This window comes from Amylibacter marinus (genome assembly GCF_030160015.1).
Taxonomy (GTDB): domain Bacteria; phylum Pseudomonadota; class Alphaproteobacteria; order Rhodobacterales; family Rhodobacteraceae; genus Amylibacter; species Amylibacter marinus.
This window is the reverse complement of record NZ_BSNN01000004.1, coordinates 227,623-284,327: the sequence shown is the minus strand read 5'-3', so window position 1 is coordinate 284,327 and position 56,705 is coordinate 227,623. Positions and strand designations below refer to the sequence as shown.

The window sequence follows — 56,705 nt, the reverse complement described above, 5'->3', positions numbered from 1 at the left end:
AGATTCCAGAGAATTGAAATAATCACTAAGCGCACTTAGGGGCAATTGCTCTGCGGATGCGGGGGTGGCGCAAAATGCGGCCAATCCCACAAGGGATGCTTTTATAAAGTCACGTTTGTTCATGATTAATACCTAAGTTGCCATATGCCCAAGGGGAAGTGCGGCGCCGATCACAGCACCGCGATGGGCCGATATCCGCTAGTTCTGTTCAGGTAGTAAAATCTCGCGTTTACCCACATGGTTGGCCGCGGATACCACACCGTTATCTTCCATTTCTTCTACCAATTTAGCGGCCTTGTTATAGCCGATGGACAGTTTGCGTTGAATGTAGGAGGTGGAGCATTTGCGGTCTTGTGCCACGATTGCTACCGCCTGATCGTACAGCGCATTTTCCTTGCTGGTATTGCCGCCTAGCCCAAGGACTGCGTCAATATTCGAGCTTTGCGCCTCGTCGGGGCCCTTGACCACGGTGCTAACATATTCTGGTGGGCCATAGGATTTCAGGTGGTTTACGACAACCTCGACCTCTTCGTCGGAAACGAATGGGGCGTGAATACGCGTAACCTTACCACCACCAGCCATGTAAAGCATATCGCCCATACCCAGCAATTGTTCGGCGCCCATTTCGCCCAAAATTGTGCGACTGTCGATTTTGGATGTTACCTGAAATGAGATACGCGTCGGGAAGTTTGCCTTGATGGTACCGGTGATCACATCCACCGAGGGCCGCTGGGTCGCCATGATTAGGTGGATACCAGAGGCCCGCGCCATCTGTGCAAGGCGCTGAATACAGGCCTCGATTTCCTTACCGGCTACCATCATAAGATCGGCCATCTCATCTACAACAATGACGATAAAGGGCATCTTCTCTGGTGCAAAGCTCTCGGTTTCGAAAACCGGCTCGCCAGTATCGTCATCAAATCCTGTTTGAACTGTACGTTCAAAATTCTCGCCGCGGGACAGGGCATCTTCTACACGGCTGTTATAGCCTGCGATGTTACGAACGCCCATTTTGGACATCTTGCGATAGCGCTCTTCCATTTCGCCAACCACCCACTTCAGGGCCACAACGGCCTTTTTGGGGTCGGTAACCACGGGCGATAGCAGATGCGGAATGCCGTCATAAACCGACAGCTCTAGCATCTTGGGGTCGATCATGATCATGCGGCATTCATCAGGGCGCAACTTATACAACAGTGACATGATCATGGTGTTGATTGCTACAGATTTACCGGATCCAGTGGTACCTGCGATCAACAGATGCGGCATCTTCGCCAGATCCGAAACCTCGGGTTTGCCGCTGATATCTTTACCCAATGCAAGGGGCAGGCTGTGCTTACCATCGCCATAGTCGCGCGCGGACAGGATCTCGCGCAATAGCACCGTTTCGCGATTGTCGTTGGGCAATTCGATCCCGATAACCGTGCGCCCGGGCACGGTGGATACCCGCGCGGCCAGCGCCGACATAGAGCGCGCGATATCATCCGCTAGCCCAACTACGCGGCTAGCCTTTAGCCCCGGTGCTGGTTCCAGCTCGTACATTGTAACAACGGGGCCGGGGCGTACGGAAATGATCTCGCCCTTTACGCCGTAATCATCCAGAACGTTTTCCAACATGCGGGCGTTTTCTTCTAAGGCTTCATCGCTTAGCTGATGGCGCACCACGCTAGAGGGGCTGGCCAGCAGATTTAGCGCGGGCGTTTCATAATCCCCTGCCGCCTCTGTAAACAATGTGGGCTGGGCCTCGGATTTTGCCTGTGAGCTTTGAGGGATGGGTTTTTGCGGGGCATGTTCCACCACAGATTTGGGGGGGGTCAGCTTTTTAAATGTGGGCTCTTTGCGCGGCGGAATGGCATCCAGCGCCAGCTCTGGCACAGATTCGATCGGTGCAGAGACATCGGCGAATATGTTTTCTGAATCGCCAAGATCATCCTCGAAAATATTTTCTGGGGCGGTGTGAATCTGAGGGTTGGCAGGGATAACGGGTTCTTGAACTGGGGAAATCACATCCTCGTCGTCGATCACCTCCATTGGGGCGGTGGCGCTGGCAAAGGCATCTTTGTTGCGGATTGCTTCGCGGATACGCTTGGTTACGCGTTCTTTTTGCCCGCTGACGTTCAGCTCGTTATAAATGATGCGTCGCGAATCCGTGGGCGGAGTTTCGGCCATTGCATCGGGTTCTGTTGGGCGATCTTTGGACTTGTTGGCAAAGACAGGCAGGGTAGGAAACAGTGTTTTGCGGCCCACATGCTTGGGGGCCTTAGGCTCGCTGGGCATGTGGTGATCGACGCTGATGTCGGGCATATCATCTTGGTGGTTTTCGCGGCGCTCTTTGGCCCTTTGGCGTGCGTTGGCGGCGGTAGCTAGGGCGCTTGATGTACCAGCCTTAGCGCCCTTGTATCCCATACGGGTCAGCGCCGCAAAACCCGCGCCCAGCAAATTGGCCCAAATGATCAGCGTGTAGGTACCGCGCTGCAATATGTGTTTTGTTTCTGCCCCGGTAAAGCCCAGCGAAAACAGCCCAAGGCAAAAGCTAGCCAGACCAAGCCCTAGCGAGAGAACCCTGATCCATAGGCCAGATTCTAGCGGCGCGAAATCCATAATCACCTTTAGGATGGCATCACCAGACAGGCCCCCCATGGAAAAATCATAGGGCCAATTAGCGCTGGGGATATTTGTGGCTAAGAAAACCGCGGCAAGGGTGATGGTAATTGGTAGAAAAACACCACGGCGAAACAGCCGGGCCTGGCCGATATGCAATAGCATACGCACACCCCAAACCAGAAAGGCAACGGGAAACAGCCATGCCGCTTTGCCGATGGTTAGCATCAGGTTTCCTGCGAATGCGGCCCCGATTAACCCCATCTTGTTTTGAACGCTGCCAGAGGTTGCGTTCAGAAAATTCGGGTCTTCTTTGTGATATGTCCATAGGGCGATAGCGGCCACTACCGCCAAAGCAATCAGGCCCAGTCCGACAAGTTCCGCAAATCGTTTGCGGATGGTTGCCTGCATCTGAGCCTCTAACAATGGGTCACGCGTGCGTGTATTATAAGCCATAGCTATACCTTAGTATAAACAATCACGGATTGTCAGCAGTCCTTGCTGAGTTTCGTCGAAAGGTGCCACCATTGCGACACGGATGTATTTTTCACCGGGGTTGCCGGCCTTAGTATCTCGGCTGAGGTAGGCGCCGGGCAGTACGCGAATACCGCTGTGTTTCCACAGGGACATTGCGGCCTGCTCACCATTCTCTACGGGCAGCCACAGGAAAAATCCGCCCTCGGGGGAGGAATACCCCTGTACGGCGCCAAATACTTCGTCAGCCATGCGGTATTTTTCTTGGTATAGGTTACGGTTTTCTATCACATGTGCCTCGTCATCCCAAACGGCGGCTGAAACCGCCTGTAGGGCTGTGGGAATTGGGGCCCCTGCATAGGCGCGCAGGCGGCGCATGGCCGCGATGGTTTTTGGCCCACCGGCAGCAAATCCACTACGTAGGCCAGGCAGGTTAGAGCGCTTGGACAGCGAATGAAAAATCACAACCCTTTCTGGATCTGCGCCCATATCTGCGGCCACGCGCAATGCGCTGGTCGGCGCTTGATCCCGATATATCTCAGAATAGCACTCATCGGCGAAAATCCGAATATCGTATTTTTCTGCGAGTTTAATCAAATCGGCCCAATAGTGCGGCGTGGCAATTGCCCCCTGTGGATTGGCGGGCGAGCATAGGAACAGAACGCTGGTTTGTTCTAGCGTCTCTGCTGGCAGGGCATGATAATCGGGCAGGAAATTATTCTCGGGGCGCGCGTCCACAAAAACAGGATCAGCCCCCGCAGCAACAGCCCCCACCGCATAGACCTGATAAAATGGGTTTGGCATCAGAATTTTCGGTTTGTGGCCGTTTTTCTGTTCTGGGCTTAGGGCGATAACAGCATTGAACAGCCCTTCTCGGGTGCCATTCAGGGCCAATATTTGGCTATCGGCATCTACATCCACCTGAAAACGGCGCTGCAACCAGCCTGCGATACTGTTCAGCAGATCGGCCGTGCCGTTATTGTTGGGATAGCTGTTAAAGCCCGCAAGGTTTTGCGTTAGAATCTCTGTGACGAAATCGGGGAACCTATGCTTGGGTTCTCCTAGTGACATGAACACAGGTGATCCACCGGCTGGGGTATCCCCCAACAGGCTACGCAAACGCGGAAACGCGTATTCTGGCAGGTTTGAAAACCGCTCTGGAAATTCCATATATGCCTCGTATCAGGGTCTAACGCCCATTTCAGGCCAGCATAGACTATAATGAGCGAAGCGCCAATTTAATAATTGGTTAACAATGGATCTATTGCCGCGCAGTGTTGCAGTAATTTAGCCTCTGCGTGGGGTTTACCCATGATGGATATTCCACAGGATGGCGCGCCAAGCGGCAGCGTAACAACCGGCAGGTTCAACAGGTTGCCAATCCGAGTATTGCGTAAGGCCAGAAGATTTGCCCGAATGTAATAGGCGTGGTCGTTTAGTAGACCTTCGGTTTTGGGGGGTAGGATCGGGCTAGAGGGCAAGACCACAACATCCTCTGGGCCTATCAAGCGATCCCATTTCTGGCGTATTGTGCGCAGAACATCCCATGCCGCGCGATAGTCGGCCTGTGCATGCGCCTTGCCCGACATAAAGCGCTCGAAAATCATCGGGTACATTTTGTGCCCCTCGGTTTCCAGTAATTCTGCCCATTGCGCATAGGCCTCAGTGGTGAACAAAACACCCGCCAGCGCCATGATCTCGTTTAGTTCTGGAAACGCGATCTCCTCGGTCTCAATACCTGATTCTGAAATCGCGCCACAGGCTTTATCAAACGCTGACTTGGGCGCCGTATCTACATCATCCAATGCGATAGTGTTTAGGATTAGCGCGCGTTTGGGGGGCTGTGGGTGCAGGGGTGTTATAGGTCTGCCCCTTAGAACATCGAACAGCGCGCTGGCATCTTCAACAGATCGGCACAGGGGGCCGACGGTATCAAACTTGGGGCACAAGGGTACCGATCCCTCCAAAGAGATTTCAGCGCTGGTTGTCTTTAGCCCCACCAAGTCATTCCACGTAGAGGGGATGCGCACCGACCCGCCGGTATCCGAGCCAATGCCCGCCGCGGCAATACCAAAGGCCACAGACCCCGCCGCACCAGAGGACGACCCCCCCGCCACCGCATCCAGATCATTCACACATGGTGTCGTTTGGGCCATAGGATTCAGACCCAGCCCAGAAAAGGCCAATTCAGACATATGCGTTTTACCAAGGCAGATCATGCCAGCATCGGTGGCATTGCGCAGGGGCACCGCATCGGTATCGGGAACACGACCAGCCAGCATACGACAGCCCGCTTCGGTCGGGATATCTGCAGAATCAAATAGATCCTTCCAAGAGATAGGCACACCATCCAGTAGCCCCCTGCGGGTGTTGCTTTGGGCGCGCTGTTTGGCGGCACTGGCCTCTTTTAGTGCGCGATCAGCGGTGACGATGCTGTAGATGCGGTCGCGCTGCGGGTGGTTTTGAATCGCGGACAGAAAGGTATTGGTCAATTCTAGTGGGCAAATGCTGTTGTTTTCTATACCCCGCCCCAGATCGCAGGCCGTTGCGGTTAGCCATGAATGAACCATAAAATATCCTCTTCTATGGATACAGTAGCGGCGCAATGTAGCGTGGACAATCCCCCTGTGCCTGTCATAATGCGCCCATGAAGTTTGATACAGATATCGTGATTGCTGGCGCTGGCCTAAATGGCTGTGCGATGGCGCTGGCCTTGGCATCTGTTGGGATCGCCTCGGTGATTGTGGATCCGCAATTGGCCAAGGATCAGCAAAGCCCCGCATTTGACGGGCGCGCCTATTCTTTGGCGCATGGTTCGGTACGGATGCTACAGGTGCTGGGGGTTTGGAATTCTATCGCCACCAAGGCGCAGCCGATTTTGGATATCAAGGTGACGGATGGCAAGGCAGGGCAGGGCGCTGGGCCACAGTTTTTGCATTTTGATCACCGAGAATTAGAAGAAGGTCCCATGGGGCAGATGATCGAGGATCGCTATTTGCGCCGCGCGATGCTGGATTTGATCACCAACACGCCCCTGATTCGATATATCGAGGGCACAAGCGTAACTGGCCACAGGCCCCAGAATGCGCATGTGGAGGTGACACTTTCAGATGACACCAAACTATTGGCGCGCCTTTTGGTTGGCTGTGATGGGCGCCGCTCGAATACCGCGCGGGATGCAGGGCTGGTGCGCAGGGGCTGGGACTATGATCAAAGCGCATTGGTCTGCGCGGTAGAGCATGAGTTGCCCCACAATGGTACCGCGCATCAGTTTTTCACACCCTCTGGGCCTTTGGCGATCCTACCTTTGGCGGGGCGGCGTAGCTCGATTGTGTGGTCCGAAACAGCACAGCGTGCGGCAGAGATTGCACAGATGAATGACACGGATTTTCTAACCGCGTTGCGGCCGGTGTTTGGGGATTTCCTAGGGGAAATTGCGCTGGCAGGCGCGCGCTTTAGCTATCCCCTTACGCTATCGTTGGTGGATGATTTTGTGGGTGCGCGGGTGGCCTTGGTCGGGGATGCAGCACATGGGATTCATCCGCTAGCGGGGCAGGGGTTGAACTTGGGTCTAAAGGATGTGGCGTCGCTGAGCGAGGTTCTGGCCATGGCATTGCGCCGTGGCGAGGATATTGGCCGCATGGATGTTTTGGCGCGCTATCAAACTTGGCGCCGCTTTGACACACAGATGATGGCGGCCGCAACGGATGGCATAAACCGGCTATTTTCCAATGATAATCTGTTTTTGCGCGGGCTGCGCGATATGGGGCTGGGGTCGGTCAATGCTATGCCAAATCTGCGGCGCGGCTTTATGCGCCATGCGGCGGGGCTGTCTGGTGATCTGCCCAAGCTGATGTTGGGGCAGGGAATTTAGTCGGTTAGCTTGCGGGCCTCGTCTGGTAACAGTACGGGGATGCCATTGCGAATAGGATAGGCCAGCTTGGCCGCCTTGCTGATCAATTCTTGCGCAGATGCATCATAGCTAAGGTTTGATTTTGTTAGGGGACAGACCAGTGCCTCTAGCATTTTCGAATCGGGATTTCCGGATGCGTTGCTCATTGTATTGGGCCTGTTGCTGCGTCCCGCAGGGCAAATTCCATTAGTGCGGTTAGGGTTTGGCGTCGCGTGGCCACTGTTTCTGCCTCTAGCAGGGCTTGTTTTTCTGTGGCATCAAAGGGGCACATCATGGACAAAGAATTCACCAGCATCTCTTCGTCGGCATTAATTAGATTATCCCAATCTGTTGAGAGCTGTTGAATTTCGAAATAACGTTTCAGTAGGGCGATAAATTCGGGCCTGTCGAATGCATAACTCTGGGTCGCCGGACGCAGATCATGGCTGTAGTTTCCCCAATCCAGCGTACCTGAATGATAGGGGGCGAAACCTGTGGCGCTGGCCGCTAGAGAAAACCGGCAAACGCCTGCCAGCGTAATCAGGTAGCGGCGATCGTCGGTTTCTGCAAATTTAACGATCCGCCCCGCACAGCCGACCCCGCCAATTCCGGGGAGATCAGAGTTGGGCGCAGGTTGGGCCATACCGATCAGGCGGTCGGGGGTTTTTAACACATCCTCTACCATGCTCAGGTAGCGCGGCTCGAAGATATTCAGCGGCAGGCGCGATCTGGGCAATAGGATCACCCCGCTAAGCGGGAAGATCGGGATGGTCTTTGGCAGAGACGAAATACTGTGCATGGAAACAGGATAGGTATTTTTCGGCGTTAGGCAAATACCATAGATGCCAATTGGCGCCGCCCCGTTAGGGTGATGGGGTGTTCTGGGCCGAAACTGTCGAACATTTTAAACAGCTGTTGGCGTGCCGCGTCTTCATTCCAGTCGCGATCCCTGCGGAAAATTTCCAGCAATGCATCCACCGCCGCTTGGGCCTCATCAGCAGCGATCAAGGCAATGGCCAGATCAAAGCGGGCTTGGTGATCGTCGGGGTCTGCCGCCAGCTTGGCCTGTAACTCGCCCAGCTCTCCTAGGTCTTCGGCCTGCTGTGCCAATTCCAGACGCGCGCGAAGGCCCGCCACCTCTGGGGTTTCGGCTAGATCAGCGGGGGCATTATCCAGCATTTCCTTGGCGGCATCGGTTTCCCCAGCGCCCATCTGCGCATTAAATAGGCCAACAAAGGCGGCGCCGCTGTTTGGGTCTTCGCCTAGAATGGCTGCAAAGGTTTCCGCCGCATCGCTGTATTCGCCGGCCTCTAGCATTTCGTTGGCGGCCTCTACTGCCTCGGATAGATCACCTGTATCGCCCTTTAGGGCGGCGACCTTGGCTACGAATTCCTTGATTTCTGAAGGGGGTTTGGCGCCCATAAACCCATCAACCGGTTGCCCATCAACAAAGGCGAAAACCGCAGGAATTGATTGGATTTGCATCTGGCCCGCCAGCATTTGGTTTTGATCGATATCAACCTTGGCCATGGTAACAGAGCCGCCCGCGGATATGACCTCGGCCTCAAGTGCAGGGCCTAAGGTTTTGCAAGGGCCACACCACGGTGCCCAGAAATCCACAATAACCGGTGCGGTTTTCGAGGCCTCGACTACATCTTCCATAAACGTTGCTTCGGTTACGTCTTTGATTACATCGCCGTGCGCAGGTGTTTGTCCAAGTTCGATCATTGCTGTGCCTTTCAACTGTTGCGGTTGACTTAGCCCCTTGGGGCAGGTGCTTCAAGTTTTATCCGATCACAACTGTTGGATCGCGTTGGTCAGAATGCGAATATCCGTTCGATACTGCTGTTGGGGGCGCTTTCATAGGCGCGAATGTCGTCGGCCAATTGGCTAAGATAGGCGGGATAAATGGCACGATGGTTATCAAATCCTTGGCGTGGGAAGGTGGCCAATGCCTCTGGGGTTGGGGTATGAGAAAGCGTAGAGACCAGAATGCGGTCTTGACCAGCGATTTCGATAATCTCGCCATTTTGCAATGCGATCAATTGTATTATTTCAGACAATACTTCCCCACCGCTGGTTTCTATTTGGATACCCTCGGGGCGCGATTGGACGATGCGCAATTTGGGTATCCGTAACAGGGCGTCTTCGCTGATGTTTGACACGATGCTGTGGATTTTAGTGGTGGTGTCGTGGTCGGAACTTATGGCCCGCAGTAGGCTGGCAAGGCTATGCTTGGCGCTGAATTCGATCCCAAGGGCTATGCGTCTTTCGCTATCGCGGGGGGTACCTGTACGGCGCTGGGCCAGCATTTGATTATCGGTGGCAAAATCATAATTGTACCAATCGGCATCGGCAATCAGGGCGGCGAAATCACGCGCCATTTTCGCCGATTCCTTGTCAAGGGGGCTGTGCTGGGCACCCCTTGTGCCAGCGCTGATGCGGCCGATGGTTTCCTCATAGGCGGCCTTTAGGGCGATATCGGCGGTGTAACCGATGCCGCTAATGTATAGATCGCTGCGCACAGATAGGTCGGATCCACCGGAAATATCTGCCGCTTTAACCAGCTGACAAGAGGTTGCCCAATAGTTCTCTAGGGCGGATAGGAAGTTAAAGTGATGCGGATTATCGGTGGCGATGACTTTGGCATATTCTTCGTAGCTGTGGGCGATTTGTACGCGCGGATAGGCGAGATAGCTGTCGGCTAGTGCGCGCTGGTGTTCGCGGGGTAGGATTGGTTGATAGAGCGCACGCCCACTGTCGGTGCGACAGCCAATTTCAACAAAGGCGGCGGGCGACATCAAAACCAACAAGGCAACCAGAATCGCCAGCACCAGCGTTTTAATCAAATCCATTATACGCGTGAAAATCGCGCCAATCAGCCTAGAAATAATGCCCATGATATTCCCGTTCTTAATGGCCGAGGCAACATGGATCAGCGCGAAATGATGCTGTTATATGTTGCTAGGCAAGGTCTATTCAAAATGTATCAAGGCCAGTTAACAACAGATGGCGACAAAAGCCAATCGCGGCGTTTTCTTTATCGGATTTTAGTGCAGGTTATAGATCAAAGGTCGCAAATACGGGTGCATGGTCGCTGGGCTTTTCCCAGCCCCGCGCGGGACGCAAGATGCGGCTGGAATGGGCCGTGGGGGCAATATCTGGGGTGGCCCAGATGTGATCAAGGCGCCGCCCTTTGTCTGCGGCATCCCAATCCTTGGCGCGGTATGACCACCAGCTGTAAAGCAGACCCTCGGGAATATCTTGGCGGGTGATATCCACCCAATTGGCGCTGTCTTGGACGGCGGCCAGATGGTCTACCTCGATCGGGGTGTGGCTGACGATTTTCAGCAGTTTTTTGTGATCCCACACGTCATCTTCGCGCGGGGCAATATTCAAATCCCCCACCAGTACGGATTTTTCAGGGCGGGTCTTGGTAAAATAATCCCGCATCTCGGTTAGGTAATCCAACTTTTGGCCAAATTTTTCGTTGATTTCGCGGTTGGGCTTATCGCCACCTGCGGGTACATAAAAATTGTGAATGGTCATTTTGCCATCAACACTGGCGGCAATGTGGCGGGCGTGTTCTAGGGCGGCGAAATCTTCGCATGCGGTTTCTACAAGTGGCAGGCGCGATAGGATTGCGACGCCATTATAGCCTTTTTGCCCATTGGCAACCATGTGAGAATAGCCCAGCTCTGCAAATTTTTCTGTTGGTATTTTATCAACGGGGCTTTTGCATTCCTGTAGGCACAGAACATCGGGGGCTTCTTCTGCCAATAATTTACACACGATATCTTCGCGTAGGCGGACAGAATTGATGTTCCAAGTGCAAACTGTAATGGGCATGGGAATTGGCCTTTTGATGGTGTTTATTATGGATAGCGCAGCTAAGGGTATCTGACCACTACAAACAGATTTAATACGGTAAATAAGCAAGAAACGGAGCGCATAAAAAAGGCCCGCCCGAAGGCGAGCCAGTCCAGGGGAGAAACTGGAATTTTTAGGCGACCAGGCGATAACCGCCGGATTCTGTAACCAACAGGCGCGCATTCGAGGGGTCTGGCTCGATTTTTTGGCGCAGTCGATAGATATGTGTTTCTAGGGTATGGGTGGTGACACCCGCGTTATAGCCCCATACCTCGTGTAACAGCGTATCACGTGGCACCACACCATCAGCAGAGCGGTACAGGAACTTTAGGATATTCGTTTCTTTCTCGGTCAGGCGAATTTTTTTCTCGTCTTCGGTCAGCAGCATCTTCGCCGCTGGTTTGAACGTATATGGCCCAAGGTTGAAAACCGCATCCTCTGATTGCTCGTGTTGGCGCAATTGTGCCCGCAGGCGGGCCAAAAGAACGGGAAATTTGAATGGCTTAGAGACATAGTCGTTGGCGCCCGCATCCAAACCATAAATGGTATCTGCATCAGTATCTTGGGCGGTCAGCATCACAATCGGGCATTTCACGCCCTGTTTGCGCATAAGCCGGCATAGCTCTCGGCCATCCATATCCGGCAAGCCAACATCCAGAATAACCAAATCATACAATGCCTCTTTGGCGCGCTCTAATCCGCTGGTGCCGTCTTCGGCCTCGAATACATCGAATTCTTCGGTCAGGATCAGCTGGTCTGCCAATACTTCGCGCAGATCGGGATCATCATCAACCATCAAGATTTTTTTCACGTTTTGCATATTACTGCTCCGTATTTGTTCTGGGTTTAACTTGTGGTTTTTTGCCGAGTTCTGCAATGTGTCACGGCGATCTCTCACAGAGTCGTGTCAGAATACGGGGAAATGTTTCACATTTCCTTTCTGGAATATATAGAACGTAGAAATCTGTAACAATTCGAGGCGTGAAATGTCGATCCAATTAACCACAGCCGAGCAACTGGCTCGGTGCCGCGCAGATTTTCGCATGGGTGTGGGGGTTGTTTTATGTGATGGAGCGTCCCAATGGATTGTTGCCAGCGCCGAAACATTGTCTGCCCCGCGCTTTGATGGGCTACGCGCCTTGGGGGATTTGGAGATTGCGATTACCAATTGGCGGGCGGTTACGCTATCTACTTGGGCGAATGATGGCGATATCGCACGGATTTTTGTGCCCAATGATCAAGGACTGGATTGGGTGCGCTCTATGGCGGATCCATCCGATGATCTTCGCCGCCCGATGCTGGGCCCGTTTCAGCATGTTTATGATGGTGATGCGCAGGCGCATCGCCTGGCCCTATCCATCTGTAAATCGGCCCACCTGTTGCCCGCGGCGGTGGTCGTGCGGGTAACCGGCCAAGAGGCCTGTGGACTTCATAGTGTAGATTTGCAAACGATCAAAGAGGCAGATGCGGTGCTGGGGGCACAGTTGGCTCATATTTCCACCGCCAGAGTTCCGCTGAAATATTCCAAGGATGCCCGTGTGCATGTATTTCGCCCCCAAGATGGCGGAGAAGAGCATTATGCGATTGAAATCGGCAATCCTTCCCGCGCAGAACCAGTGCTGTCTCGGCTGCACTCGGCCTGCTTCACGGGGGATTTGATCGGGTCTTTGAAATGTGATTGCGGGCCACAGCTGGACGCGGCCCTGAAAAATATCGCCGAGGATGGCGCTGGGGTTTTACTATACATGAACCAAGAGGGCCGCGGGATTGGCTTGGCCAACAAGATGCGCGCCTATGCTCTGCAAGATCAAGGATTTGATACGGTAGAGGCCAATCACCGATTGGGATTCGAAGATGACGAGCGCAATTTTTTGCTCGGGGCGGAAATTCTGCGCCTGATGGGATTTGATGCAGTGCGTTTGATGACCAACAACCCAGCCAAGGTCGATAGTATGAATACGGCAGGAATTGCGGTATCTGAGCGTGTGCCATTGAAGGCGGGGCACAATCATCTAAATGCAGATTATTTGGCAACCAAGGCTGCCAAAAGCGGGCATTTGTTATGAGCCGATTTGACGATCTAATCGTCAGCAAATGGGGCGCAAGGTTTCAGGGTGTTAGATACCCCGTATCCGTTGGGCGCGGCGGTATCGGCATTAAGAGCGGCGAGGGCGATGGGGTCACGCCAATTGGATCTTTTCGGATTTGCGCTCTGGGCTACCGCGCGGATCGTGTGGATTTTGATGCACCGCACCTGTTTCAGCGTCCTATTGGGCTGAATGATAAATGGTCGGATGATGCGCGGGATTCTAATTACAACCATTCGATCAGCGCGTTTTCATACGCCTATAGCCATGAAGTACTGCGCCGTAGTGATGGTCTATATGATGTATTTGGTGTGTTGGATTACAATTGGCCAGATGCTGTTCCTGGGCGGGGCAGTGCGATTTTCATCCATGCATGGCGCAAACCACGCCACAGAACCGAGGGCTGTGTGGCGCTGGCGCGCGGTGACCTGATTACAATTTTGCAAAATTGGCAACCTTGGTCGCGGGTGGTGATCCGCGGCTAGCTAGCCATAATCGCGTGCGCCAAAGATAGCCGTACCGACCCGCACATGGGTGGCGCCAAATTTGATCGCTTTTTCGAAATCATTACTCATGCCCATGGATAGGTTTGCCAACCCATTGCGCGTGGCGATTTTGCGCAACAATGCAAAATGCAGGGCGGCCTCTTCATCTGCGGGGGGAATAACCATCAGGCCGGTAATCGGCAGATCCATTGCGCGGCACTCTTTGATAAATGCATCAGCGTCTGCGGGTAGAATTCCTGCCTTTTGCGGCTCGGCACCGGTATTAACCTGTACAAATAATTCGGGCGCGCGACCTTGGGCCTGTATTTCACTGGCTAGTTTTGTGGCCAGCTTGGGGCGATCTAGGGAATGTATCGCGTCAAATAGGGCAACGGCGGGTTTAACCTTATTCGATTGTAATGGGCCTAGCAGATGGACCTGAGTGTCCGGAAACTCTGCACGCAAATCGGGCCATTTCCCCTGTGCCTCTTGCACTTTGTTTTCGCCAAATATGCGATGCCCCTGTTCCAATACCTGTTGGACGCGCTCTAGCGGTTGCACCTTGGATACAGCAATTAATGTTACGCTATCTGCTGTGCGATCGGCATCCAATGTTGCAGTGGAAATTTTTGTGGTGATATCGATAAGGGACATTTTAATTCTCCAAAGAAAAAGGGCACCCGAAGGCGCCCTTTAACATAATTAATCCGTTAGGATTAGAATGACATTGTGATGCCCAAGTCGTAACGTGCGTCGCCAACTAGAGCGTCGTCGCCGTCTACGTAACCAGCTTTAACTTTCGCGCCGCCACCTAGGTCGTATGCAACACCCAAGCCGTAAACGTCTGCGTCTGTTGAACCGTCGTCAAGAACTTTGTAGAAAGCAGTTACTGTTGCAGCGTCGAAGCCGTAGTCAACAGAAAGACCCAACTGAGTTGCGTCGCCAGCTTTTGTGTACAAAGCTTTCAAGCCTAGGTCGCCAACATTACCAGCAACAGAAAGACCCATGTGCGCGTCAGAAGCACTGTCTTCGTCTTCGTAACCAGCGCCTACTGTCCAGTCGCCGAATGTGTAAGAAACACCCAATGCTACTTCGTCGTCGCCTTCACGTTGTCCAGCAGAAGCGTAGATTGTTGCGCCAGAGAAAGAAGCTTCTAGAAGAAGACCTTCATCTTCGCCACCAGTTAGGTAAGCTGTTTCGTTGAAGTCGCCGTTACCTACGTAACCAACACCTGACAGATCGCCAACTGCTTTTTCCATAGCGCCGTCGATGTCGCCCATGGTTGCTTTCCATGACTCACCAGCTAGGAATACAGAACCAGCTGTACCAGCTGCGCCGCCGATTGCGTTGTCTGCGCGGATAGAACCACCGAATGTTAGGCCGCCATCTGTTTCACCAGAAGCAGTGAATACGATACGGATACGTGAGTTGAATACTGTGTCTGTACCGTCGTTAACGATACCCATGCGGCCGTTACCAGATACGGCTACGTCAGCAGCTGCTACAGAAGCAGTTGCTACCAATGCTGTAGAAGCAATAAGAAGTTTTTTCATTTTATTTCCCTCGTTGAGTTAAATGAAGGTGCACCCCTCTTCGGGGAATCCGATGAGAGTTGAAGGCAACATCACCAAAACAGCAGGGTGGGTCAATAATTTCGCCAGTGGCATTTGATAAAAGCTGGTTTTGGTGGCAAACCTGCCACACATTTGCGCTATACGCGTGTATCGGGGCGGAAATCTGCCTATTTCGTCTCTTGTTATGCCCCCCTGACCACGCTAGATATTGGGCAACTTTTAAATGGTGGGCGTCAATATGAAGGCATCGATAGGAATTTCAGTTTTTTTCACAGTGTCGGCACTATTGTTAACGGCCTGTGGCGAGGGAACCACAGCACCCCAAGAGCCAAAGGCCGAGGAAAAGGAAGCAAGAATCCAGGATTTGTTCCTGCGCCCTGATGCCAGCGTTTCAGTTGTTGTTAACAAATACCTTTGGAATGCCTCATTGGATGTCTTGAATTTCTTGCCTGTGGAATCTGCGGATCCATTTACGGGTGTTTTGTCATTTGGATATGGGCGCGCACCTGGGTCGGGCACTGCGTATCGCGCCACCGTCTTGGTATCAGGCCCTGCATTGGATGCACGTTCGCTACGTGTCTCGGTGCAAACCCGCGGTGGCACCGCCAGCGCCGAAACCCAACGCCAAATTGAAAACGCTATTCTAACACGCGCGCGCCAAATACGCATCGCAACCGCAAAACGCTAGACCGCGAAACGCGCGTCACCCCATGAATTCCGCGCCGGGCAATTGTCCGGCGCAAAACGTTAAGGTAGAAATATGTCCCGTTACAACGCCAAAGAGACCGAGCCAAAGTGGCAAGAAGCATGGAACACCGCCGAGAGCTTTCGTGCGGTGCCAGATGATCGCGAGAAATACTATGTGTTAGAGATGTTCCCGTACCCATCGGGGCGCATTCATATGGGGCATGTTCGCAACTATACCATGGGGGATGTTGTTGCGCGGTATAAATCCGCGGCTGGGTTTAACGTATTGCACCCCATGGGTTGGGATGCTTTTGGCATGCCTGCGGAAAACGCGGCGATGGAAAAGGGCGTGCATCCAGGTGATTGGACCTACCAAAACATCGCAGATATGCGCGCCCAGCTAAAACCAATGGGCCTATCTATCGACTGGACCCGTGAATTTGCCACCTGTGATCCGGAATACTATGGCCAACAGCAGGCGTTGTTCATTGATATGATGGGCAAAGATTTGGTGTATCGCAAAAACGCCGTTGTGAACTGGGATCCAGTGGATATGACCGTGCTGGCCAACGAACAGGTGGAAAACGGCCGCGGCTGGCGATCTGGTGCGTTGGTAGAGCGCAAAGAGTTGACCCAGTGGTTTTTCAAAATCTCGGCGTTTTCTGATGATCTGTTAGACAGCTTGGACAATATGGACAGCTGGCCGGAAAAAGTGCGCACCATGCAGAAAAACTGGATTGGCAAATCCACGGGCCTGCAATTCGAATTTAAAACCAATGGCGCGCCTTCCGGTTTTGAGGGGCTAGAGGTGTACACAACGCGCCCTGATACATTGTTCGGTGCGGCCTTTGCTGCGATTTCTGCGGATCACCCGCTGGCCAAACAGCTGGAAGAAAACAACCCTGAAATCGCGGCATTTAATGCGGAATGCCGCCAACTGGGCACCACAGAAGAGGCGATGGAAACCGCCGAGAAGAAGGGATTTGATACGGGTATTACTGTAACGCACCCGTTCAACGATGCATGGGAATTGCCGGTTTATATCGCCAATTTCGTCTTGATGGGCTTTGGCACTGGGGCGGTATTTGGCTGTCCTGCACATGATCAGCGTGATTTGGATTTCGCGCGCAAATATGACTTGGTGGTGACCCCTGTTGTTTGCCCCGCGGATCAAGACCCAGATACGTTTAGCATTGGCAAGAAGGCCTTTACCGAAACAGGGAACCTGATCAACTCTCGCTTCTTGGATGGGCTAAGCATCGAAGATGCCAAAACCGAGGTGATTAAACGCATCGAGGGCAAAGGCGCTGGCGCGGCCAAGACCCAATATCGCCTGCGCGATTGGGGTGTATCACGCCAACGCTACTGGGGCTGTCCGATCCCAGTGGTGCACTGTGAAAAATGTGGTGTGGTACCAGAGAAGAAGGAAAACCTGCCGATTGAATTGCCCAAAGATGTGGCATTCGACAAACCGGGTAATCCGCTGGACCGCCATGAAACGTGGCGCAATTGCGCCTGCCCATCCTGCGGTGGGGATGCTCTGCGCGAAACAGACACCATGGACACCTTTGCGGATTCTTCTTGGTATTATGCCCGTTTCACCGCGCCCAAGGCTGAAACACCTACGGATGCCAAGGAAGTCGATTACTGGATGAATGTTGATCAGTATATCGGTGGTGTTGAGCACGCCATCCTGCACCTATTGTACGCGCGCTTCTTTGCGCGGGCTATGCACGCCACGGGCCATCTGCCCAAGCGCGCAACAGAGCCGTTTAATGCGCTGTTCACCCAAGGCATGGTGTGCCACGCCACCTACCAAGATCCCGATGGCAAATGGGTGAACCCCGATGATACCCGCGCGATCGAGGGCGGTGGTTTCGAAACATTGGATGGCCGCCCGATTACGGTGGGCAAATCAATCAAGATGTCCAAATCCAAGAAAAATGTGGTGGATCCGGATGACATCATTGATCAATACGGCGCAGATACCGCGCGCTGGTTTGTGATGTCAGACAGCCCACCCGAGCGCGACGTAGAATGGACAGCATCCGGTGCCGAGGCCGCTTGGAAACACCTACAACGGGTGTGGCGCCTGTGCGTAGAGGTTCAGGAAATGGGCGAGGGCGACACCGCACAAGATGCAGCACTGGAAAAGGCCCGCCACCGCGCGATCGACGAGGTGACCAAGGGCATCGAGGGCTTTGCCTTTAATAAATCTGTGGCGGCCCTGTATCAGTACACCAACACTGTTTCTAAATCCGATGCCAGCAAGGCCGCCAAATTGGTCGCAATGCAAAGCATGGCACAGATGATGCAACCCATGACCCCGCATCTGGCCGAAGAGGTTTGGGCGGCAATGGGTGGAGAGGGCCTTGTGACAGGCGCGCCTTGGCCACAGGTTGACGAGAGCAAGCTGGTGGATGACACGGTGATCCTACCGATCCAAGTAAATGGCAAGCGGCGCGCGGAAATTGAGGTTGCGATTTCGGCCACAAAAGACCAGATTGAAAAGATGGCACTAGAGACACCCGCAGTAACCCGCATCCTAGATGGCGCCGCCCCGAAGAAGATCATCGTGGTGCCTGGCCGTATCGTAAACGTTGTTGTTTAATCGGCGCATATTCCTATTGGGGGCGCTGCCCCTGATGGGCTGTGGATTCGAGCCTGTTTATGGCGAGAAATCCTCCGCATCTGCCCTGTTGGGACAGGTAGATATTCAGGTGCAAAACAGCCGCAACAGTTTCGAATTTCGGGATCGCCTGATCGAAAGGCTGGGCCGCGGTGATGCATCAGCGCCCTATTATCTGACCTATGAATTTGGCATCACCTCTGATGATCTGGTGATCAGCGATTCTGATAATGTTACGCGCTACACGCTGAGTGGTGTAACCCGCTATAAAATCCTAGAACGCGCCAGTAATACAGTGGTGTTTACGGATAAGGTTGCCTCGAACACGGCCTATTCGGCAACCTCGGGCACCTATCAAACATCGGTTGCCGAGCGCGATGCGCATGTGCGTCTAGTCTGGGATATGGCCGAAAAAATCGCTACGCGTATTTCTATTGTAGCACCGGATTGGCCAAAATGAAGCTGGCCGGCCCCAAGGCAAATGCCTATTTCGCCAAGCCTGATCCGGCGCATCATGCAATCCTGATTTTTGGAAATGACAGCATGCGCGTGGCCCTGCGCCGCCAAGAATTGATACTGGCATTGGTGGGGAAAAACGCAGACGAGGAGATGCGCCTGACGCGGATTTCAGCGGCAGAGCTGCGCAAAGAGCCCGCCTTGGTTCTGGATGGGCTAAAGGCATCTGGGTTCTTCCCCGGCCCACGGGTGGTATTTGTCGAAGATGCCGGCGATGGGTTGACCAAGACCATTCAGGGGGCGCTGGATGATTGGTGCGAAGGTGATGCGACCTTGGTTGTGACCGCAGGTCAGCTGAATGCGCGCTCGAAATTGCGTAAGGTTTTTGAGCCGCTGAAACAGGCCATGGCGATTGGCATATATAACGACCCGCCAACCCCTGATGAGATTATACAAACAGCCCAGAAGGCAGGATTGAAGGATTTTGAACTCGAGGGCAAAAATGCATTGCTGGCCTTGGGGCGCCAATTAGACCCCGGAGATTTGCAACAAACCATCGAAAAACTGGCACTTTATAAGCTGGGCGATGATACGCCGGTCAGTGTTGCAGATATTACAGAATGCACCCCCGCTAGTATCGATGCGGGTCTTGACGAGGTCTTGCATATGGTGGCCGAGGGACGGTCTGGCGAGGTGGTTCCTGTGCTAAAACGCCTGTTTGGGCAGGGGCATAATCCCACCAGCCTATGTATCATGGCTACGCGCCACTTTCGCACATTGCACGCTGCCGCGTGTCACCCACAGGGGCCCGATACTGGGCTGGCGCGGGCCCGCCCGCCGGTTTTTGGCCCCCGCAAGGATCGCATGGTGCGCCAAGCGCGTTCTTGGGGGGGGGCGAAATTAGAAGTGGCCCTAACGGTACTGATGGATACAGATTTGGCATTGCGTTCTAGCCAAAAAGCGCCTGAATTGGCCTTGGTAGAGCGCGCGTTCATTCGATTGGCGATGTTGCGCCCCAAATAGGAGAAGTTATGTATACGATTGTTGGTGAATTGCGGTCTCGGTCTTTGCGTGTATTATGGACAGCCTTAGAGATGGATTTGGAATTTGAGCATGTTTCTGCCCCCCCTCAAAGCGAGGCCGTGCGCCGTGTAAATCCCTCTGGCAAAATCCCTGCATTGGTGGCGGATGGGCATCTGATCACAGATTCCGTGGCTATTATGACCTATCTTGCGGATCGCCATCATCAGCTAGGTTTTGCGGCCGGTACCATCGAGCGTGCGCAAATGGACAGCGTTATTCAGCTGATAAACGATGAGGTTGATGCGGTGCTATGGGCCTATTCGCGGCATAAATTTGTGCTGCCCAAAGAGAAGCGGGTGGCCGAGGTTCTGCCTGTTTTGGAATGGGAGTTACAACGCGGATTTCAATCGGTGCTGGGCAGGCTAGGAGATGGGCCGTACCTGATGGGCGAAAAATTCACAATTGCCGATATTTTGCTAACGCATTTGGGGGGCTGGGCACGCACCTATGGGTTTACGCTGCCTGCGGAATTGCAAAGCTATTGCAAAACGCAAATCCAACGTCCTGCCTACAAAGAGATGTTTCGCCGCGCCGCCGAATTAGAGGCCAAATAGTCAATTGCCCCCTGCGCCGCCCAGCGGCCGGTTGCCAAACATCCGCTGATCAAATAGCCCCCTGTAGGGGCCTCCCAATCAAGCATTTCGCCTGCGCAGAATACCCCTGCGCATTGGTGTAACATAAGATCTGTGTTCAGCGCCGATTGCATTACACCCCCAGCGGTGGAAATGGCCTCGTCTATCGGGCGTGGGCCAAGATGTGCCAATGGCAGATTTTTGATTAATGTGGGAATTTCACTCTGCGTCACTTTGGGGGTGCATTCATGAAACAGCGCGATTTTAGCCGCTGGTAGGCGCAAGGATTTCCGCAGGATATTTGATAGGCTGTTTTTGGGGTTGGCCCGTAACAGCCGCGCCTGAAGTTGCTGTTGGGATGTGTCTGGCATGAGATCAACAATCAGTGGTGCACCTTCGCGCAAACGGGCGCTAAGCGCATAAACCGCACTACCTTCGATGCCATTTCGTCCGATAACGAATTCGCCGCGCACGCGGTCGGGGCCTGCGCTTAGGGTTGCTGGTTTTATGGGCTGACCGAAATGTTTTTGCATATGAACAGACCAGTTGACCTGAAATCCCATATTGGCGGGCCGAAAGGGGGCGATATCCACGCCCTTGTTGCCTAGAATTTCCGCCCAAGTACCGCGGGCACCCAGTCGCCGCCAGCTGGCGCCACCAAGGGCCAGAACGGTGGCGCGGGCGGTGATTTCCTGGGGGCCATCGGGGGTATTAAAATGGTTTACCCGATCAGAAAACCCCACCCATTCCCAACGTGTGTGCAGAGATACACGCGCCGCATTTAGGCGCTGAAGCCAGTTGCGCAACAGGGGAGAGGCCTTCATCACGGTAGGGAATACCCGCCCTGAACTGCCGGTAAATATCTCTTGGTCCAGCGCGCGCGCCCAATTGCAGACATCGCGATTGCTAAAGTCCCGAAGCATTGGGCGTAACCAGATTTGGGATGCACCAAAGGCCGCGCAGAATTGATCGAAGGGTTCGTCTTTGGTGATGTTCAGCCCAGATTTACCCGCCATCAAAAACTTGCGTCCCATAGAGGGCATGGCGTCTACCAATGTAACCGACAGCCCAGCATCGGCGGCGCGGTGGGCAGCCATCAGCCCCGCAGGGCCTGCGCCAATAACACACAGATCGATCACTTTGGCTTACTGGGCTGTTTGAATTCCACGACCTGATGCGGATAGGGGATTTCGATATTGTTGTCCTTCAGCGCATTCCAGATCAGGAACAAAACGTCTGATGTGTATTTGTTTTTGCCGTCATCTATACCGTTGACCCAAAACTCTACGCAGAAATCAATGCCGCTGTCGCCAAAGCCGCGCAGCTCGCAATCCGGGGGTTCTGGAGTTTGTAAAACATCCGGATGCGCCGATACAGCCTGTTGGATTATATCAGGTATAAGGTTGATATCCGTATCATAGGACACAGAGAAGTTTGCCTCATATCTATTACCTGATCCAGCGTCTGAATAATTGGTGATCCGTGTGGTGATGAAATCCTCGTTGGGCACCACAATCCATTTGCCATCAAAGGTTTCAAGGATTGTTGCGCGCGACATCATTTTTACGATGGTACCAGCCTCGCCGCCATCCAATTCAACGAAATCACCAATGGTGGCCTGACCTTCTAGTAGTAAGATAATGCCCGAGATGAAGTTGGATGCTATTTTTTGCAAACCAAACCCAAGCCCCAAACCGATAGCCCCACCAAATACCGCAAGACCAGACAGCGGTATGCCCATAATGTTAAGCAATAGGAAGAAACAAGTGGCGAAAATCAAAAGTTCGGCCGCCTTGCTGGCCAAGGCGCGCACCGGCTTTTTCATTTCTTTTTGGGATTCAATCAGCGTCGCACTCTGGGTGTTTGACCAGCTGCCCAGCCAGAACAGAAAACCGCCGAAAATTAGGCCTGACACAACATCCATCAACGAAAACCCGATGCTGCCGATCGCAACACGCGTATTGATCAGCCATTCGGATGCCAGTGGCCATAACCCCAGCGTATACAATAGCGCAATAGGCAACAGGGCGTATTTGGCGATCAGTCGGGGCAGGGGCGCATAGATGATTTTGGTGGCCAAGATCCATGTGGCAAGAAGGATGCATAGACGTTTTCCAAGGCCGATAACCTCGCTTGCGCCAAATGTATTTGCGGCAATTTGCTCGGCGGTGCCCAGCATCGCATAGCACAACAGAGGCAATAGAAGTGGCAGAAATTGCCGTGCAAATACGCGCACCTTTGATAGCAGGGTTTCGCTGCTCTCTGGTGGCGTTAACCAAGGGGTTAATATGCGCGATAATATTTTAGAGATGTAAAAGGCCAGACCAAAGGCAATTAGGATCATAGCCGCCTGCCCCCAAGCGGCGATGCTCAATAGCCAAGAGATAGCAGTGTCAAAGCCGGCTTCTGCGTATGCGATATAGCGTTCCATGGCCAATGCCCCCAAAATATTCAAACCATACCATAGGTAGTATGGCTGGGGTTAATCAACCCACTTGGCCTTGGAACTGGCGAATTACCTGTTCGTATGTGGCGCGTTTGAAGGGTACAATGCGATCCAACAGCTCTGCCGAAGGCATCCAGCACCATTGTGAGAATTCGGGCTCTTTGGTGTGTATATTGATTTGCGAATCCTCGCCGATAAACCGCATCAGGAACCAGCGCTGTTTCTGCCCGCGGTAGCGGCCCTTCCACAGCTTTGGTATCAGATGGTGGGGTAAATCGTAGGGGATCCAGTCCTCGGTTTCGGCCATCACTGTTACGGCATCAGATGGGATGCCGGTTTCTTCTTCTAGCTCGCGGAGTGCCGCGGCGCGGGGGTCTTCGCCCTTTTCCACGCCACCTTGGGGCATTTGCCATGCATCGGGATAACCATCCAGCCGCTGGGCAGCGAATATGCCCCCCTGTTGATTACACAGCATAATGCCAACACAGGGGCGATAGGGTAGATTTTGGATTTCTTCTTCGGTCATCTTAGTTCTGATCCAAGGCTGTTAGGCCCTTTAGAATGTCCAAGGCATAGGCCAGTTGGTAGTCCTGCTCGCGCAGTTTTGCGGTTTCTTCTTGGGCCAGTTGCTCTGCCTTTAGCTGTTCTTTTTCTGCATCAGATAGGCTGTCGTTAGACAAAGAGCCCGCCAAATCGGCCTCGAATCGGCGGTTTTGTTCTGCCTCTTCTTCTTCCGTTAGTTCGACGGGGGGGCGTTGATTTACTAGGATATCGGGTGAAACGCCAAGTGCCTGAATAGAGCGCCCAGAAGGGGTGTAGTAGCGCGCGGTGGTCAGACGGATTGCACCCTCTGCCTGAAGTGGCATAACGGTTTGCACCGAGCCCTTGCCAAAGGTGCGCGTACCTACAACGATTGCGCGGCGGTGATCCTGCAATGCACCAGCTACGATTTCAGATGCGGATGCAGAGCCACCGTTCACCAAGATCACCACAGGTTTGCCCTCGGTCAAATCACCTGGTGTTGCATTATAGTGTTCGGCACTGCCGTTTTGGCGGCCACGGGTGGATACGATCTCGCCCTTTTCTAGGAATGCATCAGATACGCGGATCGCTTGGTTCAATAGGCCACCGGGGTTATTGCGCAAATCAATAATGAACCCATTCACCGCATCCATGCCGCCAGCCTCTTTGACCTTTTCTTTCAGGCCTTCTTCTAGGTTGCGATAAGTCTGATCGGTAAACGAGGATACCCGCAGAACCACTGTTTCAGATTCAATGCGCGCACGTACGGCGCGAATTTTGATGGTTTCGCGCACGATGGTTAGATCAAATGGCTCGTCAACGCCCTCGCGTGCGATGGTAATAACGATCTCTGAGCCAACCGGCCCGCGCATTTTTTCAACGGATTCGTCCAATGTCTGACCAAGGGTGGTAACCCCGTCGACCTTGGTTATGAAATCCCCAGCCTCTACACCAGCGTTGGCCGCAGGGGTATCATCAATGGGGGATACCACCTTTACATAGCCTTGTTCTTGGGTCACCTCGATGCCCAGCCCGCCAAATTCACCGCGGGTATGCACCTGCATTGATTCGAAATCTTCTGGGGGCAAATAGCTGGAATGCGGGTCAAGCGAGCGGAGCATGCCGCTGATGGCGCTTTCGATTAGTTTCTCTTCGTCGACCTCTTCCACGTAGGCAGAGCGAATGCGCTCGAAAATATCACCAAAAAGATCAAGGTGCTCGTAGGTGGATTTGATGCGCTGGGTTTCTTGGGCTATTAGGGGACCCGTAAGTTGCGATGTGATGATCACACCCGCAAATGCGCCACCGATGGCTGCTGAGATAAACTTGTTCATTACGCGTCCTAACCTTTGCTTCCTTTGAACCAGTGGATCGGATCAACTGGCTTTTTGTTCTTGCGGATTTCCAAATACAGCGTCTCTTGCGCTAATGTGTCACCCGCCTGTGTTACTTCTAATAACAGATCTCCAATTTCTAACGCTTTTCCGCCAATGATGCCAATAGGATCATCTTTGTTTACGATGTCACCTGCCGAGACATAGCTCTGGCCCAGACCTGCTAGAATTATAAGATACTCTGGATCTGGCTCTAGAATAATAACATTTCCGTAATCTAAAAACGGGCCAGAGTAGCGCACCGTTGATTGCCACGGTGCTTTCACCAACGAAAGAGGTGCCGCAGCCAGTAACAAGCCCGGGCGCGCCAGACCTGCGGCGTCTTTTTCATCGAATTGGCGCAAAACGGTGCTGTTGGCAGGGAATAACAGCTGATCACGCACCACACCGAAAGAGGCAATAGAGGTTGCCTCTACGGGTAGGTTTGAATCAGACAGAGATTGCGCAAATGCGTTTAGGCTCTTGCTGTTTTGTACAAGCTTCGCCAGCATTTGTGGATCGTCAACCAATCGGCGCGGTAGTTCTCCGCGCTGGGCGATGGCCTTGCTTAGGTCAACGCGGGCTGCATTTAGGCCAGCCAACCCAGTGGCGATATCATCTAGTGCCGTTTGTTGGGCGGTTTGTACCGCGTGAAGTTCGGCGATCTCGGCGCGCAAATTTTCGGCCTGAGCTTGCAAACCCGGTGTGATTTCAGACAGCATCATACCAGAGCGCGCCGTGCCAACCGGGCCTGTTGGGTGGATCAATAACAGGGGCGTTGTGGCGCGTTCCAATGTTTGCAACACCCCCAAGAGGCGGCTGATTTGATCGCGTCGGCGTTCAAACTCTAGGCGCAGGCTTCGCTCGCGGATGGTAACCCCGCGATAGCCCGTGCGCATGGCCAGTAGGCCCGCTTCATAGGCCTGAATAGTATTGGTCAGGGCCGATACGCGATCCTTGGCAGTTTCTGCCTCGCTGAGCTGTTTTGCGGCTGTGGCAAGGGTAAAGGATGCCTGTTGCACCTCGTCAACGGCATCAGCTAGCGCCGTAGGTGCAGCAAGAGCCAACGCAACAATACATCCTAACGATTGCGCCAGATACCTCACGTGAGCAACGATTTCCCGGTCATTTCTGGCGGAGAGGTTAGCCCCATCAACTCTAACAGACTTGGGGCTAGATCGGCCAATCGGCCACCATCGCGCAGACCCGCGCCCTCTGGGCCACCCACCAAAATCACCGGTACAGGATTGGTGGTATGGGCGGTATGGGGTCCGCCTGTTTCTGGATCGATCATGGTTTCACAATTGCCATGATCCGCGCAAATTAGCATCGCACCTCCCTTGGCATTTACCTTCTCGACCACCTGTGCCACACCCGCATCGACCGCACTACAGGCGGCCATGGCGGCCGCTAGATCACCCGTGTGGCCCACCATATCTGGGTTGGCATAGTTCACAACGATCAGATCATATTCGTCGCTATCAATAGCCGCCAGTAGGTTTTCGGTAACCTCTTCAGATGACATCTCGGGCTGAAGATCATAAGTGGCCACCTTGGGGCTGGGTGCTAGGTAGCGTACTTCGTCAGCGGCGGGTACCTCGACGCCACCGTTCAAGAAGAAAGTCACGTGAGGGTATTTTTCGGTCTCAGCAATGCGAAATTGTTTCTTGCCCTGTGCCGCAACCCATGCGCCAAGCGTGTTGGTGATCTTTTCTTTTGGGAATACGCAATCCATATAGGTGCCATGGCGATCAGAATATTGTGCAAATCCCGATAGGATTGCCAAACTGGGGCGCGGGCCGGTTTCAAACCCATCGAAATCAGGGTCGCCAATGGCAGCCAAGATCTCGCGGGCGCGATCGGCGCGGAAGTTCAAAAACAACAGCCCATCGCCATCCTTGATGCCCTGATAATCACCCAAAACGGTCGGAGGGATAAACTCATCGGTAACATCCTCTGCATAGGCTGCGTTGATCACCGCCTCTGCGGTATCGCTGCGTGGGCCTGTAGCATTCACCACTGCACCATAGGCCTGCGCAACACGATCCCAGCGGTTATCGCGATCCAATGCAAAATATCGCCCAGACAGGCTGGCGACAGAAACGCGCTCACCTAACACCGCTTCCAAATCTTTTAAATATCCAAGAGCGGATTTCGGCGCCACATCCCGACCGTCGCCAAATAAATGCAGCTTTACCTCTAGCCCAGCATCCGACAGGGCGCGCGCGGCGGCGATCATGTGGTCGATATGGCTGTGTACACCGCCATCGGATAACACCCCGCACAGATGCGCCACACCATTTGAATCCCTTAGCGCATCGACAAAGCGGGTTATGGCCGGCAGGGTCGCAAACTCGCCGCGCTCAATCGCGCCCTCGATTTTGCGTAGATCCATTTCTACCACGCGCCCGGCACCGATGTTCATATGCCCGACCTCGGAATTACCCATCTGCCCATTTGGCAACCCTACATCAGGGCCATAGGTGATCAAGGTAGATGCAGGGTTTTCGGCCATCAGCCGATCAAAGCAGGGGGTTGATGCAAGCGCTACGGCGTTGCCCTTGGTTTCGGGGCGAAGGCCCCAACCATCAAGAATGCACAGTACGGTTGGTTTCAGTTGGGTCATGATAAGTCCTTTGTTAGGCAATTTGTAAGACGCCTAGCCCCGAGGATCAACAACTCACTCGGTTAGAATAGCACTTACTTTCAATGCGCGTGTCGTACTGCCGTCAACTTTTAGCTGGCCGCTCATAAAAGCCATGGTGGGGTTTTGCGTCCCTGCCAATATTTTTTCGAAAACAGCCTGTGTCGCAGATAGTGTAACGTCGGCCACTTCATCGCCAAGGCGTGCGCCCTCTTCGCTGAGGATAATTGCGCATTGGTCGGTGACATCCAATTTAGCGGTGCCTTGAATTTGGCCTTTGGCTTTTTCATTTAGTATCTGCAAAAACTCTGTGAACTCGATCATTATTTGCTCCTATTTCGATGGGATAGGGCTAGCATAGGGGCGAGATGGATCAAGTTTGCCGTAGCGTTCAAACGCGATGATAGGGGCCGCCGGACAGTATATTTGCGCCTCGGTATAGTTGCTCTGCAATCATCACGCGCACCAGCATATGTGGCCAAACCATTTTGCCAAAAGATAGGCTAAAATCCGCCTCGGCACGAAGGGCAGGATCGATGCCATCGGCACCACCTATAATCAGAGCGATATCCCCCTGACCTTGGTCGCGCCATTTGCCTAGATGATTTGCAAACTCGGGCGAGCTTAGCACCTTGCCGCGCTCGTCCATACAAACCAACAGAGCCCCTTTGGGCATTGCACGGCGCAGCAGATCTGCCTCGGCAGCCATGCCACCACCCTTTTTTGCCTCGACTTCGTGAATTTTCAGAGGACCCAGCCCGATATTGCGGCCGGTTTTATCAAAACGGGCGCGGTAATCATCGATCAGTGTGTATTCAGGGCCATTTCGCAAACGGCCAACAACGCACAGATGAACGCGCATCTATGCGTTTGTTGAGTCCGCAGATTCTGTCAGCCACATTTTTTCGAGCTGATAGAATTCCCGAACCTCGGGGCGGAAAATATGGACGATAATATCGCCCGCATCCAACAACACCCAATCGCCGGCACCCTTGCCCTCGATTGTGGCAACCTTGCCGGTTACATCCTTGATGCGCGTATGCAGGTTCTCTGCCAATGCGCTGACTTGGCGTGCGGAACGGCCAGATGCCACGACCATGTGGTCGGCCATGGACGATTTGCCCTTAAGGTCGATGGTTATGATATCTTCGGCCTTATTATCTTGAAGAGAGTTCAGCACCAAATCCAACAAGCTCATGCTTGGTATATTTGAATTATTTGCAGCGTTTGCCGCATCAACAGTTCTAGCCAGAACCGTATCCTCCGTAAAAACACACCGTTCCTTGGTGCTAAGGTGAATTGAGATTAGCACCCCGCGCAGGGAGGGGCAAGGGCCGTTAGGGTGCGGGATTATTCCCGCACAAGTTTTTCATAGCTTTCTGCGATGTCGCGCGCCATTGCACCCACCTCGAAGTTATAATCGCCAATTTGGCCCACGGGCGTTACCTCGGCGGCGGTACCAGTTAGCCAGCATTGCTCGAATCCTTCTAGCTCTTCTGGCATGATGTGGCGCTCATTCACGGTGATGCCCTTGCGTTCCAACATCTTGATGGTGGTCTGGCGTGTAATCCCATTTAGGAAACAATCGGGTTTCGGGGTGTGAACCTCTCCGTCCTTAACAAAGAACATATTGGCGCCGGTAGCCTCTGCCACGTAGCCGCGGTGATCAAACATCATCGCATCCGAGCATCCCTTGGCTTCGGCTTGGTGTTTGGCCATGGTACAAATCATGTACAGGCCAGATGCCTTGGCGAAACAGGGGATGGTTTCTGGGCTTGGGCGTTTCCATTTGGAAATATCCAGCTTTGCGCCTTTCATTTTTGCATCACCATAATAGGCGCCCCACTCCCATGCGGCCACAGCCATGCGCACAGGGTTAGATGCGGATGCGACACCCATGTCCTGGCCAGATCCGCGCCATGCCAATACGCGCACATAGGCATCAACCAGATTGTTGGCTTTCATAACCTCGTACTTGGCGGCTTCGATTTCATCAACGGTGTAGGGAATTGGGATGTCTAGCTCGTTTCCAGAGAACAGCAGGCGCTCTGAATGCAGGCGGCTTTCGAAAATTTTTCCGTTATAGGCGCGCTCGCCTTCAAAGACAGAAGAGGCATAGTGCATCGCATGTGTCAACAGGTGCACATTAGCATCGCGCCAGTCGACCAGCTGTCCATCCATCCAAATTTTACCGTCGCGATTATCGTAGCTGTCAGCCATCGGAATTCCCCTTCACGTTAAATTGTTTCGAAATTAGTGCCGAAACGGACACATTATTGCGATAAACCTTCAATCGACTAACAATTGATTCTTGGAAAGTCAATATTGCTGACGTATTATAAGGAAACTGCAGGGGCTACCAAATGAACGACAGTCTATTGAACCGATCCCGAAAGCGCGACGCGCTGTTGTTTCTGACAGATGATCAGCTGCTTCAGGGGATCGAACTGATGTATTTCGCCTACAAGGGCTTTACCTCTGATCCTGATAAGATTTTGCAGAACCATACCTATGGGCGGGCACATCACCGTGCCATTCATTTTATCAACCGCCACAAGGGTTTAAAGGTAAATGACTTGTTGGATATTTTGGGGATAACGAAACAGTCTCTGAATCGCGTTTTGCGCCAGCTGGTCGATGATGGGTTGGTCGAAAGCCGCGTTGGCGTCAAGGACAAGCGCGAGCGAAATCTCTACCTTACCGAGGCGGGGACAGCGCTGGATCGCGAATTGTCAGATGCCCAGCGCGCCCGCATGCGCAAGGCCTATCGCGCGGCTGGCCCCGATGCGGTACAGGGCTTTCGCATTGTTCTAGAACAAATAATGGACAATGAGACCTTGCATCACCTACGCCGTTTAGAGAAAGATCGTACAAATGATTGATTCTGATGCCCATATTCTAATCGTCGATGATGATGAACGTATTCGAGGATTGCTAAAGCAATTTTTAAATCGCAACGGCTTTTTCGTATCTGCCGCGCGCGATGCCGCCCATGCCCGCCGCCTGTTGTTGGGATTGGAATTTGATCTGATTGTATTGGATGTGATGATGCCAGGCGAAGATGGGTTAACCCTGACCCGCAGTCTACGCGAAACGCTTTCGACACCCATTTTGCTGTTAACGGCCAAGGGCGAGGCCAGCGAGCGTATTTTGGGATTGGAATCCGGTGCGGATGATTATCTAGCGAAACCGTTCGAGCCAAAAGAATTGGTGTTGCGCATAAATTCAATTCTGCGCCGCGTGCCCAAAGAGGACAGCGGCGTTACCCCACCAAAAACCATGCAGATGGGCTCGGTACGTTATGATCTAACCCGCGGAGAGCTGTGGCACGATGATGCACCGGTCAAGCTAACGGCAACGGAATCCGCCCTGATGCGGATTTTCTCGGCTAATGCGCATCAGCCCGTAAGCCGTGCCAAGCTGGTAGAGGATCTGGCACGCAATGGTGTGCAAAGCCAAGAGCGCGCGGTAGATGTGCAGATCACCCGCCTTAGACGCAAGTTAGAAACAGACCCAAAGGTGCCGCGCTATCTGCAAACTGTGCGCGGGGCTGGTTACATGCTGGCACCTGATTGATGACAATTTATCTGACGCATTCAGATTGTTTGGAACACGTAACCCCGAGTGGCCATCCAGAACAGGTGGCGCGGTTACGGGCGATCAATCAGCGCCTCGATAGGCCTGAATTTGATAGGTTACACCGCATCGATGCGCCCCTAGGTACCAAGCAGTTGGTCAGCCTTGCACATCCGGCGCAGTATTTTGACCGGATTCAGGCCGCATGCCCTGCAACGGGGGTCGTTTCTTTGGATGGGGACACCCATGTAATGAACGCCAGCTTTAATGCGGCCCTGCGCGGTGTTGGCGCGATTTGCCATGCAGTAGATTTGATCCTACAGGCAAAAGACACCAACGCCTTTTGTGCTACTCGCCCGCCCGGGCATCACGCCGAGGCTGAAACACCCATGGGGTTTTGTCTGTTTGGTACCGCCGCCATCGGGGCGAAATATGCACTGAAGCAGGCCGGTATAAACCGCGTGGCCGTAGTTGACTTTGATGTGCACCATGGAAACGGCACCCAAGATTTGGTCTGGAATGACCCTGAAATCATACTGGTAACATCACAAGAGATGCCGCTGTGGCCCGGCACCGGTGATGCAACGGAACGCGGGGCGCATGAAAATGTGATCAACATCCCGCTATCTGCCGGTGCCAGTGGCGCGGATTTGATGGATCACTATCACCAGAATGCCTTGCCTGCACTTGTCGCCCATGCGCCGGATTTGCTGATTATTTCCGCAGGTTTTGATGCCCACTGCGCCGATCCACTGGCGGGGCTTGCCTTTACGACCGCGGATTATACCGAAATCACCAAGATGCTGTGCGATTTCGCGGATCAGCACTGTCATGGCCGCGTTGTCTCGACACTGGAGGGTGGATATGATTTAGACGCATTGGCGGACAGTGTTGCCGCCCATGTTAGCGTATTGATGGAGCATTCAAGATGAGCACAAAACCGGTATCAGAGTTAAACTTCGAGGATGCATTGGCTGAGCTGGAACAAGTGGTCACCAGCCTAGAAGGCAGTCAGGTGGCGCTGGATGATAGTATCAAATTATACGAGCGCGGTGCGGCCCTGCGTGCCCATTGCGAGGCAAAGCTGAAAGAGGCCGAGGAAAAAGTCGCCCAAATCACTTTTGGGGCAGATGGGCAACCCAATGGGTTGAAGCCCGTCGAGGACTAGGGCCTGTGGTTTCAGATTTCAAACTGCTGTTGCAGTCCCATGTCGATCAGGTTGAGGCAGAACTGAAAGCCCGCTTGGCGCTACAAGGCGTGCCTTTGGTTGCCCCCATGAGCCATGCGGTGCTGAATGGCGGCAAACGATTGCGCGCCTTTCTGGCGATGCAATCATGTGGGCTGTATGATCTACACCCCGATGTTGGGGTGCGGGCGGGTATGGCGATTGAATGCATGCATGCATATTCGTTGGTGCATGATGATCTGCCTTGTATGGATGATGATGACCTGCGCCGTGGTCAGCCCACTGTTCATGTGAAATGGGATGAGGCCACGGCCGTATTGGTCGGAGATGCATTGCAGAGCCTGAGCTTTGAAGCCCTGTCCGAGGTTGATGTAGCCCCGAGGAATGTTTTAGCGGCTGTGCGTGCGCTGGCCGTTGCCGCAGGTGCGCGGGGCATGGTGCTGGGCCAAGTTCAGGATATTCAGGCCGAAACCAGCCCTGTCCCGTTGGATCTGGCGCAAATATCGGAATTGCAATCCAACAAAACCGGTGCCCTGATCGAATGGTCGGCCTGTGTGGGTGCGGTATTGGCAGGGCATGATCAAAGTGCGCTGCGCACCTATGCGCGGGCGATTGGGGTGGCATTTCAGATCCAAGATGATGTGATTGATGTAGAGGGAGATGCCCAAACCGCAGGTAAGAAATTGCAAAAAGATGCGGATGCGGGCAAGGCAACCTTTGTTTCATTGCTGGGCTTGGAAAACGCCAAACTGCGTGCCAAAGAATTGGTAGAACAGGCGCAGGATGCGCTGGCGCCTTTTGGCGGGCGCGGAGATCCTTTGCGACATGCTGCGCAGTTTATCATTACCCGCAAGATGTGATATAAGACATTAGAATTATTAAAAGGTGCGCCAACGTGAACGCCAGCCGACCCAATACCCCGCTCCTTGATCAGGTTCAATCCCCCGAGGATATGAAACAGTTTTCCGATGCACAGCTGTGTCAATTGGCCGATGAGTTGCGCCAAGAAACGATTTCTGTGGTTGCAGATACCGGCGGCCATCTAGGCGCGGGGCTGGGCGTGGTAGAGTTGACCACCGCCATACACGCGGTGTTCGATACGCCCAAGGATCGGCTGATCTGGGATGTAAGCCACCAATGCTATCCACATAAAATTTTGACCGGTCGGCGCGATCAAATGCGCACCATTCGCCAAGGCGGCGGTCTGTCAGGATTTACCAAACGCAACGAAAGCCCCTTTGACCCATTTGGCGCGGCGCACAGCTCTACCTCTATTTCGGCGGCGCTGGGGTTTGCGGTGGCGCGGGATCTGGGCGGCGCCCCGGAACACGGGCTAGGTGATGCGATTGCGGTGATCGGCGATGGGGCCTTGTCGGGTGGTATGGCCTACGAGGCAATGAACAATGCGGGGCATCTGGGAAAACGTCTGATCGTGGTATTAAATGACAATGATATGTCTATTGCGCCACCAGTTGGCGCCATGTCTAGCTATCTGTCGCGTCTTTATGCGGGCGAGCCGTTCCAAGAGTTAAAGGCCGCGGCCAAGGGTGCGGTATCGCTGTTGCCCGAGCCATTTCAAGATGGAGCCAAGCGTGCCCGCGATATGCTAAAGCATATGACCGTGGGGGGCACCCTATTTGAACAGCTAGGCTTTTCATATGTTGGCCCAATTGATGGCCACGATATGGAACAATTGCTTAATGTCCTACGCACTGTAAAAACCCGCGCACAAGGCCCGATTCTGATCCATGCCATCACCCAAAAAGGCAAGGGCTATGCCCCGGCTGAAAGCTCGGCCGATAAATATCACGGCGTTAGCAAATTTGATGTGATCTCGGGCAAACAGCACAAGGCGCCGTCGAATGCGCCCAGCTATACCTCGATCTTCGCCCAAAGCCTGATCAAAGCGGCCGAGAAGGACACCAAAATTACCGCCGTTACCGCCGCAATGCCCGATGGCACTGGGCTTGACCTATTTGCAGAGCGATTCCCCAACCGCTGTTTTGATGTGGGTATAGCAGAGCAACATGCGGTTACGTTTTGTGGCGGCATGGCGGCAGGCGGGCTAAAGCCCTTTTGCGCGCTATATTCCACATTCTTGCAACGGGGCTATGATCAGATTGTCCATGATGTTGCAATTCAGCGCCTGCCGGTACGCTTTGCCATTGATCGCGCAGGGTTGGTGGGGGCCGATGGCGCTACACATGCGGGCAGTTTCGACATCGCGTTTTTGGCCAACCTGCCGGGGTTTGTCGTCATGGCCGCGGCTGATGAGGCGGAATTGGTGCATATGGTGGCAACCGCTGTTGCGCTTGATGACAGGCCCAGCGCGTTCCGTTTCCCTCGCGGATCAGGGACAGGCGTGGATATCCCCGACAAGGGTAGCGTGTTGGAAATCGGCAAGGGCCGTATGATTGCCAAGGGCAGCAAGGTTGCAATCCTCTCCTTTGGTGCGCGTCTCTCTGAGGTCGAGAAGGCCTGCGAGCACCTAGGCGCCAAAGGGATCACCCCGACGATCGCCGACGCGCGTTTTGCCAAACCGCTTGATCGGGACATGATCCTACAACTGGCCGCAGATCACGAGGCGCTGATCACCGTGGAAGAGGGCGCCGTGGGTGGCTTTGGTAGCCATGTCATGCAATTGCTCTCGGATGAGGGCGTTTTCGATCACGGTCTTAAATTCCGCTCTATGGTTTTCCCCGATACGTTTATCGATCAGGATAGCCCTGCAAAAATGTATGCCGCCGCCGCCATGAACGCCGATGATATCGAGGCCAAGGTTTTGGATGTACTGGGGGTTGGGCAGATTAATGCGCGCGCCAATTAGGGGCGCGTGAACTCGGCCACCAATTCCACATGCGGGTTGAATAAGAACTGATCGACCACCTGAACCCAATTCAGGCTGTAGCCCGCATCCACCAACACCCTTGCGTCCCGTGCGAAGGTTGCGGGATTGCAGGATACAAAAGCAATCTTGGCCACATCAGATTTGGCCAGCTCTTTGGTTTGGGCCAATGCGCCAGCGCGGGGCGGATCAATGACAACGGCATCAGTTTTGCACAACTCTTCGGCCAAAACCGCGCGGCGAAACAAATCGCGGGTGTGCGTGGTGATATCGCGCAGACCATTTGATCCCCGCCATGCCTGATCAAGCGCGCCCATCATGGCGGCGTCGCCCTCATAGGCCACAACGGTTGCCATGCGTGCCAGCGGAATAGCAAATGTTCCACAACCGGCAAAGAGATCTACCACCTGTTTGGCATCACCGACAATTTTTGCCACAATAGATTGTAGCTGTTGCTCGCCCAGCTTGGTCGCCTGAAGAAATGAGCCCGCGGGCGGGAATACCGCCACCCCAGCAAAGGTTTGGCGCGGGGGATCGGATTGCACCGCAATCTCGCCATTCCATGCAAGGCGGATGATATTCGCGCGGCCTGCGATCTGTGCCAGTTTTGAAATCTGCGGTGCATCCAGCTCTTTGCCGTTTTCTATGCTTAGATCCATGCCATTATCTGCCAGTGTCACGGCCACGCGTAGCGCGGCCTTGCGCGATGCGCCTAAGATCGCGATTTCGATCAATGCAGGAAACAGCGCTAAAATTTCTGGAGCGATGACCGCACATTCAGTGATCTCGATGATGTTATCTGACCCACGGCCATAAAACCCAACCATTGCGCCCTTTTTGGTGCGCTTTACGCTTAGCGTGGCGCGGCGTCTGCTGTGTAGGTTTACCACATCCGAAATGCGCACCTCTGGGTGCAGATTGACCGCAGATAGCGCATCTTTGGTTTTTTGCAATTTCCAATCTGCCTGCACCTGTGCGGTGGTATGCTGCATTGTGCACCCGCCACAGGATTTATAGTGGCGGCACACGGGCTTTATGCGTGCGGGGCTGGGGGTGATGATTTTTGGGGTATCCATGCGCCCGTTAGATATGTCGCCAGAAACAATCTCGCCGGGTAGGGCATAGGGCACATAGATTTCTGCGCCGCCATCACGGGCAATGCCATCGCCCAAGGCACCCAGTTTTTCGATCGTTACTTCTCTCATTTTGCGGGCTCCTTTTGGCTGGCAACCTGCGCGGTTTGCCAGCTTGTTTGGCCGCTGACAAGGGGGCTAGCCCAAATCCGCGAATGCGATCATCAGAACCGATAGAACCAGCAGAGCGGCCATTGTCCAATTAAACACATCCGCACGTCGCTTGGTGGTCAGCCAGCGCTGCATGTAGGTGCCGAAATAGGCCCAGCCAGAGGCCGAAGAAAACCCGACAAACACAAAACAGGCGGCCATGATCATGGCGGTGATCGCAGGGCGGCTGGGATCAGCAAACTGGCTGGATATGCCAATTGCCATGACCCAGCCCTTGGGATTAATCCATTGAAAGGAGGCTGATTCAATCAGTGTAAAGGGGCGGGCCTCTTTGGCCTGTGCATTAGGCTGGCCAGCGGTGGCAATGCGCCACGACATCCACAATAACACCACCGCGCCCAGTATCCTCAGCCCTTCGCGCAGGACAATGCTCTGCTGGAACAGGTTGCCAAGGCCCAATGCAATGCAAAACACCATGATCGGGAAGCCAATACCAATACCAGCAACATGGGGGAATGTTGCGCGAAAGCCAAAGCGCGCGGCCGAATTGGCAACCAAAGTATTATTTGGCCCCGGTGTCCAGCCGGCCACCAATGCGATACCCATCAAGGAGATTAGCTCTGCGATAGTCATGTTAGTAGGGCCTCTTTGCTAAGTGAAAAATCTGAGTAAATCCAACGCTCTTCCAGTTCCGCAAGGCGCGCACCAATTTCAGGCCCGCGCAGATCGCGACCAAGATCAGCCGCGCGCACAGGAAAGCGCCGCTGATGCGCAGCGCCCAATTCTATGGCGGCCATGTAATCGGGTGCCGGCGGGGTCTCGGTCATTGCAGACAGGGCCAAATAATAGGCTCGCGCCAATGACCGGCCAAGAATATAACCAGCGCGCGGCGGGGCATATCCGATTGCGGTGGCGGTGCGCAATTGATCCAGCATGCGGTTTTCTGCTTTGGATAGGCACAGAGATTTTTGAATATCTTCGCCCCCCAGAACAAACAATCGCGCCAGCCAATGGGCGGGGTGGCCCGCCTCTAAATGCACCAGTGGTGCGATAAATTTAGCGGTGCCGCCCGTTAGAATGGCGGGCAACAGGCCGATTGTCTGCATGGTGGCCAGCGCGGGGCTAGGGTCTGGAGCGGCCAATAGCTTGCGCATCTCGTGGCCGATGCGCTCTTTGGATAGGGTTGAAATACCCTCAATCCCGCGGTGACAGGCATCCAAAGACACGGAGTCAAAGCCCTGTTCAGGATCAGCATAATAGGCGTGAAACCTAAAATAGCGCAGGATGCGCAGGTAATCCTCGCGTATGCGATTCATCGCCGTACCAATGAAGCGAATGCGCCGTGATGTGATATCGCCAAGGCCATTCAAAGGGTCAAACAACGCCCCATCTGCATCAACATAGAGCGCGTTCATGGTGAAATCGCGGCGGCGTGCATCCTCGATCATATCGGTGGAAAACGCTACGGTTGCGCGGCGCCCATCGGTGGCGACATCTTTGCGAAAGGTGGTAATTTCGAAGGGTTGATCATCTACCAGCACAGTGATGGTGCCGTGATCTAGACCTGTGGGGATGGTTTTGAAACCCGCATCACGGCAATATTTATCAACATCCAAAGGCAATGTAGCGGTGGCGATGTCTATGTCTGAAATTGGAATATTCAGAAGGCTGTTGCGCACACAGCCGCCTACGAAATAAGGCTCGACGCCGCGCACCCGCAGGGCCTGTATCAGTTTTTGCACCGATGGGTTTTGTAGCCATTGAAACTCAAGCATTTTGTGCCTCATGCAATAGCTCAGAAAATTGGCGCAACATGCGTGCTGTGGCACCCCAAATATAATAGGGCCCATAGGGAAGTGCGTAATATTGGCGGGTTATACCCTGCCAACTGCGATTTTGAATCGCATAGTTTTCAAAATCCAACACATGCGTTAGCGGTACTCTGAAAGCCTCGGCGACCTCGGATGGTTCTGGGGTGGGGGTGAAGCCATCATCGATCAGCGCCACTACAGGGGTTACAGAAAACCCAGTGACCGTTTCATGCGCGGGAAGCAGGCCGACAATCTCGGTGCTGTGATAGGGCAGATTGATTTCCTCATAGGCCTCGCGTTTGGCAGCGCTGATGCTATCGGCATCTTCGGCATCTATCTTGCCGCCGGGGAAGGCGATTTGGCCTGGATGGTGGCGCAGCGCAGAAGAGCGCTTGGTCAGCACCACATGCCAACGCCCTTGGTAATTCTGTAACCCGACCAGCACAGATGCCGCGCGCCATTGCACGCCACTGGGCCGTAGGTTTGGGTTCAGATCAAAATCTGACGTGGCTTGGGTTTTGTTGGCCGGTGCCAATGCATGGCGCAGGCCATCTGCGCTGATTTCAATATCCATGGCGTAGTCATGGCCCAGGTAGGCGCCTAGGGCAAGGGGTGGTTAGTTTTCCACGCCCTCGAAGCCCAGGGTTTTTGGCTCTAGCTCGTAATGGGCACCACAGAATTGGCAATCGGCGGTAACCATTCCATTTGGGGCCAACATTTTGGAAATATCTTTTTGAGAGTAGATTGACATGGACTGTCTCACTTTGTCTTCGCCGCATGTACAACCAAATTTGACCACCTGAGGGTCGTAGACCCGTGGGGTTTCTTCGTGGAACAGGCGGTGAAGCAACTGTGGCGGTGTGACATTCGGGCCGATCAGTTCAAGCTCTTCTACTGATTCCAGCAATATGCCGACGCGATTCCAATCCTCGGCCAATGTTTCAGGGCTCTGTTCTTCTTCTGTATCAAAGGAGATGGGCGCGCCGCTCTTATGCGGGGATGCCTTGGGCAAGTGTTGAATCATCACACCACCCGCGCGCCATGTATCCTGCTGTCCGGGCTGTGCAGAAAGCCCAGTGATAATTTTAAATTTGGTGGGCAACTGTTCGGATTGCTGAAAATAGGTTTCCGCACAGGCGGACAGTGATTCCCCATCCAATGAGGTGATGCCTTGGTAGGGTTGCATATGTGCGCCCTGATCCATCAGTACCGCAAACATACCCTTGCCGATGTTTGCGAAGCCCGTTTCAGGGCTGGCATCAAGGCGATCCTTGTCATAGCTGGCGTAGGCGCGAATTTTGGCGGGTTGACCATCTTCGCTGGGGCCATAGTAATCGGTGGCGATGATGCGAATTGGCCCATCTCCGCGAATTTGTAGCGACAGCTTCCATTGTTGTTTGATTGCTTGGCCAATTAATGCGGTTAACATGACAGCTTCGGCAACTAACGCAGAGACCTGTTGGGGGTAGTCATGTTGTGCCAAAATCTCGTTTAGCAGTGAATCAAGGCGCGCCGCACGGCCGCGTACGTTTGATGCATCTAGCTGGAACGGTAGAACCAGTTCGTCCCAGCCTTCGAAATTGATTTCTTGTGTCATGGTTTTGACCTACTACATATGTTTGTGCCCCAATTAGTCGCCTTTGTACAAAAGCGCAATCGGGTGTAGTGTATTGCGAAGAAGGATATTGGAACGATGTTGCGATTTGGTGCGCCGAAATTAGCCACAGAAAATTATAGGGATCGCCCAGGCGCATATGGAGTTATTTTGGGGGAGCTGGGTGTGTTGTTGACGCATCAAATTTCTCCGATACCTGAATTTCAATTACCGGGCGGTGGCATCGATAAAGGCGAGCCACCCTTACAGGCGCTGTATCGCGAGATTGCAGAAGAAACGGGGTGGAGTTGCCAAGTAGAGCGCAAGCTGGGTGTTTACTGCCGCTATACCTTTATGCCTGAGTATGATCTTTATGCGCGCAAAATTTGCCATATCTATGTGTTGCGCGCCGGGCGCTCTTTGGGGCCCCCAAGTGAGCGCGGACACTACGCTATCTGGGCAAATGCCGAGGCTGCGCTGGATATGATAGCATCAGAGGGAGATCGATATTTCCTAGGGCAATTTTTGTTGCATAACTAGCGGGATCCCACATGGGCTTCGGCCCAGAGAACGCGACGGTTTTTGGATTGCATTTTACCTAAAATCTCCTGAAATGAATTCACAGTTAGGGGCTGTAGCGGGCCGGTGCCGCTGATATCCGAAATATCAATCGGGGTGCGGTTGCGTTCGACAATACAAAACAGTTTCTCGGTTGCGGTCTTGCTTTCGACTTTGATATCAAAACCATCCTGCGCATCTGGTACGGTAATTAATTGTCCTTTGCTGACCGCAAAGGCGACATTGGGATCCATTGGAAATACCTGCACGATTGGGCTAGTGCCGGATCGATGAAAACAGCTTAGGAATCCAGAGCTAGGGATTGATATCTGAGCGCGTATGACATCATTGGTTGCGTATCTGGTTTTTAAAAACCGCATCGGAAGACCGCCTGGGCCAGTTCTTGGAATATTTTTTGACTTGAATATTGGATTGGATTGCGATGTGGCCGGACGCGGGGTTGTTTCTGCAATCACCAATGTTGGCATTTCAGGGTTCTGGAATTTTCCGTCTGGATCCGAGGTCCGTCGTCTTGGGGCAAAGCCGCTGGTCTGTTCTTGTAGGTGTTGGTATGTATCGTAGTTTAGATCACCGGTTGCAATAAGGCCGGACTTAGCCTGAAAATGGCTAATGGCATCGCGCGTACGCTGATCCAGAACGGCGGTAACCGCGCCGCTGTAATACCCCAGTTGGGTCAGCATTTTCTGCACCTCGGGGATGCGAAGCGGTTTGTCTGCGGAACTAAAGACAATCTCTTTGCGGTTTGTCTGGCGCTGTTTGGTTGCCGGGATGTTTAGACATTCCCAATAGGGGACATTTGCATGGCGCCCGATCAGCTCGATCGCGCCTAATTCTACGAGGTTTCGCACCGCTTGGCTCATGCTTTCGATACGAGAGATTTGAATGGTGCTCTTGAAGAGTGCCATGTTGATGGTTCCAGTAGCACCGGTGCCAAAGCTCCGACTGGTCACGACCATTGAGTTGGCAACTGAAGACCCTGGTACAACTGTTTTATCTGGGAAAGACACTAAATGCATATCAACAGTAACAATCGACAATCCACGGCCGATGTTGGCATTTGCATCCCCTAGGGATCGTTCACCACTTTGATCGGTGCTGGTAATAGAACCGCTGCTTGAAGAAACGCTGCTATCAACCTGTGAGATTGATCCACGTACATACAGTGTGGGTGTGGCTATATTTTTTTGTGGCGTATAGATGGCAATTTGCCCGGAATCACGTTCCAATGATTGATCAACGAATACATAGGCCCCGCTGGTTCTATTCATCTGATTTAGCGCGTTAACCAGCATATCGTCTCCGGCGACAGAAATCTTATTTGTTAGGTCGGGAATGCCAGTAGAAGAGATGAGTGTGCGCCCGCGTTTGGTACTGGCCAGTAGCGTGTCCATACACCGCAGGCTGGCGCTAAAGGATGTGAAGTTGCGCGCCGCGGGCACCTTGGGCTGGGCGGTGCGCTGTGCAAAATTTGGGCTAAGTGGGGTGCAGGCGACCCCTGCAATCAGCAAGCCCACCAAACCCAAAGAGCGCAAAGTTTTTAGAGTCGAACGCATAACCATTCCTTTGATTCCAATTGGAGTCAGATTGGATAGAAGCCGTAACTAAAGCGTAAAATAAGCAGAATTTACCCGGAGAATTCGAATAAAATTGCAGACAAATCATCGCCAAAATCATCACCTTCTGCGAACTCGGTCAGATCCCAAACGATGTCGGCCAGCAGTTCTGGGCCGCTACTGTTTTGATGATTTAGCAAGATGGTTTCGAGACCTTCGTCATCCAGAAGGTCGCCAGCGGTATTTTGGCATTCGGTTAGGCCATCGGAGTACAATAACAGTTTGTCATCGTGGTTTAAATCGAAGCTGAAGGTTTCAAAAGGCACATCTGGGATCAACCCAATTGGGGGGCCGCCCTCGCCCAAGCGCCGAACGCCAGTGTTGTGATTGAAAATCACTGGAAATGGGTGACCAGCCTGTACCATTTTGGTGTGACCAGTTTTTAGGTTTATGTCGGCATATGCCAATGTGAAATAGAGCTCGGTGTCACTATGTGCAAGCAAGTGGTGGTTAAATGCCGCGGCAATTTCATGGGGTTCGCGAATCGTGTAATCACCCTTTAGATCAGATTTAAAAGCGATGTTATTCGCGCGATCATGGGGCGAGAATTGCCCATTAAGCTGAACGGTAAGCAATGCGGAAGAAACGCCATGCCCCGAAACATCTAGAGAGTATACAGCGATTCTATCTTCGGTAAGCGCAAAGGTTCCTAACAGGTCTCCACCGACATGTCCGCTGGACTTGAAAATATTGGACAAACGATACGTTTCGGTAATGATCTCGGCGGCCGGCAATAATGAATGCTGTAGCTTTTCGGCCTGGATGAGATCTTTGGTCATTTCCGCGTTCACGCGGTTCACTTCTGCAAGGGCAGCGGTGGTTTTCGCATATTCCAGATGTAGTTCCTGTTGCATGCTAAGAATGCGCTCGCCCGCTTTGATGCGTGCGCGCAATTCAGCGGCATTTACCGGCTTGGATAGAAAATCATCCGCACCTTTTTCTAGCCCCTCTGCGATATCGCCTTTCTCGGATTTAGAGGTCAGTAGAATAAAGTATCCATAGTTTTCACGGGGTAACTTGCGAAATTCCTGGCAGAATTCGGGGCCGCTCATTTCGGGCATTACCCAATCCGATAGAATCATATCTATTGGATGTTGATCCAGTATATCGAGCGCCTCTTGTCCCGAAGCCGCCTCATGCAATGTAAACCCCCACTTCTTTAAGTGCGTAGAAACCAGTTTGCGTTGAAGGCGACTGTCGTCGACCACCAGCACACTAAGAGAACTTTCACTTGGAATATCATCAATAAAATTGGGGTTTTGCATTTGTATTTTGCTCCTATCATTGGGGGAACATCGCCTAGAGGCGTTTATAAAAAATGAAGTCTGGTAAAATTATCTTTTTGGGTTTGGTAACTAAAAATTAGCCCTACACTGCACATACTCAGCGCAATGAACACGAATATCGAGACACAGATGCGCCCCCTTAAAAAATTCTATTTCTCCGAGTATGAAGACCGAAAACCAGAGCCGCCGCTGGCCTATAATCCGCGCATCGAATTTCTGTGGCAATTATGTGCGACGGCCACGGTATTTCTGGGAATCTGGTATATTCAGTGGCGCTGGGCGCATTCACTAAATCACGATGCGCTATGGTTTTCGGTGCCTGTGGCTCTGGCTGAAACCCTGTCATTTATCGGGTTGCTCCTTTATGTGAACAATTTGTGGTCTACGGATGACGTGCCGAAATCCCCACCTCCGGAAATGCGCCGAGAGGTTATGTTTGATGGCGCGGATCGACCGTTGAGCGTGGATATTTTTCTGCCCACCTATACCGAAGACCCAGAGCTGATCCGGTATTCCATTCGGGATGCAATGGCGGTGCGATATCCATATTCAATAGATATAAAGGTGCATGTTCTGGATGATGGGAACCGTCCAGAAATGAAGGCCGTAGCCCAACAAGAGGGTGTCAATTATATCACCCGCAGCAGTAATATCGGCTACAAAGCTGGAAATCTGCGCAACGGAATGGAGAACACCGACGGGGACTTCATTGTAATCCTCGATTCTGATACGCGTGTTTTTCCTACATTTCTAATCAATACCTTGGGGTATTTTAGGGATGCTGATGTTGCGTGGGTTCAGACACCGCAGTGGTTTTATGATGTGCCAGAGGGAACGAGATTACCTGACGTATGGCAAAATGCCTGTGGGGTGGTTGGGAAATGGTCTGCCAAGGCCGTCGAAACTGTGGTTGGCCCAATTACAGTCAACCAAGACCCTTTCATTTCCGATCCGAAGTTGTTTTACGATGTGATTTTGCGCAGGAGAAATCGCGCGAATGCATCGTTTTGTTGTGGTGCTGGGTCAATTCACCGCCGAGGCGCGGTGATGGAGTCTGCTTTGCGTGATTATTCGAGCCAAGTGCAGGGAATGGTCGCGGGGTATAGTGAGAATGAATCTGTACCAGATCGAAAAGCGCAGCTGCAATCCGCGCTTGCAACGGAGTGCGCACTTTCTACAGAGCTGACCCCCTATAAATTCCATGTCTCCGAAGATATCTATACCTCGATTGTTTTGCACGAAGACACCGAGAGAAATTGGAAATCGATTCTACACCCAGGGGTGGAGACCAAAATGTTATCGCCCTTGGATTTACACACATGGGCATTACAGCGGTTTAAGTATGCGGCAGGGACATTGCACATCATGCTTTATGATAATCCGCTTAGACGGTCGGGGATGAGCCTTGCCCAAAAAATGATGTATGCAATGACGTTTTGGTCTTATCTTGCACCTATATGGTTGGTGATTTTTATCGGTGCGCCCATTTTTGCATTGTTCTCTGGCATTTCGCCAGTCTCTGCCTATTCGGTAGAGTTTTTCGCGCATCTTTTGCCTTTTCTGTTGATGCATGAATTGGCCTCCGCTCTTGGGACATGGGGGGTTGATAATCGCAAGGGTAAGATGCTGAACCTTGCGTTTTTCTCGTTTAATATTCAGGCGATGTGGGCGGTAGTCATGCGCCGAGAGATTAAATTTAAGGTGACCCCAAAGTCTAGAAATACGGGCAATTTTCTCCACTTGGTGATTCCGCAGATCACGGTGCTATGCCTGTGTGTTTTGGCCATAGGATACGGGGCGGTTCAGCAATACTTGGATCCAAATCCCCAAAGGTTAACAGCACTGATCGTGAACGGTTTCTGGGCCAGCATTAATGGCTATGCGATGACTGTGTTGATTGCCGCAGCACTCTGGCGCCCGAAGGATATCGCCTCGGCGGGAATGGAAATTCAAGATCAAGTAAAGCAAGGAGAACTAGCATGACTGCTCGTGCAAGCATTTTAAAGGTGCGGAGCCATATCGCGTTTTCCGTTGGGCTGTGTTTGGCTGCAGGCATTGCCCTATCGATGGAAACGGGTGTTGCCACCAGTCTGCGGGGGCCAGCGGGGGCGTTGATCATACCCACCAAGGATCAGGTGGAATTGGCACCAATTGGCGCCCTAAGTGAACAGGATATGAACGCGGCGCGTCTGGCATGGCAGTATTTTGAAAAAAACTACCAGCCAGAAACGGGGCTCGTGAATTCGGTGAATAATTATCCCTCGACGACGATATGGGATCAGGCCTCTTATCTGTTGGGGTTGATTTCAGCAGAGCGGATCGGATTGATCGACCGTGCGAAATTCGATCACCGTATGGGCCTGGCGTTGCGAACACTTGGAAGAATAGAGCTGTTTGAGGGGCAACTCCCAAACAAGGTGTACCATACTCAGACCCTTGCGATGACCAACTATGCAAATGCTCCGGTCGAACAGGGTATTGGCTGGTCTGCTCTTGATGTTGCACGCATGAGCGTACCTCTGAATATTTTGCTGTATGATTATCCAGATCATGCGGGGGCGTCGGCGCAAATCATTCAAAACTGGGATTTTTCCAGCATGTTGAAAAACGGCGAGATGTTTGGTGCGCGCGTGAACCCCGAGACAAACCAATCAGAAACAGTGCAAGAGGGTCGCCTTGGCTACGAAGAATATGCCGCGCGGGCGATCGGGTTATTGGGTTTGGATGCGCTGAGCGCGATGAAATATGACGATTATCTAAATTTTGTGCCGGTATCTGGTCAACAGATCGCAATCGACAGCCGCAGTTTTTCAGAATTTGATGCCCATAACTATGTGGTCAGCGAGCCCTATATTTTGGCGGCGATCGAATTTGGGCTGGATACAGAGGCGCGAGAGCTGGCGGATCGCATTTACCGTGCCCAAGAGGGGCGCTTTAAAAATGCCGGCATTTTGACCGCGGTCAGCGAGGACAACCTCGATCAAGAGCCCTACTTTTTGTACAATACTGTGTATGCAAATGGTGTGGCGTGGAACCCATTGGCCGAGGATGGCAGCTCTCATACAGATAAGCGCACGGTCAGCACCAAGGCGGTTTTCGGTTGGGATGCGTTGTTCCAGACGGAATATACCGATCGGTTGCTGGAACATATAGATGTCGCCAAAACTACGGACAGCGGGTGGAATTCTGGCATCTACGAGTCGGATGGGCGGGTAAACGCAGTATCGACAGCCAATACTAACGGGATCATTTTAGAGGCGCTTCAGTACAAGCTGAACGGCCCATTGGTTACGGGAAGATTCAACAGAAAGGACGAACAGTGATAAACTGGGATCAAGTGAAACAGCTAGAAGAAGATATTGGCGCCGAGGACTTCGGGGATATCGTTGTGGTTTTTATAGAAGAGGTCGACGAGGCGGTTGATGCACTGCGCGAGATTACATCGATGGGTGATGATGACATGGCGACCGCACTACACTTTTTAAAAGGTTCGGCCGCCAACCTTGGGTTTGCGGATTTTGCGGCATCATGTGGCGCGGGTGAGGACTTGGCGAATAAGCAGCAGGCAGCAGAGGTGGATCTACAGTCTGTGGTTGCGCTATACGATGCATCAAAATCCGAATTTTTAACTGGGGCGCCCGTGCACACCAGCTATCAACCTTAGTCGATGAAACTTGCTACGGCGGTAATAAACGCGCGTGTAGCCTCGGCATGTAGCCAATGCCCAGCACCATCAATCGATTGAATTGATGATGCTGGGAACAGGGCCTTGATCCGTGGGTATTCATCTTTGGATACATAGGGCGAGAGGGCACCGCGCAGGAAAAGGGCTGGCCTCTTAAATTGACCACTGATTTCTGGGAAGCCAAGGATCAAGTCCATGTTTTTTCCCAAAGAATCCAAATTCAATTTCCAAGAGTTACCTTGTTCGGACAAAATCAGGCTCTGCAAGAAAAATGCGCGTACTGCCGGCTCTAGATGAGATTCTGCTAATATTTCGTCTGCTTCGGAGCGTCGGGTCAGATCAGAGATTGGTAGAGATTTCATGATCTCTACATTCGAGGCCTGATCGTGGTTATATCCCGTCGGCGCGATATCGATAATCAGCAATCTGTTAATCAATTCAGGACTTTCAAGCGCCAAGACCATTGCCGCCTTGCCGCCCATGGAATGCCCCATCAAATCTATAGGGCTATCTAGTGATTGAATGACTTTGCGCAGATCATCTGCCATTGCTGGATAGCTGTGATCATCGCTCCAAAAGCTGTTGCCATGGTTGCGCATATCAAGGGTTACAACATGGCGATCGCGGCCGAAGTGCCGTGCGATTGCACGCCAATTGCGGCCAGAACCAAATAACCCGTGAACAATAACAAGGGTGGGGTGGTCGCTGGGTGTACCGAATTGTTGGATTTCTAACATGGGAACCTAGATTAAGAATTGGGCAAGGATATCATCATCTGTAATATCTTGGAAAGAGAAACCCGCATCACTGATACGGTCTAGCAGGGGCGGGAACCCCGCCGCAGTTTTAGATTCGATTCCGATCAAAACCGATCCGTAGTTTCTTGCAGATTTTTTCAGATACTCAAACCGTGCGATATCATCGTTGGGCCCAAGCAAGCCAAGAAAATCCTTTAGTGCTCCTGGGCGTTGGGGCAATCGTAGGATGAAGTATTTTTTCAGGCCCTCAAACCGCAAAGCGCGCTCTTTGACATCTGGCAGGCGTTCGAAATCAAAATTCCCACCAGAAACTGTACAAACCACTGTCTTGCCAACGATTTCTGGGGCGACATCTTTCAGCGCATCAACGGATAGCGCGCCGGCTGGTTCTAGGACAATGCCCTCGATATTCAGCATTTCGATCATAGTAGAACAAAGACGATCCTCGGGGATGGACAGTGTGTTTTCGATGGGCTGAGTATGCAACGCGGCAAAGTTCGCATCCCCAATGCGGGCAACAGCTGCGCCATCCACGAAATTATCGACCTCTTCTAACGTGATCAGATGACCAGCCTTTAGCGCGCCAAAGAGGCTCCGTCCGCCGGCGGGTTCGCAAAATCGAAAATTGGTTTTTGCACCGAAGTATTTTACCAACCCCGAGGACAGCCCGCCACCGCCCACGGGCGCGATGATATAATCGGGGCATTTGCCGAGTTGATCAAGAATTTCTACCGCGATCGAGGCTTGGCCCTCGATCACATCAGGATGATCATAAGGGGGCAACATGGTGGCATTATGCTGAGCTGCATAGGTTTGCGCCGAACGCAAGGTTTCATCAAAGCTGTCGCCCTCTAGAATGATCTCGATAGCATTGCGGCCAAAGGCTTTGGTTTTGCCAATTTTTTGCTGTGGAGTGGTTACGGGCATGTAAATACGCCCCCGTGCATCATAATGTTGGCATGCGAAGGCCACGCCCTGTGCGTGATTACCAGCAGATGCACAAACAAATGGCCCGTTGTTTCCGGCAAAAACCTGTTTGCGCATGGCGTTAAATGCGCCACGGATTTTATAGGACCGCACCGGCGAGAGATCTTCGCGTTTCAGGTAAATATCTGCGCTGTACTTTTCCGATAGGTATTCGTTTTTTTGCAGAGGTGTTGACGGGAATAATGCGCGCATTTCCTGTGTGGCGCTTTTCGCGTCAATCTGGAACGAAGACATATTTGCTACCTTTGATTTTTTTTGTAACGTAAAGGTCTTTATTTACCCTCGCAATGCCCGTAAAAAGTTTTACGCAAAGAGGGGCGGCAATGAGGGGCGATTGTATGGGGTTTGGTAAATTTTGGACAGGGTTGATTGTTCTGATTGCGATTTCTCTTGGTCAGGTCGCATTTGCGCAACCTGTACAGCCGATAGAAATGGCCACGATCGAGCGAAAACCATTTGCTTTTCAAAAAAATGGAGAATGGCAGGGGTTTACCATCGAATTGTGGGAGAAAATCGCCACCAACGCCAATTTTGAAACCAGCTTTAGGAAAATCGACAGCTTTCCAGAATTGCTATCCGCGGTAGAAACGGGGGATGTCGATTTAGCAGGCGCGAATATTTCCGTGACCTCTGCCAGAGAGGAAATTATGGATTTCTCTCAGCCGATTTTTGATGCGGGCCTGTCAATAATGAAGCGATCCGGCGAAGAAACCTCGGTGTTTGCCGCATTGTTTAATCCGCAATTGCTGATGTTGTTGGTTGGGGCGATCCTATTGTTCATTTGTGCCGGCGCGTTGATTGCATGGTGTGAGCGTAAGAGCGGCTTTTTCAAAGAGCTGGACAAGCCCAAAAGCCTAGAAGAAGGTATTTGGTGGGCGGTTAGTGTTGTGACCAACGCCAGCTTTACAATATTTACACCGGTTTCTATGGCGGGGCGGATGTTGGCCTATGTTCTGATTGTTATCGGTTTGTTTGTGGTATCGGCCTTTGTGGCGCAAATCACCGCGTCCCTAACCGTGGAATCCCTACGCACACAGGTAAGCAGCATCCAAGATTTGCGCGGCAAGGTGGTTGGCACCACCGAGGCATCTACATCATCGAAATTTTTGACCCGCAAGGCCGTTGACCATCTGACCTTTGAAAGCCTGACAGACCTGTATGAGGCCCTGCGCAACAAAGAGATTGATGCGGTGGTACATGATGCGCCAGTGTTGGCCTATTACGTTAAAACCGAGGCTTTGGGTGAATTTGAAACCGTGGGTTCGGTGTTTAATCCTCAAAAATACGGGTTTGCATTTGAATCTGGGTCGCCCTTGTTGGAGCAAGTGAACCGCGAGTTATTGTTACTACAAGAAAATGGTGAGTATGCGCAATTGGTTGGCAAGTGGTTTGGCGCAAATTACTAGGCCTCTTGCCCGTCGGGCCAAAACCACATAAACCCCGCTCAAATGGAATCCTTAAATCGCGGAGCATATGCTATGGCAGCGCCTAAAAAAGTTGTTCTGGCCTATTCAGGTGGGCTTGATACCTCGATCATTTTGAAATGGTTGGAAATTGAATATGGGTGCGAGGTGGTAACATTTACCGCTGATCTCGGCCAAGGCGAAGAGCTGGAGCCGGCCCGTAAAAAGGCCGAGATGTTGGGTGTGAAACCTGAAAACATTTACATCGATGATGTCCGCGAAGAGTTTGTACGCGATTTCGTATTCCCGATGTTTCGCGCTAATGCGGTATACGAAGGATTATATCTACTGGGCACCTCTATTGCGCGGCCACTGATTTCAAAACGCCTTGTGGAAATTGCGGCCGAAACCGGTGCTGATGCGGTGGCACACGGCGCCACAGGTAAGGGCAATGATCAGGTGCGCTTTGAATTGGCCGCCTATGCCTTGAATCCAGAAATTCAAGTGATTGCACCGTGGCGCGAATGGGATCTATCCAGCCGTACCAAATTAATAGAATTTGCCGAACAGCATCAAATTCCGATCGCCAAAGATAAGCGCGGCGAGGCGCCGTTCTCTGTGGATGCCAACCTGTTGCACACCTCGTCAGAGGGCAAGGTGCTAGAGGATCCAGCCGTAGAAGCGCCAGACTATGTATACCAGCGCACCGTGCATCCAGAAGATGCCCCCGATACGCCAGAGCATATCGAGATTGGGTTCAGCAAGGGCGATCCTGTGTCGCTGAATGGCAAGGATTTGACACCGGCAGAAATGCTAACCGCCCTAAACGAGCTGGGCGGCAAACATGGAATTGGGCGTCTTGATCTGGTCGAGGGCCGTTTTGTGGGCATGAAATCGCGCGGGATTTATGAAACGCCGGGTGGCACAATTATGCTAGAGGCCCATCGCGGCATCGAAAGCATCACCCTTGATCGTGGCGCGGCGCATCTAAAAGACGAGCTGATGCCAAAATATGCCGAGCTGATCTATAACGGATTCTGGTATTCACCAGAGCGCGAAATGCTACAGGCGCTTATCGACAAGAGCCAAGAGCACGTGAATGGTACTGTGCGCCTGAAATTGTACAAAGGTTTGGTGCAAACTGTTGGCCGTTGGTCAGAGGATAGCCTCTATTCCGAAGCACATGTAACATTTGAAGATGATGCAGGGGCCTATGATCAGGCGGATGCAGCTGGATTTATCAAAATTAATGCATTGCGTCTAAAGCTATTGGCGGCGCGCGACAAAAAAGGCTGATCTGCAGATCAGCCTAACATTCAGGGGCCTGCGCATTGCGCGGGCCTTTTTAGTATAGGTTGTTGGTGATGACAATCCGCAGCGCGTGGATCGCAAAAATCACGATCAGTGGTGTGAAATCCAAACCGGCCATAGGCGGGAGCATCCGGCGAATAGGGGCATAGATAGGCTCTAGCAGGCGTTGTAAAGCATACCACAATTGCGCCACCAAGGGCTGATGTGTGTTTAATACATTAAACGAGATCAGCCAGCTCATGATGATGTGAGCGATCAAAATAAACCAGACGAAATCCAGTAACATCAATAAAATTTGTGCAAGTGAGTGCATCGTAGTCTCCGTTGTTTCAATCTAGCTAGCGATCAATCGTGTCAGTTGCAAGGTTACCCAACGTTTCGCTTGTCACATATGGGTGTGCTTTGCAACTTGATCGAAAAAGGATCACACCATGTACCCATTTGTGCGCCTTGCGCTGGAATATCGTCGCGCCAAACGCCAAGGTAGATTAACCGTGGACCAGACACATGAATGCACCCTGCGCATCTGGCCCCAAGATTTGGACGTCTTCAACGAGCTGAACAACGGGCGTATTTTGACCCTATTTGATGTGGGGCGCTTGCCCTTTGGGTGGCAGGTTGGGTTGTTAGATGCGATGAAGGAAAACAAATGGGGTCTGACCATGGCGGGGGCCTCGGTTCGGTATCGGCGCCGTGTGCATCTATTTGACAAAGTTAAAATTAAAACTACTGCGATGGGGCGCGATGCGCGGTTTATCTATATCCTACAAACCATGTATCGCGCAGAAGAAGCCACATCCAGTATCCTGTACCGATCGGCGCTAACGGATAGAAATGGGATCGTTCCCCCGCAAAAATTTGCGGATTATTTAGGGGTTCCGGATTGGAATCCAGAGATGCCGGAATGGGCACAGAATTGGATCGCCGCAGAAAACACGCGTGTTTGGCCACCTGTACATTAGTTTGGCGGGAATTTCCTTGCCTCTAGGTGTGAAGGCTGGTCTAGTCAGATCAAATAAAGCGGAGTGAAAATGGCCAGTAGATCGAAAAAAGTATGGGGCTGGATGATGTATGATTGGGCCGCACAGCCCTACAATACCTTGTTGATCACCTTTATTTTCGCCCCCTATTTCTCTTCTGTGGTTGTGGGTGATGGCGTTCAGGGGCAGGCCCTTTGGGGCGGCATGCTAACGATTGTTGGTATATGTTTGGCATTTGCGGGGCCAATATTTGGCGCCATATCAGACAGCCTCGGCCCCAAAAAGCCATGGTTGTTATTGTTCTCGCTACTCTATGTTGTCGGGTCTTTTGGCCTGTGGTGGGCGGTGCCCAATATGAACGGGGTGATGGGTATTCTGGTGATCTTTGCTATCGGGATGTTTGGCATGGAAATGAGCCAGATTTTCGTAAATGCCATGTTGCCCGATATGGGCACAGAGGATGAAATCAGCAGGATATCGGGCAATGGATGGGCCTTGGGCTATGTTGGTGGGCTGATCGCGCTGTTCATCATGCTGTTGCTTTTCGCAGAGAACGAAGAGGGCAAGACCTTGCTGGGCAATGCGCCGGCCTTGGGGTTGGATGCGGAGACACGCCAAGGTACGCGATCTGTGGGGCCGATTACTTCGTTGTGGTATGCGGTGTTTATGATCCCGTTTTTCGCATGGGTTCCCGATACAAAGCGCATGGCCGAAAAGGCCAACAGCAGTGGCAAAGCATTGAAAGAGCTCTGGGGCACCATAAAGTCATTGCCTCAGAATATCAGCTTGGCTTCCTATTTGGTGTCCTCGATGTTCTACCGCGATGCCTTGATGGCGCTCTATGGTTTTGGGGGGATCTATGCATCCGGTGTGTTGGGCTGGTCTGTGCCCCAGATCGGGATTTTTGGGATCATCGGCGGTATTGCGGCGGCTTTGTTTTCTTATTTTGGTGGCCACGCAGACCGTAGGTTCGGGTCAAAGGCCGTGATCACCGCGTCGATCCTGATCCTAATCGTGGTAACCGTGCTGATTATTGGCACTTCACGCAGTCAATTTTTCGGCGTGCCTTTGGCGGCGGATAGTAATTTCCCTGATATGTTATTGTATGTGTGCGGGGCATTTTTAGGGGGCGCTGGCGGATCGCTACAGGCCTCTTCCAGAACCCTGATGGTTCGACTGGCAAACCAAGAGCGCATGACCGAGGCCTTTGGGTTGTATGGGTTGGCGGGGCGTGCCACCGCGTGGCTTGCGCCTGGGTTGGTGGGGATTTTCACCTACCTTACGGGTAGCCAGCGTATTGGTTATGCGCCGCTTATTGTGCTGTTTTGTATTGGTCTGTGTTTACTTTATTGGGTGCAAGAGGACGGCGAATAATACGATGCTCAGAGTGATTTTTGTTGCAATATTCTTAGGGTCATTTTTTCACACAACATTTGCGGTCGCGGAAACGCGCGCGCGGTTTTTGCTGGGGGCCAAGACCGAAGGCTCGCACCAAAAACCCCAGTCAATTGGATTTTATTCCAAGGGATGCCTTGCAGGTGGGGTAGAACTGGCGCCAAATGGCCCCACATGGCAGGCCATGCGCCTGTCTCGTGGCCGGAATTGGGGGCACCCTGATATGATCGACTATATCGAACGGGTTTCCGCCGAGGTGGCCAAAAAGACCCGCTGGAAGGGGCTATACGTTGGCGATATCTCCCAACCTCGGGGTGGCCCGATGATCTCTGGTCATGCCTCGCATCAAATGGGACTGGATGCCGACATCTGGTTGCTGGCGGCAAAGAATCTGAACCTAACAGTCGCAGAACGCGAATCTCTGTCATCGGCCAATATGCGGTCTGGAGATCAGCGCTCGGTTAGCAAAAACTGGACAAAACAACATATGAAGGTCATGGAGATAGCGGCCAAAGATCGCGCTGTGGATCGTATTTTTGTAACCCCACCCGTCAAGATTTATATGTGCAAACATGCCCGTGGCAATCGCGACTGGTTGCAGAAAATCCGCCCGTTCTGGGGGCATAATTACCATTTTCATGTACGCCTGAAATGCCCCAAGGGTGATCGCAGATGCGAAACGCAAAAGCCCACCGTTTCTGCATTGTCAAAGGGCGGGGATGGTTGCGATGAGACGCTGAACTGGTGGGTGACCGATGCCCTAAGGCCTGCCAAACCAGACCCCAACGCCCCCAAGCCCAAGCCGCGCAAACATCCACGCCAGTTCACCATGGCAGACCTACCTAATAAATGCGCCGCCGTTTTGAAAAGCAAATGATCAAGGCAATTTTGGTATTTTTTGCCAGTGCAACATTGGCACTGGCCGAGGGCGCGGGCGACGCCGCTCGGTTTTCTGGGGCGGCCAAGCTGAGCGGTGAGGGGGCAAAATTCGGGGGGTTTTCGGCGATTCATGTTTATGAGAATGGCCAAGAATTCCTGGCCCTGTCGGACCATGGGCTGTTCCTACGCGGTGTGCTCGAGCGTAAAGACGGTACATTAACTGGTGTGATCCCCCAAGAACAGTCACCCGTACGCAAGATCGATGGCGGTGCGGTGTCGGGGAATAACAGCGATTCCGAGGGCATCGCGGTGGCCCAAAATGGCGATATTTTTGTTTCGTTCGAGGGGTTTCATCGCGTGCGAAAATACACGGATATTGACGGAAACGCCGCGCATATTTCTGGGCATGCGCGATTTAAGTCTATGCAACAGAATTCATCCCTAGAGGCGCTGGCCATTGATAAAAACGGGGTTCTTTATACGATGCCGGAGCGATCTGGCCATGAGAAACGGCCCTTCCCGATCTATCGATATCAAGGTGGGGCATGGGATATCTATGGGCAGGTGCCGCGGGATCACCCGTTTCTAATGGTGGGGGCGGATATCGGCCCTGATGGGCGGTTCTATGTGCTAGAGCGTCACTTTGCGGGATTTGGCTTTGCGACACAGCTGCGCAGCTTTGCCATGGGGCAAAGCGGCCTTAGGGACGAGCGGCGCCACCTGCGCACCCGAACAGGGCGCCATGATAACCTAGAGGGGATTAGTGTTTGGCGTGACCCACAGGGAAATTTGCGGGCCACGATGATTTCGGATGACAATTTCAGGTTTTTTCTAGCCTCTGAAATCGTCGAATATATCCTGCCCTAGCTTTCCCAGTTGTCTAGGATGTCTACGGCCTGTTGGGCGGTTTCCACGAATTGGAAAAGATCCAAGTCATCGGCGGAAATCGTACCAGCGTCTGCCAACACTTCCCAGTTGATGATCGAGCGCCAGAATTCTTCGCCGAACAACAGGATCGGCACACGATTCATGCGCTGTGTTTGAATGAGGGTCAGTGTCTCAAACAATTCGTCTAATGTGCCAAAGCCACCAGGGAAGGCCGTTACGGCCTTGGCGCGCATCAGGAAATGAATTTTGCGCGTGGCGAAATAGTGGAAATTAAAGCACAGCTCAGGGGTGCAATATTCATTGGGGGCCTGCTCGAAGGGCAATACGATATTCAGGGCAATGCTGGATCCGCCTGCATCCATGGCACCGCGATTTCCGGCCTCCATCACGCCGGGGCCACCGCCGGTTACAATCACATCCTGCTGGCCATAGCTCTTCATGCTCTTCTCGGTCACAAGGCGGGCAAATTCGCGGGCCTCGTCGTAATATTTAGACAGGTTCGCCAATGTTTCGGTGCGGGCTTTTGCCTTGTCTTTGGGTGCGGGAATGCGGGCACCACCAAACATCACGACGGTGCTTTCGATACCGCGTTCTGCCAGAACCAGCTCTGGTTTCATCATTTCCAGTTGAATGCGCACCGAGCGCAATTCGTCTGAGCATAGGAAATCGTCATCGGCAAAGGCAAGGCGATAGGCCGGTGCCTTGGTCTGGGCGGTCTCGGGTACACCTGAGGCGCTCTTTAGGTCTGTTTCTGCATCTGGGAATGATTTTTGTTTTCTAGCCATTGTTGAAATCCAATTCAGTTTTTGCGGCGCATTGCGCGTTGCGTGTTCTGCCACTATAGGGACAGGTAACGAGTGGAACGTCAAGTATTGGAGTACGTCATGTCAAATGCGCAACTAGAAACAGCAATCGAAGCCGCATGGGATGCCCGAGACAGCATCACATCCGCAACCAAGGGCGAGCAACGTGACGCAATCGAGGCGACACTGGCCGCGCTGGACAGCGGATCCCTGCGTGTAGCAGAGCCAACGGCATCAGGTGAGTGGCATGTGAATCAATGGGCCAAAAAGGCGGTTTTGCTAGGCTTTCGCATTCAAGATATGGAGCTCCAAGAGGGCGGACCTCAAAACGGCACTTGGTGGGATAAGGTCGACAGCAAATTCAAAGGCTGGGGCGCGTCAGAATTTCAAACCGCTGGGTTTCGCGCTGTTCCCAATTGCATCGTTCGTAAATCAGCCTATATCGCACCCGGTGCGGTCTTGATGCCATCCTTTGTTAACCTAGGCG

Annotated in this window: 58 protein-coding genes (2 of these 58 only partly in view); 25 read left to right on the top strand and 33 right to left on the bottom strand. The window is 52.8% G+C overall.

Features of this window, described 5'->3' with window-relative positions:
* From QQL62_RS08610 to QQL62_RS08595, 4 genes are all read right to left on the bottom strand, one after another.
* Positions 1-123: the beginning of a LolA family protein gene (locus QQL62_RS08610; protein WP_284377832.1), read on the bottom strand. The gene continues 468 nt to the left of window position 1, outside the view; 123 of the gene's 591 nt are visible here — the first part of the coding sequence; the start codon lies at positions 121-123; its stop codon lies off the left edge, out of view.
* A 75-nt stretch (positions 124-198) separates the two neighbouring features.
* Complete coding sequence (locus QQL62_RS08605; RefSeq protein WP_284377829.1) at positions 199-3,057, bottom strand: DNA translocase FtsK; 2,859 nt, start codon at positions 3,055-3,057, stop codon at positions 199-201.
* Between the two features lie 9 nt (positions 3,058-3,066).
* Entirely contained in the window at positions 3,067-4,245 is a 1,179-nt protein-coding gene (locus QQL62_RS08600; RefSeq protein WP_284377827.1) for an aminotransferase class I/II-fold pyridoxal phosphate-dependent enzyme, read from the bottom strand.
* A 68-nt stretch (positions 4,246-4,313) separates the two neighbouring features.
* On the bottom strand, positions 4,314-5,645 hold the full coding sequence (locus tag QQL62_RS08595; protein WP_284377824.1) for an amidase: 1,332 nt from the start codon (positions 5,643-5,645) through the stop codon (positions 4,314-4,316).
* A gap of 77 nt (positions 5,646-5,722) precedes the next feature.
* Here QQL62_RS08595 and QQL62_RS08590 point away from each other — a divergent pair, with 77 nt between their 5' ends.
* The gene (locus QQL62_RS08590) at positions 5,723-6,949 is read left to right on the top strand and encodes a UbiH/UbiF/VisC/COQ6 family ubiquinone biosynthesis hydroxylase (RefSeq protein WP_284377822.1); all 1,227 of its coding nucleotides are present in this window, start codon (positions 5,723-5,725) and stop codon (positions 6,947-6,949) included.
* On the opposite strand, the gene QQL62_RS08585 is transcribed toward QQL62_RS08590, so the two are convergent.
* The 6 genes from QQL62_RS08585 to QQL62_RS08560 all read right to left on the bottom strand — a co-directional run bounded on the left by QQL62_RS08585 (position 6,946) and on the right by QQL62_RS08560 (position 11,657).
* Complete coding sequence (locus tag QQL62_RS08585; RefSeq protein ID WP_284377820.1) at positions 6,946-7,134, bottom strand: Trm112 family protein; 189 nt, start codon at positions 7,132-7,134, stop codon at positions 6,946-6,948. The genes QQL62_RS08590 and QQL62_RS08585 overlap by 4 nt on opposite strands.
* Entirely contained in the window at positions 7,131-7,766 is a 636-nt protein-coding gene (locus tag QQL62_RS08580; RefSeq protein ID WP_284377818.1) for an LON peptidase substrate-binding domain-containing protein, read from the bottom strand. Before QQL62_RS08580 ends, QQL62_RS08585 begins: the two co-directional genes overlap by 4 nt.
* A gap of 26 nt (positions 7,767-7,792) precedes the next feature.
* The gene (locus tag QQL62_RS08575; RefSeq protein WP_284377816.1) at positions 7,793-8,695 is read right to left on the bottom strand and encodes a thioredoxin family protein; all 903 of its coding nucleotides are present in this window, start codon (positions 8,693-8,695) and stop codon (positions 7,793-7,795) included.
* Between the two features lie 89 nt (positions 8,696-8,784).
* Positions 8,785-9,867: a hypothetical protein gene (locus QQL62_RS08570; protein WP_284377814.1), complete on the bottom strand. Its 1,083-nt coding sequence runs from the start codon at positions 9,865-9,867 to the stop codon at positions 8,785-8,787.
* A gap of 160 nt (positions 9,868-10,027) precedes the next feature.
* Positions 10,028-10,816: an exodeoxyribonuclease III gene (locus QQL62_RS08565; protein ID WP_284377813.1), complete on the bottom strand. Its 789-nt coding sequence runs from the start codon at positions 10,814-10,816 to the stop codon at positions 10,028-10,030.
* Between the two features lie 154 nt (positions 10,817-10,970).
* Entirely contained in the window at positions 10,971-11,657 is a 687-nt protein-coding gene (locus QQL62_RS08560) for a response regulator transcription factor (RefSeq protein WP_284377812.1), read from the bottom strand.
* Between the two features lie 166 nt (positions 11,658-11,823).
* Between QQL62_RS08560 and ribA the strand changes: the two genes are divergently transcribed.
* Positions 11,824-12,903, top strand: a complete 1,080-nt coding sequence (gene ribA / locus QQL62_RS08555) for a GTP cyclohydrolase II (RefSeq protein ID WP_284377811.1) — start codon at positions 11,824-11,826, stop codon at positions 12,901-12,903.
* On the top strand, positions 12,900-13,409 hold the full coding sequence (locus QQL62_RS08550) for a L,D-transpeptidase family protein (protein ID WP_284377810.1): 510 nt from the start codon (positions 12,900-12,902) through the stop codon (positions 13,407-13,409). Before ribA ends, QQL62_RS08550 begins: the two co-directional genes overlap by 4 nt.
* Here the strand turns inward: QQL62_RS08550 and QQL62_RS08545 are convergent, their stop codons facing one another.
* Positions 13,410-14,063, bottom strand: coding sequence for a YggS family pyridoxal phosphate-dependent enzyme (locus QQL62_RS08545; protein ID WP_284377808.1), 654 nt, complete (start codon positions 14,061-14,063; stop codon positions 13,410-13,412).
* Between the two features lie 62 nt (positions 14,064-14,125).
* A complete protein-coding gene (locus tag QQL62_RS08540) occupies positions 14,126-14,962 on the bottom strand; it encodes a porin (RefSeq protein WP_284377805.1) in 837 nt (278 codons plus the stop codon).
* A 259-nt stretch (positions 14,963-15,221) separates the two neighbouring features.
* Here QQL62_RS08540 and QQL62_RS08535 point away from each other — a divergent pair, with 259 nt between their 5' ends.
* From QQL62_RS08535 to QQL62_RS08515, 5 genes are all read left to right on the top strand, one after another.
* Positions 15,222-15,671, top strand: coding sequence for a DUF3576 domain-containing protein (locus tag QQL62_RS08535; RefSeq protein WP_284377802.1), 450 nt, complete (start codon positions 15,222-15,224; stop codon positions 15,669-15,671).
* A gap of 72 nt (positions 15,672-15,743) precedes the next feature.
* On the top strand, positions 15,744-18,281 hold the full coding sequence (gene leuS, locus QQL62_RS08530; RefSeq protein WP_284377797.1) for a leucine--tRNA ligase: 2,538 nt from the start codon (positions 15,744-15,746) through the stop codon (positions 18,279-18,281).
* A gap of 34 nt (positions 18,282-18,315) precedes the next feature.
* Positions 18,316-18,759 (top strand): LPS assembly lipoprotein LptE, encoded by a 444-nt coding sequence (lptE, locus tag QQL62_RS08525; protein WP_284377792.1) that lies wholly within the window; start codon positions 18,316-18,318, stop codon positions 18,757-18,759.
* Complete coding sequence (holA, locus tag QQL62_RS08520; RefSeq protein WP_284377790.1) at positions 18,756-19,778, top strand: DNA polymerase III subunit delta; 1,023 nt, start codon at positions 18,756-18,758, stop codon at positions 19,776-19,778. The genes lptE and holA overlap by 4 nt, the downstream gene beginning before the upstream one ends.
* 8 nt (positions 19,779-19,786) lie before the next feature.
* A complete protein-coding gene (locus tag QQL62_RS08515; protein WP_284377787.1) occupies positions 19,787-20,392 on the top strand; it encodes a glutathione S-transferase family protein in 606 nt (201 codons plus the stop codon).
* Here QQL62_RS08515 and QQL62_RS08510 read toward each other — a convergent pair.
* The 10 genes from QQL62_RS08510 to QQL62_RS08465 form a co-directional block, all read right to left on the bottom strand.
* The gene (locus QQL62_RS08510) at positions 20,347-21,549 is read right to left on the bottom strand and encodes a TIGR03862 family flavoprotein (RefSeq protein ID WP_284377785.1); all 1,203 of its coding nucleotides are present in this window, start codon (positions 21,547-21,549) and stop codon (positions 20,347-20,349) included. The two genes, QQL62_RS08515 and QQL62_RS08510, sit on opposite strands and share 46 nt — an antisense overlap.
* Positions 21,546-22,841: a mechanosensitive ion channel family protein gene (locus QQL62_RS08505; protein WP_284377783.1), complete on the bottom strand. Its 1,296-nt coding sequence runs from the start codon at positions 22,839-22,841 to the stop codon at positions 21,546-21,548. The genes QQL62_RS08510 and QQL62_RS08505 overlap by 4 nt, the downstream gene beginning before the upstream one ends.
* Positions 22,842-22,896: 55 nt before the next feature.
* Positions 22,897-23,382 (bottom strand): RNA pyrophosphohydrolase, encoded by a 486-nt coding sequence (locus QQL62_RS08500; protein ID WP_284377781.1) that lies wholly within the window; start codon positions 23,380-23,382, stop codon positions 22,897-22,899.
* A gap of 1 nt (position 23,383) precedes the next feature.
* Positions 23,384-24,712 (bottom strand): S41 family peptidase, encoded by a 1,329-nt coding sequence (locus tag QQL62_RS08495; protein ID WP_284377779.1) that lies wholly within the window; start codon positions 24,710-24,712, stop codon positions 23,384-23,386.
* Between the two features lie 8 nt (positions 24,713-24,720).
* Positions 24,721-25,818, bottom strand: a complete 1,098-nt coding sequence (locus QQL62_RS08490; protein WP_284377777.1) for a murein hydrolase activator EnvC family protein — start codon at positions 25,816-25,818, stop codon at positions 24,721-24,723.
* Positions 25,819-25,853: 35 nt separating this feature from the next.
* The gene (gpmI, locus tag QQL62_RS08485) at positions 25,854-27,377 is read right to left on the bottom strand and encodes a 2,3-bisphosphoglycerate-independent phosphoglycerate mutase (RefSeq protein WP_284377774.1); all 1,524 of its coding nucleotides are present in this window, start codon (positions 27,375-27,377) and stop codon (positions 25,854-25,856) included.
* A 54-nt stretch (positions 27,378-27,431) separates the two neighbouring features.
* Positions 27,432-27,719 carry an SCP2 sterol-binding domain-containing protein gene (locus tag QQL62_RS08480; RefSeq protein WP_284377772.1) on the bottom strand — a complete coding sequence of 96 codons (288 nt, stop codon included), beginning with the start codon at positions 27,717-27,719 and terminating at the stop codon, positions 27,432-27,434.
* Between the two features lie 67 nt (positions 27,720-27,786).
* A complete protein-coding gene (gene rlmH, locus QQL62_RS08475) occupies positions 27,787-28,257 on the bottom strand; it encodes a 23S rRNA (pseudouridine(1915)-N(3))-methyltransferase RlmH (protein WP_284377770.1) in 471 nt (156 codons plus the stop codon).
* Positions 28,258-28,593 carry a ribosome silencing factor gene (gene rsfS, locus QQL62_RS08470; RefSeq protein ID WP_284377768.1) on the bottom strand — a complete coding sequence of 112 codons (336 nt, stop codon included), beginning with the start codon at positions 28,591-28,593 and terminating at the stop codon, positions 28,258-28,260.
* A 152-nt stretch (positions 28,594-28,745) separates the two neighbouring features.
* On the bottom strand, positions 28,746-29,615 hold the full coding sequence (locus QQL62_RS08465) for a branched-chain amino acid aminotransferase (RefSeq protein ID WP_284377765.1): 870 nt from the start codon (positions 29,613-29,615) through the stop codon (positions 28,746-28,748).
* A gap of 143 nt (positions 29,616-29,758) precedes the next feature.
* Here QQL62_RS08465 and QQL62_RS08460 point away from each other — a divergent pair, with 143 nt between their 5' ends.
* The 6 genes from QQL62_RS08460 to dxs are packed head-to-tail and all read left to right on the top strand — an operon-like array spanning position 29,759 to position 34,984.
* Positions 29,759-30,277 (top strand): MarR family winged helix-turn-helix transcriptional regulator, encoded by a 519-nt coding sequence (locus QQL62_RS08460; RefSeq protein WP_284377762.1) that lies wholly within the window; start codon positions 29,759-29,761, stop codon positions 30,275-30,277.
* Positions 30,270-30,971: a response regulator gene (locus tag QQL62_RS08455; RefSeq protein WP_284377759.1), complete on the top strand. Its 702-nt coding sequence runs from the start codon at positions 30,270-30,272 to the stop codon at positions 30,969-30,971. The genes QQL62_RS08460 and QQL62_RS08455 overlap by 8 nt, the downstream gene beginning before the upstream one ends.
* Complete coding sequence (locus QQL62_RS08450; RefSeq protein ID WP_348520663.1) at positions 30,971-31,903, top strand: histone deacetylase family protein; 933 nt, start codon at positions 30,971-30,973, stop codon at positions 31,901-31,903. The genes QQL62_RS08455 and QQL62_RS08450 overlap by 1 nt, the downstream gene beginning before the upstream one ends.
* On the top strand, positions 31,900-32,139 hold the full coding sequence (locus QQL62_RS08445; RefSeq protein ID WP_284377755.1) for an exodeoxyribonuclease VII small subunit: 240 nt from the start codon (positions 31,900-31,902) through the stop codon (positions 32,137-32,139). Before QQL62_RS08450 ends, QQL62_RS08445 begins: the two co-directional genes overlap by 4 nt.
* 5 nt (positions 32,140-32,144) lie before the next feature.
* Positions 32,145-33,017, top strand: a complete 873-nt coding sequence (locus QQL62_RS08440; RefSeq protein ID WP_348520662.1) for a polyprenyl synthetase family protein — start codon at positions 32,145-32,147, stop codon at positions 33,015-33,017.
* Between the two features lie 35 nt (positions 33,018-33,052).
* On the top strand, positions 33,053-34,984 hold the full coding sequence (dxs, locus tag QQL62_RS08435; protein WP_284377753.1) for a 1-deoxy-D-xylulose-5-phosphate synthase: 1,932 nt from the start codon (positions 33,053-33,055) through the stop codon (positions 34,982-34,984).
* Here dxs and QQL62_RS08430 read toward each other — a convergent pair.
* The 5 genes from QQL62_RS08430 to hslO all read right to left on the bottom strand — a co-directional run bounded on the left by QQL62_RS08430 (position 34,981) and on the right by hslO (position 39,654).
* Positions 34,981-36,207, bottom strand: coding sequence for a class I SAM-dependent RNA methyltransferase (locus QQL62_RS08430; RefSeq protein WP_284377751.1), 1,227 nt, complete (start codon positions 36,205-36,207; stop codon positions 34,981-34,983). The two genes, dxs and QQL62_RS08430, sit on opposite strands and share 4 nt — an antisense overlap.
* 66 nt (positions 36,208-36,273) lie before the next feature.
* Positions 36,274-36,879 carry a LysE family translocator gene (locus tag QQL62_RS08425; protein ID WP_284377746.1) on the bottom strand — a complete coding sequence of 202 codons (606 nt, stop codon included), beginning with the start codon at positions 36,877-36,879 and terminating at the stop codon, positions 36,274-36,276.
* Positions 36,876-38,021, bottom strand: a complete 1,146-nt coding sequence (locus QQL62_RS08420; RefSeq protein WP_284377744.1) for a CCA tRNA nucleotidyltransferase — start codon at positions 38,019-38,021, stop codon at positions 36,876-36,878. Before QQL62_RS08420 ends, QQL62_RS08425 begins: the two co-directional genes overlap by 4 nt.
* On the bottom strand, positions 38,014-38,631 hold the full coding sequence (locus QQL62_RS08415) for a CoA pyrophosphatase (protein ID WP_284377742.1): 618 nt from the start codon (positions 38,629-38,631) through the stop codon (positions 38,014-38,016). Before QQL62_RS08415 ends, QQL62_RS08420 begins: the two co-directional genes overlap by 8 nt.
* 42 nt (positions 38,632-38,673) lie before the next feature.
* Positions 38,674-39,654 carry an Hsp33 family molecular chaperone HslO gene (hslO, locus tag QQL62_RS08410; protein ID WP_284377739.1) on the bottom strand — a complete coding sequence of 327 codons (981 nt, stop codon included), beginning with the start codon at positions 39,652-39,654 and terminating at the stop codon, positions 38,674-38,676.
* Between the two features lie 96 nt (positions 39,655-39,750).
* Between hslO and QQL62_RS08405 the strand changes: the two genes are divergently transcribed.
* On the top strand, positions 39,751-40,191 hold the full coding sequence (locus QQL62_RS08405; RefSeq protein WP_284377737.1) for an NUDIX domain-containing protein: 441 nt from the start codon (positions 39,751-39,753) through the stop codon (positions 40,189-40,191).
* On the opposite strand, the gene QQL62_RS08400 is transcribed toward QQL62_RS08405, so the two are convergent.
* Positions 40,188-41,783: a peptidoglycan-binding protein gene (locus QQL62_RS08400; RefSeq protein WP_284377735.1), complete on the bottom strand. Its 1,596-nt coding sequence runs from the start codon at positions 41,781-41,783 to the stop codon at positions 40,188-40,190. The genes QQL62_RS08405 and QQL62_RS08400 overlap by 4 nt on opposite strands.
* Positions 41,784-41,854: 71 nt before the next feature.
* Positions 41,855-43,108, bottom strand: coding sequence for a SpoIIE family protein phosphatase (locus tag QQL62_RS08395; protein WP_284377733.1), 1,254 nt, complete (start codon positions 43,106-43,108; stop codon positions 41,855-41,857).
* A gap of 150 nt (positions 43,109-43,258) precedes the next feature.
* Between QQL62_RS08395 and QQL62_RS08390 the strand changes: the two genes are divergently transcribed.
* The 3 genes from QQL62_RS08390 to QQL62_RS08380 are packed head-to-tail and all read left to right on the top strand — an operon-like array spanning position 43,259 to position 46,793.
* On the top strand, positions 43,259-45,112 hold the full coding sequence (locus tag QQL62_RS08390; RefSeq protein WP_284377732.1) for a glycosyltransferase: 1,854 nt from the start codon (positions 43,259-43,261) through the stop codon (positions 45,110-45,112).
* Positions 45,109-46,452: a DUF3131 domain-containing protein gene (locus tag QQL62_RS08385; RefSeq protein WP_284377731.1), complete on the top strand. Its 1,344-nt coding sequence runs from the start codon at positions 45,109-45,111 to the stop codon at positions 46,450-46,452. The genes QQL62_RS08390 and QQL62_RS08385 overlap by 4 nt, the downstream gene beginning before the upstream one ends.
* A complete protein-coding gene (locus QQL62_RS08380; protein WP_284377730.1) occupies positions 46,449-46,793 on the top strand; it encodes an Hpt domain-containing protein in 345 nt (114 codons plus the stop codon). Before QQL62_RS08385 ends, QQL62_RS08380 begins: the two co-directional genes overlap by 4 nt.
* On the opposite strand, the gene QQL62_RS08375 is transcribed toward QQL62_RS08380, so the two are convergent.
* Together QQL62_RS08375 and ilvA are read right to left on the bottom strand one after the other, a co-directional pair.
* Positions 46,790-47,551: an alpha/beta fold hydrolase gene (locus tag QQL62_RS08375; RefSeq protein WP_284377728.1), complete on the bottom strand. Its 762-nt coding sequence runs from the start codon at positions 47,549-47,551 to the stop codon at positions 46,790-46,792. The genes QQL62_RS08380 and QQL62_RS08375 overlap by 4 nt on opposite strands.
* A 6-nt stretch (positions 47,552-47,557) precedes the next feature.
* Entirely contained in the window at positions 47,558-48,793 is a 1,236-nt protein-coding gene (gene ilvA, locus QQL62_RS08370; RefSeq protein WP_284377724.1) for a threonine ammonia-lyase IlvA, read from the bottom strand.
* Between the two features lie 89 nt (positions 48,794-48,882).
* Between ilvA and QQL62_RS08365 the strand changes: the two genes are divergently transcribed.
* Together QQL62_RS08365 and QQL62_RS08360 are read left to right on the top strand one after the other, a co-directional pair.
* Positions 48,883-49,965: a transporter substrate-binding domain-containing protein gene (locus tag QQL62_RS08365; protein WP_284377723.1), complete on the top strand. Its 1,083-nt coding sequence runs from the start codon at positions 48,883-48,885 to the stop codon at positions 49,963-49,965.
* Between the two features lie 72 nt (positions 49,966-50,037).
* A complete protein-coding gene (locus QQL62_RS08360) occupies positions 50,038-51,258 on the top strand; it encodes an argininosuccinate synthase (RefSeq protein WP_284377722.1) in 1,221 nt (406 codons plus the stop codon).
* Positions 51,259-51,307: 49 nt separating this feature from the next.
* Here the strand turns inward: QQL62_RS08360 and QQL62_RS08355 are convergent, their stop codons facing one another.
* The gene (locus tag QQL62_RS08355; RefSeq protein WP_284377720.1) at positions 51,308-51,586 is read right to left on the bottom strand and encodes a YggT family protein; all 279 of its coding nucleotides are present in this window, start codon (positions 51,584-51,586) and stop codon (positions 51,308-51,310) included.
* A 118-nt stretch (positions 51,587-51,704) separates the two neighbouring features.
* Between QQL62_RS08355 and QQL62_RS08350 the strand changes: the two genes are divergently transcribed.
* The 4 genes from QQL62_RS08350 (at position 51,705) to QQL62_RS08335 (ending at position 55,394) form a co-directional block, all read left to right on the top strand.
* Positions 51,705-52,235, top strand: a complete 531-nt coding sequence (locus QQL62_RS08350) for an acyl-CoA thioesterase (protein ID WP_284377718.1) — start codon at positions 51,705-51,707, stop codon at positions 52,233-52,235.
* Between the two features lie 69 nt (positions 52,236-52,304).
* On the top strand, positions 52,305-53,627 hold the full coding sequence (locus QQL62_RS08345) for an MFS transporter (RefSeq protein ID WP_284377716.1): 1,323 nt from the start codon (positions 52,305-52,307) through the stop codon (positions 53,625-53,627).
* Positions 53,628-53,631: 4 nt separating this feature from the next.
* Complete coding sequence (gene mepA, locus QQL62_RS08340) at positions 53,632-54,525, top strand: penicillin-insensitive murein endopeptidase (RefSeq protein WP_284377714.1); 894 nt, start codon at positions 53,632-53,634, stop codon at positions 54,523-54,525.
* Complete coding sequence (locus QQL62_RS08335) at positions 54,522-55,394, top strand: esterase-like activity of phytase family protein (RefSeq protein ID WP_284377712.1); 873 nt, start codon at positions 54,522-54,524, stop codon at positions 55,392-55,394. Before mepA ends, QQL62_RS08335 begins: the two co-directional genes overlap by 4 nt.
* On the opposite strand, the gene QQL62_RS08330 is transcribed toward QQL62_RS08335, so the two are convergent.
* Positions 55,391-56,200 (bottom strand): LOG family protein, encoded by an 810-nt coding sequence (locus tag QQL62_RS08330; RefSeq protein WP_284377710.1) that lies wholly within the window; start codon positions 56,198-56,200, stop codon positions 55,391-55,393. The genes QQL62_RS08335 and QQL62_RS08330 overlap by 4 nt on opposite strands.
* A gap of 99 nt (positions 56,201-56,299) precedes the next feature.
* Between QQL62_RS08330 and dapD the strand changes: the two genes are divergently transcribed.
* Positions 56,300-56,705, top strand: partial view of a 2,3,4,5-tetrahydropyridine-2,6-dicarboxylate N-succinyltransferase gene (dapD, locus tag QQL62_RS08325; RefSeq protein WP_284377707.1) — the 5' end (the start) only. Its footprint extends 422 nt past the window's final position; only the first 406 of its 828 coding nucleotides appear in the window; the start codon lies at positions 56,300-56,302; its stop codon lies beyond the right edge, outside the window.

Bases quoted from the DNA above. Each gene is read 5' to 3' on its own strand.
- QQL62_RS08420 (WP_284377744.1), bottom strand. From the start codon at position 38,021: ATGCTTGAGTTTCAATGGCTACAAAACCCATCGGTGCAAAAACTGATA.
- holA (WP_284377790.1), top strand. From the start codon at position 18,756: ATGAAGCTGGCCGGCCCCAAGGCAAATGCCTATTTCGCCAAGCCTGAT.
- QQL62_RS08565 (WP_284377813.1), bottom strand. From the start codon at position 10,816: ATGCCCATTACAGTTTGCACTTGGAACATCAATTCTGTCCGCCTACGC.
- QQL62_RS08590 (WP_284377822.1), top strand. From the start codon at position 5,723: ATGAAGTTTGATACAGATATCGTGATTGCTGGCGCTGGCCTAAATGGC.
- QQL62_RS08400 (WP_284377735.1), bottom strand. From the start codon at position 41,783: ATGCGTTCGACTCTAAAAACTTTGCGCTCTTTGGGTTTGGTGGGCTTG.
- QQL62_RS08365 (WP_284377723.1), top strand. From the start codon at position 48,883: ATGAGGGGCGATTGTATGGGGTTTGGTAAATTTTGGACAGGGTTGATT.
- QQL62_RS08395 (WP_284377733.1), bottom strand. From the start codon at position 43,108: ATGCAAAACCCCAATTTTATTGATGATATTCCAAGTGAAAGTTCTCTT.
- ilvA (WP_284377724.1), bottom strand. From the start codon at position 48,793: ATGTCTTCGTTCCAGATTGACGCGAAAAGCGCCACACAGGAAATGCGC.
- QQL62_RS08570 (WP_284377814.1), bottom strand. From the start codon at position 9,867: ATGGGCATTATTTCTAGGCTGATTGGCGCGATTTTCACGCGTATAATG.
- QQL62_RS08445 (WP_284377755.1), top strand. From the start codon at position 31,900: ATGAGCACAAAACCGGTATCAGAGTTAAACTTCGAGGATGCATTGGCT.
- QQL62_RS08535 (WP_284377802.1), top strand. From the start codon at position 15,222: ATGAAGGCATCGATAGGAATTTCAGTTTTTTTCACAGTGTCGGCACTA.
- ribA (WP_284377811.1), top strand. From the start codon at position 11,824: ATGTCGATCCAATTAACCACAGCCGAGCAACTGGCTCGGTGCCGCGCA.
- QQL62_RS08425 (WP_284377746.1), bottom strand. From the start codon at position 36,879: ATGACTATCGCAGAGCTAATCTCCTTGATGGGTATCGCATTGGTGGCC.
- QQL62_RS08455 (WP_284377759.1), top strand. From the start codon at position 30,270: ATGATTGATTCTGATGCCCATATTCTAATCGTCGATGATGATGAACGT.
- hslO (WP_284377739.1), bottom strand. From the start codon at position 39,654: ATGACACAAGAAATCAATTTCGAAGGCTGGGACGAACTGGTTCTACCG.
- leuS (WP_284377797.1), top strand. From the start codon at position 15,744: ATGTCCCGTTACAACGCCAAAGAGACCGAGCCAAAGTGGCAAGAAGCA.
- QQL62_RS08430 (WP_284377751.1), bottom strand. From the start codon at position 36,207: ATGAGAGAAGTAACGATCGAAAAACTGGGTGCCTTGGGCGATGGCATT.
- QQL62_RS08595 (WP_284377824.1), bottom strand. From the start codon at position 5,645: ATGGTTCATTCATGGCTAACCGCAACGGCCTGCGATCTGGGGCGGGGT.
- QQL62_RS08540 (WP_284377805.1), bottom strand. From the start codon at position 14,962: ATGAAAAAACTTCTTATTGCTTCTACAGCATTGGTAGCAACTGCTTCT.
- QQL62_RS08390 (WP_284377732.1), top strand. From the start codon at position 43,259: ATGCGCCCCCTTAAAAAATTCTATTTCTCCGAGTATGAAGACCGAAAA.
- QQL62_RS08345 (WP_284377716.1), top strand. From the start codon at position 52,305: ATGGCCAGTAGATCGAAAAAAGTATGGGGCTGGATGATGTATGATTGG.
- QQL62_RS08355 (WP_284377720.1), bottom strand. From the start codon at position 51,586: ATGCACTCACTTGCACAAATTTTATTGATGTTACTGGATTTCGTCTGG.
- QQL62_RS08330 (WP_284377710.1), bottom strand. From the start codon at position 56,200: ATGGCTAGAAAACAAAAATCATTCCCAGATGCAGAAACAGACCTAAAG.
- gpmI (WP_284377774.1), bottom strand. From the start codon at position 27,377: ATGACCCAACTGAAACCAACCGTACTGTGCATTCTTGATGGTTGGGGC.
- QQL62_RS08500 (WP_284377781.1), bottom strand. From the start codon at position 23,382: ATGACCGAAGAAGAAATCCAAAATCTACCCTATCGCCCCTGTGTTGGC.
- QQL62_RS08575 (WP_284377816.1), bottom strand. From the start codon at position 8,695: ATGATCGAACTTGGACAAACACCTGCGCACGGCGATGTAATCAAAGAC.
- QQL62_RS08505 (WP_284377783.1), bottom strand. From the start codon at position 22,841: ATGGAACGCTATATCGCATACGCAGAAGCCGGCTTTGACACTGCTATC.
- QQL62_RS08360 (WP_284377722.1), top strand. From the start codon at position 50,038: ATGGCAGCGCCTAAAAAAGTTGTTCTGGCCTATTCAGGTGGGCTTGAT.
- QQL62_RS08450 (WP_348520663.1), top strand. From the start codon at position 30,971: ATGACAATTTATCTGACGCATTCAGATTGTTTGGAACACGTAACCCCG.
- QQL62_RS08550 (WP_284377810.1), top strand. From the start codon at position 12,900: ATGAGCCGATTTGACGATCTAATCGTCAGCAAATGGGGCGCAAGGTTT.
- QQL62_RS08385 (WP_284377731.1), top strand. From the start codon at position 45,109: ATGACTGCTCGTGCAAGCATTTTAAAGGTGCGGAGCCATATCGCGTTT.
- QQL62_RS08460 (WP_284377762.1), top strand. From the start codon at position 29,759: ATGAACGACAGTCTATTGAACCGATCCCGAAAGCGCGACGCGCTGTTG.
- QQL62_RS08545 (WP_284377808.1), bottom strand. From the start codon at position 14,063: ATGTCCCTTATCGATATCACCACAAAAATTTCCACTGCAACATTGGAT.
- QQL62_RS08600 (WP_284377827.1), bottom strand. From the start codon at position 4,245: ATGGAATTTCCAGAGCGGTTTTCAAACCTGCCAGAATACGCGTTTCCG.
- lptE (WP_284377792.1), top strand. From the start codon at position 18,316: ATGGGCTGTGGATTCGAGCCTGTTTATGGCGAGAAATCCTCCGCATCT.
- QQL62_RS08465 (WP_284377765.1), bottom strand. From the start codon at position 29,615: ATGGCTGACAGCTACGATAATCGCGACGGTAAAATTTGGATGGATGGA.
- QQL62_RS08480 (WP_284377772.1), bottom strand. From the start codon at position 27,719: ATGATCGAGTTCACAGAGTTTTTGCAGATACTAAATGAAAAAGCCAAA.
- QQL62_RS08495 (WP_284377779.1), bottom strand. From the start codon at position 24,712: ATGAACAAGTTTATCTCAGCAGCCATCGGTGGCGCATTTGCGGGTGTG.
- QQL62_RS08515 (WP_284377787.1), top strand. From the start codon at position 19,787: ATGTATACGATTGTTGGTGAATTGCGGTCTCGGTCTTTGCGTGTATTA.
- QQL62_RS08335 (WP_284377712.1), top strand. From the start codon at position 54,522: ATGATCAAGGCAATTTTGGTATTTTTTGCCAGTGCAACATTGGCACTG.
- QQL62_RS08560 (WP_284377812.1), bottom strand. From the start codon at position 11,657: ATGCAAAACGTGAAAAAAATCTTGATGGTTGATGATGATCCCGATCTG.
- QQL62_RS08375 (WP_284377728.1), bottom strand. From the start codon at position 47,551: ATGTTAGAAATCCAACAATTCGGTACACCCAGCGACCACCCCACCCTT.
- QQL62_RS08585 (WP_284377820.1), bottom strand. From the start codon at position 7,134: ATGAGCAACGCATCCGGAAATCCCGATTCGAAAATGCTAGAGGCACTG.
- rsfS (WP_284377768.1), bottom strand. From the start codon at position 28,593: ATGAGCTTGTTGGATTTGGTGCTGAACTCTCTTCAAGATAATAAGGCC.
- QQL62_RS08405 (WP_284377737.1), top strand. From the start codon at position 39,751: ATGTTGCGATTTGGTGCGCCGAAATTAGCCACAGAAAATTATAGGGAT.
- QQL62_RS08350 (WP_284377718.1), top strand. From the start codon at position 51,705: ATGTACCCATTTGTGCGCCTTGCGCTGGAATATCGTCGCGCCAAACGC.
- QQL62_RS08580 (WP_284377818.1), bottom strand. From the start codon at position 7,766: ATGCACAGTATTTCGTCTCTGCCAAAGACCATCCCGATCTTCCCGCTT.
- rlmH (WP_284377770.1), bottom strand. From the start codon at position 28,257: ATGCGCGTTCATCTGTGCGTTGTTGGCCGTTTGCGAAATGGCCCTGAA.
- QQL62_RS08605 (WP_284377829.1), bottom strand. From the start codon at position 3,057: ATGGCTTATAATACACGCACGCGTGACCCATTGTTAGAGGCTCAGATG.
- QQL62_RS08415 (WP_284377742.1), bottom strand. From the start codon at position 38,631: ATGGATATTGAAATCAGCGCAGATGGCCTGCGCCATGCATTGGCACCG.
- mepA (WP_284377714.1), top strand. From the start codon at position 53,632: ATGCTCAGAGTGATTTTTGTTGCAATATTCTTAGGGTCATTTTTTCAC.